The organism is Kitasatospora sp. NPDC059646 (genome assembly GCF_042734615.1).
Classification (GTDB): domain Bacteria; phylum Actinomycetota; class Actinomycetes; order Streptomycetales; family Streptomycetaceae; genus Kitasatospora.
The window spans coordinates 54,242-111,912 of sequence record NZ_JBHWDS010000021.1 but is presented as its reverse complement, the minus strand read 5'-3'; the positions used below and the strand labels follow the sequence as shown (position 1 = coordinate 111,912).

Here is a 57,671-nt window from a genome sequence, read left to right as displayed (position 1 = left end):
GAGGCGCGGGGTCTTCGGGGGGTGCGGTAAAGCCGTTGGGCTGCGGGGCCGGTTCGGGTCTTCCGGTGTGCGGTGGGGTTCAGCTCTGGTTGTAGAAGCCCGACTCGTCGAGCGGGCGGTCGATGACCATCACCTCGACGTCCGCCGGCGTGAGCAGGAACACCCGGCGGGCGATCCGCTCGATGCCGCCGCAGGTGCCGAAGATCAGGCCGGAGGCGAAGTCAACCATCCGCTTGGCCTCGGCGTCGTCCATCTCGGTGAGGTCCATGACCACCGGAGTGGACGCCCGGATGTGCTCGCCGACGGTGCGGGCAGCCTCGAACCCGGTCGGCCGGAGCGAGACAATCTTGGACGGGCCGATCTGCACGCTCGGTAGCGTGTCCTCGCCGTCCCACGATTCCTCGTACATCGCGGCCGGGTAGCTGCCGGAAGGCATCAGCCACCCGTTGTGGTGCTCGTCGCGAAGTGCTCCCATTAGCCGCGCCTCCCTGTCTCGTTCCGTACTCGTCCCCCGGAGGACGACGGGTCGTTTTGACACGTCATCCACTTGTTGGAACTGTCCGAGTATCGCACTGATCACCGCAGATGTGCCCGCACGCGCCCACCGGACGGTTTGTGGCGCGGGGGAAAGTCCGCAGCTATTCGGACATTCGCAACGACGCACGCGGCCGGTGAACGGTTGCGCGCGACGACACTATCGGTGGTGACCCGGCGGCAGTTGACTGTGTGTCAACAATCATGTAACGGCTTCGCTCGATGGGGTCACTGGTGAACCTCGGTTCCTCGGCTGTACTCCTGGCGTGTCGCGGGCCAACGCGTGGGTGCGGTCGGCGGCCGGACGTGTTCTGCGGCCCGCCCGGGCCTCCCGATCTCACTCGCCGGTCGCACCGTCGATCCGCTCGCGGATCAGGTCGGCGTGGCCGTTGTGCCGCGCGTACTCCTCGATCATGTGGACGAGAATCCAACGGAGCGTCACTTCGTTGCCGCGCCACAGGCGCTTGCCCACCGTGTCGAGCGACAAACCCTCCACGGCAGCACGGGCGTAGGCGACGTCCTCCTGCCAGGCGGCCGTGTCGGCCACCGGATCGGCGTCCTCGACGAGGTCGAAGTCGCCGTCCGGGAACGTCTCGGACCAGTAGCGGCTGTCCGGCCCGAGGTCCTCACCGTTGAGGTACCGGCGGAACCAGTGGCGCTCCACCTCGGCCATGTGCCGGACCAGGCCGAGCAGCGACATCGAGGACGGGGGACAGGACCGTTCGCGGAGTTGCTCCGGTGTCAGTCCGTCGCACTTGAGGGCGAGCGTGGCGCGATGGAAGTCCAGCCAGGCGGTGAGCATGGTCGCCTCGTCCGCGGCGAACGGCGGGCTGGTGCGGGTGGTGGCGGGGGTGGCGTTCGTCATGCGGACATGGTGGGGGAGGTGCTGGGCGGCGAGCGAACTGTTTTCGCGCGCCGGGGGGTTGGTGGGGTACCGGGAGTGTGGGACGGGGCGCGGTGGGGGCGAGCGGCGTGCGGCAGGCGGCGCGGCAGGCGGGTGGTGTCGTCGAGTGGTGTCGTCGAGTGGTGTCGCCGAGTGGTGCGATGATCGGATCATCGTGGCGGGCTGTTCGTGGTGGGGGTGTGGCCGTGCGCAAGGTGATGACGGGTTTCCAGCTGATGTTGCGTCTCCTGCTGGAGCTGGCCTCGCTGGTGGCACTGGCGGTGGGTGGCTACGGCCTGTGGAGCGGCGACCCGGTGGCGGTGCGGGTCTTCATCGCGCTGGCACTGCCGGTGGCCGCCGCCGTGCTGTGGGGGCGCTACGCGGCACCGCGGCGGCCCGTCCGTGACTCGGCGGTGGCCTGGTACGGCGTCCAACTGCTGATCTGGGGCGGCTCGGTCGCGCTGCTGGCCGTCACCGGTCACGCCGCCTGGGCGATCGGGCTCGGGGTGCTGATGGTCGTCAACACGGTGTGGCTGCGGGTGCTCGGAGAGTGGTCACCGGCGATCGAGCGGTAGCGGCCGGCTGAGGGGCGCCGAGGGGCGGAGCTCCTGCTCCATCGGGGTTGGGTGCTGACGGTCCGTCGGGAGAGGCGAGGAACGCCGAGCTGTCGGGCCCTGGGCCTGACGTCCGGGGCTGGGGCCAGGTCGGCGGACGGGCAGGTGGTGACTGGAACGGAGTTCAGGCGGAACGGCGGGGACGGGCGCGCCAGAGCGAGACGGCGCTGAAGACGCACATCGCCGCGATCACCGACGCCGAGATCAGGAACGCCGGGGAACCGGGCGAACTCGCGCTCGCCCCCGCGATGACGTACGCCGCCGTGGTCGGCACCACGCCGAGCACCGTCGCCGCCAGGTACGGCCAGAACCGGACCCCGGAGAACGCGCACGCGAAGTTGCCCGCCTGGAACGGCGCCCCCGGGAACAGGCGCACCAGCAGCACGCTGCGGAAACCCTGTTCGGAGAGCCGGCGGTCGATCTCGGTCAGCACCTTGCCGCGGACCAGCGGCCGCAGGGCCTCCCGACCGAGCGACCGCCCGAGCGCGAACGCCACGATCGCGCCGATCGCCGACCCGGCGACCGCGAGCGGAACGCCCCACAGCGAGCCGAACAGCAGGCCCATCCCGGCGTTCAGTGCGGGCCGCGGCAGGAACGCCACCGTGCCGAAGGCGTACGCCGCCAGTGCGACCGGCATCCGCCACGGGCCGGCCGCCGCTGCGAGTACGGCCGTCGGATCCCAGAGCAGGAGTGAGGCCGCGGCGGCGGCGAGCACGCCGGCCAGCAGACCGAGGCGCAGCAGTGCGCGGCGGTGCGGGCGGCGCGGCTGCGGCGGGGTGGGGGTTCCGGTGGTGCTTGTGGCGGTGCCGGTCTCGGGGGCGGTGGGACCGGTGGCCGCGGTTTCGGCGGCGATTGCGGCGGCGGTTTCGGTGGCGGTGGCGGTTTCGGTTTCGGCGGCGGTGGCGGCAGGTGTGGCGATGGCGCGGGTGGCGGGGAGTGGCGCGGTGGGGCCGGGTGTCGGCTGCGGGGCGGGCACCCAGGGAGCTTAACCGTCGTCCCGGCCGGGGCTCCGGGAGGGTGCTCGGTGGTGGTGAGGCCGGTGCGGCCCGGTTTGCGGGTGCGGGAGATCGGGCCCGTTCGATGGGCGGGGCTCGGGGGCGGCGCGGTTCGGGGGTGCGGCGGGGTTCGGGGCGGGCGTGGCTCAGGCGGTGGGGCGGCGGAGCTGTTTCAGCAGGGCGATGTCGGCGGCCTGGCGGACCCCTTCGACGCGGTCGGGGTCGTGGCGGCCGTCCGGTGTCTCGATGATCAGCGGGACGCCGGCGGTCGCCGGGTGCGCCAGCAGGGCCTGGAACGCCGGGGCTCCGATGTGGCCGGCACCGATGTTCTCGTGGCGGTCCTTGCGGGCGCCCGCGACGTCCTGCGAATCGTTGGCGTGGATCAGCCGCAGTCGGTCCGGGCCGACCGCGCGGTGCAGTTCGTCGAAGAGTTCGTCGACTCCGCCCGGGGCGGCCAGGTCGTGGCCGGCGGCGAAGGCGTGGCAGGTGTCGAGGCAGACGCCGACCCGGGGGTGGTGGTCCAGCGCCTCCAGGTAGGCGGCGAGGTCCTCCATCCGCGCGCACAGCGAGCTGCCCTGTCCCGCCGTCGGCTCCAGCAGCAGCCACGGGGCGTCGTCCCCGTACCGGTCGAGCCCGTCGAGGATCGGCAGAACCTGGGCGCGGACCTGAGCCAGCGCGTCCTGCCGGGTGCCGCACAACGCCGAACCGGTGTGGACCACCGTGCCGAGCGCGCCGATCGCCGCGGAACGGTGCAGCGAATGCGTCAGTGACTCGACCGAACGTTCGCGGGTCGCCGGGGAGTCGGACCCGAAGTTGATCAGGTACGGCGCGTGCACGTACGCCGGGATGCCCTGCTCTGCGCAGGCCGTGCGGAATGCCAGATCATGCGCGGGATTCCCGGCCGGCGTGGCCCACCCCCGCGGGTTGGCGACGAACACCTGCACCGCCTCCGCGCCCACCTTGGCGGCGTAGGCCAGCCCCGTTCCCGCCAGCCCCCTTCCGGCAACGGGAACATGGGCGCCGATCGGGTTGCGCAGGACGGGATTCATGGCCACGAGCATCGCACGGCAGGATGGAACGGCAGGTCACCGGGTTCGAGCCCCGGGCCCGGCAGCGCCCTTCGACGCGCGGCGCGCGGGACTGCCTGGCGGTCCCGGGCCGAGACTCCTCGGCGGGGCGGGTGGGTCCGGCGTTGGGGGAGGAAGGGTGCGCCGGGCGGGGCTCGCGGGTTCGATTCGGCTGGTGGACGGAGCGTGAGGCAGTGGACACACCCCCGGAGCAGGAGAGGCGGAGACGGATGAACGAGCCACTGGCGCGGGCGCAGCGCGAGCACTGGGAGCGGACGTACTCCGCGCACCCCGGCATGTACGGGGAACGACCGTCGGAGTCGGCGGAGTACGCCGCCGAAGTGTTCCCACCGGGCGGGGCCGTTCTGGAACTCGGTGCCGGGCACGGACGGGACGCGCTGTTCTTCGCCCGGCAGGGCTTCACGGTGATCGCGGCGGACTTCAGCCCCGTCGCCCTCGACCAACTGGCCGCGCGGGCCGCCGTCGAGGGGCTGGCAGTGACCACCGCTGTCCAGGACGTCCGCGAGCCGCTGCCCCTGCCGGACGGGTCGGTCGACGCGGTGTACGCGCACATGCTGTTCTGCATGGCGTTGTCCACGGCAGAGTTGGAGACGCTGGTTCGGGAGGTGCGGCGGGTCCTGCGGCCCGGGGGAGTGCTGGTCTACACCGTTCGGCACACCGGCGACGCGCACTACGGCACCGGCACCGGCCACGGTGACGACATCTGGGAGCACGGCGGCTTCGCGGTGCACTTCTTCTCGCGCGACTTGGTGGACCGCCTCGCGGAGGGTTGGGGTCCGGCCGAGGTCGAGGCGTTCGAGGAAGGTGACCTGCCGCGCCGACTGTGGCGGGTGACGCAGCGGAGGACGGATGAAGGGGAGGACTGAAGCGGGGCACTGATGCAGAGGACTGGCCGAGCCCCGGACGGGCTGAGGCGTTGGGCGCGCGGGCGTTGGGCGTCCGGGCCGTCCGGGCCGTCCGGGCGTTGGGCGTTGGGCGCGTGGGGGCTCTGGCGGGCGGCGTCGTGAGCGCGCGTGGCGGTGCGGGAGGTGGCGTGGCGCCGGGAGGGGCGCGGGATCGGGTCCCGTGCCCCCCGCGTGGCGTGGACTCGTACTGGGCGGGCCGTCAGGCCGACCTCGTCGGCGAGTGCAGGGTGGTTTCGTCGGCTCGGCCGGGGGAGCGGCTTGGGTCGGCCGGGCGGGCTGAGCCGGGCCGACCCGGTCGTGCCAGGCCGGTCGGCGTTGGCCTGCCGGCCGGGTCGGGAGTCGTTCGGTGGTACCGAGGCGGTCTGCGCTGGGTCAGGCGGTGGGCTCCAGGGAGCTTGAGGCGACCGGGGAGTCCGCCGACTTGCGGTGGCGCATGGCGGTGGCGGACGGGATCAGCGCGGCCGCCAGCACCGTGACGACGACGAAGGAGGCCGTCAGCGAACTGGCCTGTGCGATGCCGCCGACCACGGCCGGGGCGACCAGGCCGGAGGTGTAGGTGATGGTGGCGACGCCCGCGATGGACTGGCTCGGGTTGCTGCCGGCCCGTCCGGCGGCGGCGAACGCGAGTGGAACGACCACGGCGATGCCGATGCCGATCAGGGCGAACCCGGGGATGGCCAGGTACGGACTGTCGGCCAGGACCACCAGCAGACCGCCGAGCGCGGCGACCGCACCGCTGACCCGCACCGTGCGGACCGGGCCGAGCCGCCGGATCACCGCGTCGCCCGCCAGGCGGGCCGCGGCCATGGTGCCGGCGAAGGCGGTGAAGCAGGCGGCGGCGGTCGATGCCGAGGCACCGGTGATGTCGCGCAGGTAGACGCCGCTCCAGTCCATCGAAGCGCCCTCGGCGAACACTGCGCAGAAGCCGACCAGACCGATGACCAGCGCTTCCTTCGGCGGCAGCGCGAAGCGCGGCGGGGCCTCCTCGTCGGCGGTCGGTCGTACGTCGAGCACGCCGCGCGACACCGCCTGTCCGAGCAGCACCAGGACCAGTGCGGTCACCGCGAACTGCAGCCGGGCGTCCACCTGCTGATGCGCCGCCAGCACACCGAAGCCGGAGGCGATCAGACCACCCAGGCTCCACATTCCGTGCAGACCCGACATGATCGATCGGCCGAGCCGCTCCTCGACCTCGACGCCCTGGGCGTTCATCGCCACGTCCGACATGCCGGCCGTCGCGCCGTAGAGGAACAGGGAGAGGCAGAGCACCACGAGGTGCGGGGAGAGCGCCGGCAGGGCCAACGAGAGGCACCACAGCGACAGCAGGCCCTGGAGCGCCGCCCGGGCGCCGAAGCGGTGCACGATGCGGCCGGCCAGCGGCATCGCCACCGACGCACCGATCGCCGGGAACACCAGGGCGAGACCGAGCTGACCGGGGCTCAGGTCGAGGTGGTCCTTGATCCACGGGATGCGGGTGACGAAGGTACCGGTGACGGCACCGTGGACGGCGAACACCAGCGCCACGCTCACCCTTGCGCGCTGGACGTCCTTGAGAGTTTCGCCCATGCCGGGGCTCCCCCTTGAGTCGGTCGGATGGGAATAAACTATCAGGGACCCTGCCTGATAGAAACCTCTGGAAGGATGCAGGCTCATGACGACCGCTCGCACCGCCACGCCGAGCACCGCCCGGGCCATCAACGACCGGCTGGCCCTCGACCTGTTGCTCGAACGCGGCCCGCTCACCGCATCCGACCTGCGCACCCTGACCGGACTCTCTCGCCCCACCGTCGCCGACCTGCTCGAACGGCTGCAACGCGGTGGCCTGGTCGCCCAGACCGGCGAGAGCGCCGCGCTGCGCCGAGGCCCCAACGCCCGGCTGTACGGCCTGGTCGCGGACCGCGCCCACCTCGCCGGCATCGACATCCGTGCGACCGGCGTCAGCCTGGTGGTCGCCGACCTGACCGGCCGGACGCTCGGCACCGCGACCATTGAGGCACCGGGCGAGAGCGGGGCCGGGCAGGACGCCGCCGGGGTCGAAGCGGCGGGGGCGGCCGGGTCCGCTGCCGGTGCCGGCGGTGGTTCCGGTGGTGGTTCCGATGCCTGCGCCGCTGGGGCTGGTGGCGGGGTCGGTGGGGTGGGCGAGGGTGACCTCCTGGTGGAGCGGACCGTCGAGACACTGCTCGCGACCGCCGCCGAGGCCGGGGCCCGTGAGCTGCACACCGTCGCGGTCGGCGCGCCCGGACTGGTGGATCCGGTGAGCGGAGCGCTCAACAACTCCGGGAAGCTGCCCCAGTGGCACACCAAACTGCTCGCGGCCCTGCGCGCCCGGCCGGGGACGGAGGTGATCCTGGAGAACGAAGTGAACCTGGCGGGCATCGCCGAACACCGCATCGGTGCCGCCCGGGGCAGGAAGGACTTCGCCCTGATCTGGCTCGGCCACGGCGTCGGCGCGTCGGTGGTGCTGGACGGCCGGCTGCGTCGCGGAGCCTCCGGCGGAACCGGCGAGATCGGCTTCCTGCCCGTGCCCGGAACCGTCGGCCTGCCGGACGCCACCAGGTGCGACGGCGGCTTCCACTCCCTGGTGTCGAGCGCCGCGATCTGTGAACTCGGCGCCCGCCACGGCCTGCACGCCGAGCCCGACGGACTGAGGCCCGGCGCCGAAGCCGTGGTGCGGCTCGCCGTTCGGGACGGTGCTGAGGAGTTCCTGGAGGAGTTGGCCGGACGGATCGCCGTCGGTGCCTCCGCGATCTGTGTGGTGCTCGACCCGGGGTGTGTGGTGCTGGGCGGCGAGATCGGACAGGCCGGCGGCCCCGACCTGGCCGCGCGGGTCGAGCGCCACCTCGCCCGGCTCTCCCCGCTCGCCACCGAGGTCCGCGCCGGCACAGCGGGTGGCGGTGCCGTGCTCGCCGGTGCCGTACTGACCGCCGGAGACGCGGCGCGACGCGAGTTGTTCGGCGGCGAGTGAGGCTCCGCTCGCTCCCATCGGGGCGCCGTTGTCTCGGTGGCAGGGCGTGACGTTTGGGACTGCTGCACTGTCGGGCCGTGGATGCTGCGGCCACGCCTGGCGAGGTGACGCCTCGTCAGGTGCCGTGTGGCCGGGTGCCCGGTGGTCGGGTGCCCGGTGGTCGGGTGGTGCGTGGTGAGCGCGCGACGGGTCGGGCGGCGTGATTCGGGCGTCGGCGTCGGGCTGCTGCAGGAGCGGCGGCTGTACGGGTGGCGGGGTGACGCGGACGCTGCAGGCTGCTGGTCCGGGGCGGTCGATGAGCGGCAGGCGGTGCAGGACCGGCGGGGGCGGGGGAAGTACGGGAGCGTGTCGGCGCGTGTCGGGGCGACGGTCGTCGGGGCGCTGCGGGCGGGGTGTGTGCGGGGACATCGGCCGGTACGGCAGGATGACGGAGTCCTCCCCTCCTTCTGCGAGTAGCCCAGGAGCTGCATCGATGGCCACCCCTGACCGGCCCGTCCATCCGTACCGCATCGGCGAGGCGGCCTCGATGCTGGGGGTGAGCGCCGACACCATGCGGCGGTGGGTGGACGCGGGACGACTGCCGGCAGCCCGCGACGAGAACGGCCACCGGATCATCGCCGGAGCTGAACTCGCCGCGTTCGCTCGCGAGTTGGCCCGACCGGAGAACAGTGAGGCGGAAGGGCGTTCCTCGGCCAGGAACCGGTTCCCGGGAATCGTGACGGCCGTGGTGCTGGGGGACGTGGCCGCGAAGGTGGAGATCCAGGCCGGGCCCTTCCGAGTGGTCTCGCTGATCAGCCGGGACTCGGCGGAGGAACTCGGGCTGGTGCCCGGTGCGCCCGCCACCGCCGTGATCAAGTCGACCAACGTCGTTGTCGAGCGTCGCTGATCCGATACCCGGGCAGCGGTGAGCCACCCTGGGCCGAGCGGGGAGCCGGATCGTCCGAGAGCCAGGCCGGCGGCCAGCAGGTTTCGGAGGCACCTGCACAGGGCCGACCTGGAGCCGCCTAGGATGCGGAGTTCTGCGGCCAACCGCTGGCGAGGCGGTCCGTGGTGTGAGTTGCCCGACTGTGCGAGAGGACGACCCCGTTGAAGAGCCGCGTGCGCGCCGTTGCCCACCGAGGCGACCCGTACCAGCACCGCGAGAACACCCTGCCGGCGGTCAGCGCCGCCCTCGCGGCGGGAGCGGACGCCGTTGAGGTCGACGTTCAGCTCACCCGTGACGGCGTGCCGGTGCTGCTCCACGATCAGACCTTGGAACGGCTCTGGAACGACCCGCGCCCGATCAATCGCGTCACCTCCGAGCAGCTCGCCGAACTGGCCCGGCCGGGCCTGCGGATCCCCACCCTGGCCGAGGCGCTCGCGGTCGTCGCGGAGACCGACGGCCGACAGTTGCTGATCGACCTGGACGATGCCCGCCCCGTCACCGCGACCTGGCGGACCGTCAGTGAAATCGGCCTGACCGACCGGGTCGCGTTCTGCGGCTCGGTCGCCGCGATGCTTGCGGTGCGGGAAACCGCTCCCGAGGCGGAGATCTCGCTGACCTGGAACCGGCTCCAACTGCCCAAGCAGCGTCTGCTGGAAGAGCTGCGCCCCCGCTACCTGAACCCGCCCTTCGGCCTGGTCGACGAGCGCCTGGTCGCGAGTGTGCACGACGCCGGCCTGGCCCTTGCCACCTGGACCGTGGACCTGCGCAGGACGATGCGACGGATGCTCGACCTCGGCGTCGACTCGCTCACCTCGAACCGAGTGGCCCTGCTGCGCCGGACGATCGACCAGCACCGCGGCTGACCTTCGCCGGCAGGGCCGGTGCGCGGAGAGGGACGGGCCTCGGGCCGGTACGGTGCCGGGGCTGTGCTGTGCCTGCCCGACGCGGTGGGCTCCGCTTCGGCCAGGGCCAGTCGCAGTCGTGCTGGCCGAGGGCTCAGCCGACAGGTGCCCGGCCTTGCCGGAGTGCCGGGGAAGGCTCGCTGAGAACTGTGCGGGCGTGGGTGTGGCACTGGATACGGGAAAGTCCCTCGGGTCGGGCGAGCCCAGGGACGTGCTGGCACTGGCGGAGAGTTGAGTCGGCCACTGGTCGAGGCACCGGTGTGTGGTCCGCCGGGCACCGGCGACGAGTCGAGCGATCGTCCTTGCGAGGACGGTGAGGGCGAGCGAGGTCATGGTGCGTCCGATCTGTCGTGCGATGCGAGTGCGGCGCCGAGGAGGGAGCAGGGGTGCCGGTGCCGGTCTCGGGTGGGCCCGGTGGAAGAGCAGGCAGTTGACGGCCCGTCCGACGGGTGCGGAGGCACGCCGTGCCTCGGGTGACTGGCCGCTGAGATGACCGTTATGTGTTGAAATAGGACGATCATTGCGGCGCATTGGCGGCGGAGGTGGTGGCGGTGGCAAGGGAGGACTCCCCGGATCCACGCGAGTCGAACGAACGACCCGAGCCACCGGCACCGCCCGGCAGCGGGCGCGACGAGGGCAACGTCGCGGGCGGCTCGGACCCGGCCGGCGCGGGGCACTCGGGTGGCGGGCCGTCGGTTGCAGGACCGGAGGGCAGCGCGGGTGAGTCCGGCTCGGCTGATCGCACACCGCACGGTGACCGAGGTGCTGGTCCGGTTGGCGGTGCCGCGGCCGGTGCGGCCAGCGGAGAGCGGGCGGCCGGTCAAGGCGACGGCGGAGAGGCCGGCGGGAGCGGCGGCGGTTCTGCTGGTGCCACACGGGTGCCCGGCGAGCGAACTGCATCAAGTGGAAACACCTCCATAGGTGCTGAGGGTGCGTCGGGAGCGGGTGGTGTGGTGGCCGCCCGGTCGGCGGTGCCGGCCGACCGGCGACCGGACCTGATGCTGCCGCCGCCCGTTCGTGCGGCCGCTGCCTGGTCGGCGGCGGTGATCCTGTTCCTCGGCGTCGCCGGGTTCGTGGTGTTCGTGGTCGTCGAACTCAGGGCGGCGACCATCCCGATGGTGATCGCGCTGCTCGCCACCGCTCTGCTCCACCCCGTCATGCCGTGGCTGGTGAACCGGGGTGTCAGCCGCGGCGCGGCAGCCGGGCTGACCTGCGCCACCCTGGTTCTGACGGTCACCGGCGGTATCGCGCTGCTCGTCAACTCCCTGGTGCACAGCGCCCCGCAGATCGCCTCCGGGCTCCAGCAGGCCGGTGACCGGATCGCCTCGTGGCTCGGTCCGCTCGGCAGCAGGATTCAGTACGCGCTTCGACAGAGCTCCGGATCGGGCAGCAACCTGGTGGACTCCCTCGCCAGCGGGGTGCTGTCCGGACTCGGCCTGGTCACTCAACTACTGACCGGAGGGGTGCTTGCCCTCGCACTGGTCTTCTTCTTCCTGCGTGACGGACACCGGTTCGGCGACGCCATTCACGAAATGATGCCGGGCAAGCATTCCGACACGGTGATTGCGTGCGGTCAGCAGGCGTTCGCGGCGATGGCCGGCTTCATGCGCGGCACCACGTTGATCGCACTGATCGACGCGACGTTCATCTTCATCGGGCTGCTACTCCTCGGCGTCCCTGGCGCGGCCGGACTGGGCGCGCTGGTTTTCATGGGTGCCTACATTCCTTTCGTCGGCGCGTTTCTCTCGGGAACGGCTGCGGTGCTCGTGGCATTGGCGGACGGCGGTCTCGGTACCGCTCTCTGGGCGCTGGGGGTGGTCCTGGCGGTGCAGGTGATCGAAGGCCACGTCCTTCAGCCGCTCATTCAGAGCCGGACCGTCGAGCTCCACCCTGCGACGATCATGATCGCGGTGGTGGCCGGTGCCGGGATCGCCGGAATCATCGGTGCGCTGTTGGCAGTCCCGGCCAGTGCGGCCGCACTGGGTGTGGTGTCGGTGCTCCGCGGGGGCGTGGGAACACCGAGGGCTCTCACGAGCCGCCGCAAGCGGCAGCGCTCGCAGAGCTGAAGTGATGCCCGATCAGCGGGCGACGCGAGTGTGTCCGACTGGGAACAGCAGCAGCCAGGCACGGACATGACTGTCCATCAGTAATGGCCTCAATCAAGGGAGCGGTGTTAGGGAGCCCGTTGAGCGGGGGTGGTCGGTGTCGAGCGGACCGTTGTTCGGTAGTGCACCGCCGGGGCCCGGAGTGGTCGGGCCCCAGCAGTGCGGGAACCGGTCTGCTCAGGGAGCTGGGAAGTAGGCGGTGAGCCATCGGTCGAGCTCGTCGAACACCCGCGCCCGGACCGGCTCGGCGGACAGGACCAGGTCGTGGACGCCACCCTCGACCCGGATGGTGGTGACGTGCTGGCCAAGACGCGGAGCGAGCGCGGCGATGTCGTCGGCACGCAGGACCGCGTCGCTGTGCATCAGCGCGGGATCCCACCGGCTGGTCACCGTGGAAGAGGTGGAGGCCATCATCAGGATCGGACAGTCGACCAAGAGCCCGCGCCGGACTGCCCGGTGCCCGCGCTGGATCGCGGCCAGCCAACCCGCGTACAGCGGGAAGCCCTCGGCCGGTTTCAGGGACAGATCGAAGTTCCAGCTGCCGCGATGATCCTGGTGAAGACTGTGGACGTAGTGCGGGTTGAGCGGTGCCGGCAGCTTCCGCGTCGGGGCGGCCCGGCCGAGGGCGCTGAGAGCCGGAGCCCCGATGGTGCGAACGGCGGGCGCGGCGGGCATCGACAGGAACGGGCTGTTCAGGAACAGGCCGTCGACCAGACCACGCCCCCTGCGACGCGCCGCCCACAGGGCCGCCACCAGCCCGCCGGTGGAGTGCCCGTTCACCAGGAGCCGGGTGTGGCCGTCGAGTTCCCGGATGACCCGGACCGCCTCGTCCAACTCCTCGTCGTACGCGGCGAGGTCCGTGACGAAATTGGGCGACTGGTGGGGCCGGAGCGAGCGACCGTACTTACGCAGATCCAGGGCGTAGAAGGAGTAGCCGGCGGTGGTGAAGTGGTCGGCGAGGTGGGTCTGGAAGAAGTAGTCGGTGTAGCCGTGCAGGTACAGCACCGCCTGGCGGGAACCCGGCACCAGCCTTCGGACGAGCGTGGCACCGACCTCTCCCTCCTCGTCCGGGATCAGCGGGAGCTCCGCCGCCTCGTACGGGGCACCCAGGATGTCTTCGCGGAACTCCACTTCGGCCACACCCACTCTCTGCTCTGCTGCGCCCACCGCGGACCGCCCCGGGGTGGTAGTGCTGTCGCGACCATACCGGTCGGTAGCCGGCTCCGTTTGGGAAGACTGCCCTGGTGGGGCCTAAGCTGCCCGCATGGCTGCCCCTTCGTCGATCGTTCTCCGCACCGTCACGTTCCGGAGGGCTGCCCGATGACCGGCCCGGCCGCCGACCTGCCCGAGCCGCGCCCTGTCGAGTGCGAGGTGGCGCTCGGGACAGCCAAGTTGATGCCCGACATCGACGACGAGGGCGGTTGGCTGCTCACGCTCGACGGCACGCCTCAGTCGTATGTCGATCTTCAGGACCCCACGCACCTCGAGTTCGAGTACGTGCAGCGGATCGCCCACCTGCTGGACGTGGCCGCTGCCCCCGGCGAGCCGCTCGACGTTCTGCACCTCGGCGGTGGCGCGCTCACCCTGCCCCGCTATCTGGCCCGAACCCGGCCGGGATCGCGGCAGCAAGTGGTCGAGGTCGACGGGCCGTTGACCGAGTTCATCGCGGAGCACCTGCCGTGGCCGTCCGGTATCGAGGTGGTGGTCGGTGACGCCAGGTCTGCCCTCGAATCCGTGGCGCCGGGGGCCTTCGACATCGTGGTGGCCGATGTGTTTCGAGGATCCCGGACGCCGGCACACCTCACCAGCGTGGAGTTCGTCCGGCTGGCCGCTGCCACGCTTCGGCCGGGCGGCTGCTACGCGGCGAACCTTGCGGACGGTCCGCCCTTGGCATTCGCGAAGGCCCAGGCGGCGACCGTCTCGGCCGTCTTCGACCACGTCTGCCTGGTGGCCGAGCCCAGTGTGCTCCGGGGCCGGCGCTACGGGAACGTTCTGCTGATCGGATCCGACGAGCCGCTGCCTGCGGGGGAGTTGAGTCGGCTTCTCGCCTCCGACCCCTTCCCCGCGAGGCTGACGGAGTCGCCCGAGCAGGCGGCAGAGCCGGTCACGGACGCGACCGCTGAGGATTCGCCGCCGCCACCGGCAGGGGCGTTCTCGTTGAGCTGAGGTGGACAGTGGGCCTTGCGGACCGCTGTGCAGGAAGTCGTACGTGATGGCGAGCTCCTCTCCGGGACGAGTCGAGGGCAGTGAGCAGGGCGGGGGCATCGGCTGGACGGGCTGCTGGCGGTGGGCGGCCCGTCCAGCCGATGGCCGTTGTTGTGGCGGTGGAGCCGGTCGTGCAGGCCGGCTGGTCAGCTTGCGGAGAGAACGAGGCGGCGCGCCGTTTGGCGGTAGCCGACCAGTTCGAAGGCGGCGATCATGGGGTGGTTGGTGAGGTCCGTATCGGCGCGGATGCCCGTCTCCTTTGCCTCGCCGGCGAGGATGCGGGTGATCTCGGCGAGGATCTCGGCCACGAAGCCCCGCCCGCGGAACTCGGGGAGCACCCCGAGGTAACCGACGACGGGTGCGGCGGAGTTGCGCGAGGGTATGCCGAAGCCGACGACCTGCCCCGTGGCTGTTCGGGCTATCCGCCACCAGGAACGTTCACCGAGCATGTCGTGGTGGTAGAAGGCGACGTCGTTCCGGGCCTGTTCCTCCGGCCCGAGGAGCAAGGCATCCCTGGTGGTCGTCGCATCCAGGCTCCCGGGCAGGGCCCGACGAAAGAGATCGACGAAGACCTCGTCGTCGGGCTCCGGGTCGAACACCAGCCGGGCGGACAGGGACGGCACCGGCCGCTCTGCGGTCCACTCGAAGCGGATCCGCTCGGTGGCGACGCGAAGGCCGGCGGCCTTCGCCGCCATGCGGCGCCACTCCACAGCGGCTGCCGCCTCGGGTTGGTCGCGCCAGCCTGCCGGTAGGAACAGGTGGTAGTCGGGCGGCACTGCGAGACATCCCGCAGCGAAGACCTGGTGAGCGGCGGTGAGCAGCGCGGCGGCGACTGCGGTGCGCGGATCGCCGGTCGGTGGGGACGCCGTGTGTGCTCGCGCCTCAGGGTCGGTAAGGGCCGATGGGGCGTCGGTGGCGAACAGGGCGTCGAGGCTTCGAGGACGGGCGTCGCCGGGCATGCCCCACCAGATGGCAAGCGCCAACGGCTCGCGGCCGGGTGCCGCCTCGGCGATCCAGATCCACTCGATCCGGTACTCGCCGTCGGCGAGGCGGGTACGGACGGCTTCGGTGGAGATCGTGGTGGACGGGTCGGGCCGCATCCAGGCGAGAACGGCTTCGAGCTCCTGGGGAACGATCGGACGGAAGATCACAGTGCCTCCGGGGCAGAGCAGTAGAGGAGGCGAGCCCGATCGTGGCGCTTCGTGCCAACCCCCGCGTGAGGGTGGGTCAGCCGACTGCGCGTGTGATCGGATGCGCCGTGGGACGGACAAGGACTATCGGAACCATCGCAGGGGCCTCCTCTCGACAAGCCGGCGTGTGCGGCAGAGCTGATCCGCCGTCGGTCCGAAGCTTAGAGAGATCGACGAGATGTCCGCAAAGTATTTTTCGGGGGATTCTTCGCAATCTTCATTCGATTTCGGAAGTTCGCCGATTTCGGCGGTACGAAGAGGAGGTCGACCGTGAAGACGAGAGGCCGGGGGTGGGTCTTGGGTGCGACTTCTGGGAGTTACAAGAAATGACTCGAAAGAGTGGATCCAGAAATATTTGGCCAGGAATGAGGTTGGCGCGGATCCGACTGAGGTAGAAAGGCCGTGGCGGTGGCCAACCGAGAGGAGGTGTCGGCCAATGAGCGGCTTGAGCAGCAGGCCGGCGCACGTGGGCGTCGGCCGTTAGCGCTACAGGTGTCCCGTCCGGCGGGCCAAGATCAGATCCGGTCGCCGAGGGCGAACCCGGCCCTGGCGACGGCAGCGCGGACCAGTTCGTCGTCCACGGGTTGGGCCGACTCAATGGTGACCCGGCCGGCCCGCGCATCCGCAATGACATCGGTAATGTCGGGCAGCGCGTTCAGGCCCGCGGTGACGGTGCGCTCGCAGTGGCCGCAGCTCATCCCTTCGACGGTGAAGACAGTGGTGGTGGACATGGGCTACCTCCGTTGAACTGGTCGGTCGTGACAGTCGGCGGCACAGGGCGGCCGGCGCCACAGGGCTCAACGCGGGCCGGGCGTTGCAGGCATCGGGGTGCACTGCCCAATGCCCCCCAACGAGTGGTGTGTTGACGGCAACCAGAGAGTGCGTCGGCGGCCGAGGTGCCCCTTGATCGGGTGTGGCTTGGGGCGGAGGCCGTCGGCAGTGGGCGTGGTGGTCGGGGTCGGCCGACGATTCGGGCAGGGGCCTTTCTTTTCGCTGAAGTGATCATTGACTGTTGGCCCAGACATGACCCGATCGGTCGGGTTCGTCGGAAAATCATGCGAGTTGTCCGACTCGTGGCCGCTCCGCCGCTCCGCCATGGGCGGATGCCGGTTGAATTCTGCAAAGGCGAGGGGAGGCGGAATTTTAAATGTTGAATTGCCAGAAAATTCCCACTACGGTCGGCCGCATCGACGTCCTTGGGAGTCGGCAGCTCGACTGTCGGCAGAATCAGGAGATGGCTGTGGTGGCAGGAATTGTGGCGGAGTCGTCGAACGGGAGGTCAGGCGTGCACCTGCTGACCGTGCCGGCTATGCGGTTGGCCGGGTCGATTCTGGTGGGTCTCGCAGCCGGGTTGGTGCTCCAGGGCTGGACGGTGGCGTTCCTCGGGCGGTTGGGTGGCGAGGCCCTCTACATTCGCTCCGTCTACACTCCGATCGGCTATCTCACGCTGGCGGTGACCGAGGGGCTGGTGGTGGCTGCACAGGTCTCGGCCGGCCTGTCGTCGCGGGCGGGACGGCAGAGCGATGCGCTCAGGCCTGTTCCGACGTTCTTTGCCATCGGCGGCGGCCTGCTGTTGCTTCAGACAGTGGTTCTGGTACTGGCCTCCGGTCCGGTGTTGGCAGCCTTGGGGGTTGCCCCGAACGAACACCGGGCGGTGGTGCTCTTCGTGGCCGCGACAGCAATCAGCAGCGCTGTCGGCCTGCTGCCTTACCTGGGGGCGGGCATCCTGCGAGGGCTCGGGTACGCGGGGGCTGCAGCATGGCTCGGACTCACGTTCACCGGGCTCTCCATAGGAGGCATGGTCCTGCTCCACGGAACCACCGGGCTCGGAGTGCTTGCCGTTCCGGTCGGGAGCCTTCCTGCCACAGCGATCGTCGGGGTTGTCACCGCGGCAGTGCTGAGGCGTAAGGGTCTTCGGTGGCCGGCACTGCGAGGGGACCGACGGGCAGTGGCGGAGGTGTGGCGGCTCGGAGCACCGGTGGCGGCCACCTTCCTGCTGCTCTCCACCGCCACGTTCGGATATTTGCGGGTGCTACGGGCCGCAGGCTCGGCGGAGGTCGCCGGATTCAGTCTCGGGCAGATGGCGACCTCGCTGCTGATGGTGATCGCAATGGCGATCGGCTCGGGCACCGCGATCGCTGTGACTCTGCGGCCCGGTGAGAACCGACGAGGCGTCAATCTTGCCGGTCTCACAGCCGTCTTGAGGCTCTCGCTTCCGCCCTACCTGGCGATCGGCGTGATGGTCTACCTCCTACGAGAATCGATAGCCGAGGCGTTGACCACTGACCGGGCAGCGGCGGCGGTGGCAGCCGAGTACTTCGCCTGGACCGGGCCGACCCTGGCGCTGTTCGGCGGGACTCTGGCGCTGCTGACCTATCTGGAACAGATCGGCCGGGCCGGCGTGGCGTTCGCATTGAACGCGGTGTACTTCGCGCTGATGCTGACCGCAGCCTTCCTGATGCCGGGGCAGGTGACGAGCGACGATCTGGCGAGATTGACCGCAGGTGGGAACGTTCTGGGGTTTGTGAGCCTGTGGTTCAGTGTGAGGTTCCTGATACGTCGGAGCTGAAAGGGCAGGACAGGATGACAGATCTCTGAGCATCAAGAAACAGGTCAGGGGCAGCGAGCGGAGTGGGTGATCACATGGGTGACACGGCAGGGCGCATCATCTTCCTCAACGGGACGTCGAGCTCGGGGAAGTCGAGCATCGCGCGGGAGCTGCTGGACATCCTGGACGATGAGGTCTGGTTCCACGTCGGTGTCGACATGTTCAACGCGATGCGCACCGAGCGGGCGATGGCGCCGGCTGAGTTCGACGAGGCGCTGAAGCGGACCAGGAGGGGATTCCATCGGTCGATCGCCGCGATGGCGGATGTCGGCAACAACCTGGTGGTCGACCACGTCTTGAGCGAACCGTGGAGGCTGGCCGACTGCCTGGAAGTGCTCAGGCCCTATCGGGTTCTCTTCGTCGGGATCCGGTGTGACGTAGCGGAGTTGACGCGACGCGAGGCGGTCCGGGGCGACCGGCCACTGGGTGTAGCTGCCTACCAGGCCGATCTGGTGCACCGTCACGGCGATTACGACCTCGAATGTGACAGCGGGAAGTATTCACCCCGTGAGTGCGCCGAGCAGATCAAGGCCTTTCTGCCGAACCAGGCGGCGCCGACGGCGTTCGAACGGTTGCGGGAGGCGATACGACCATGACGAGGAGCGCGGCACCCATGGTGTCGCCAGGTGACCGGTGGCCCGTCAGTTGCCGTCCAGGTCAGTGGGGATGAGGGAGTAGGCGAACAGGTCGACTCTGCCCCCGTGGACGTAGCCGGCGTTCCGGAGGAGGCCCTCGCGCCGGAAACCCGCCTTCTCCGCGACCCGTTGGGAAGCCACGTTCCCGGTCGCGGCGAACAGCACCACCCGCTGGAAGTTCTGTTGGCGCAGCAGCCAGTCACCGACTGCCCGGGTTGCCTCAGCGGCCGTGCCCCGGCCACGGGCCCACGGTGCCATCCAGTAGCCCACCTCACTGACCAGCGCCGGCCAGTCGGTCTTCTTGAGCCCGACGGTACCGAGGAGTCGGCCGGTAACGGCGTCGGTGATGGCGAAGTGGATGCCGTCGCCCGAAGCACGCAGGCGATGGGAGATCTCCGTGCACCAGGACGATGCATGGTCGAGGGTGTAGGGGCGGGGGAGTGGAAGCCACCGCTGAGTCAGCTCGTCCGAACACGCGAGCTGGGTGTCGACCGCGTCCTCCGCGATGAACGGCCGCAGCACCAGGCGGTCGGTGCGAAGGACGGTTTCGGGAAAGGCGGACGGCGGCATTCGGATTCTCCTGGGGAGGCGACGGGACGAGGGAACGGAGCGGGGATCAAGGCCCCGATTGTTGACGGAGGTCAAGCCAGGCGGTGTACCAGTCACGGAAGTCGGGTCCCGGGGCGAGAGCAGTCCAGACCTGGTCGTCCGTCCAGACCTGGCCGGCGCAGGGGCCGGTGACCACCAGCCGGGAGAAAGTCCCACAACCGGACTCGCCGATCGCGAGGCTGCCGGCGAGGTCGTAGTTCGTGCCGGCGCTTGGTCCGGGCTGTGCGGTGAGGTGCGGAAAGGGTGAGGCGAGAAAGCCCGGCGTGAGCGATTCGGATTTCAGATCGAACAGGGCGTCGTCGTCGGGGGGAAGCTCGGTCAGGCCGAGCAGGCCGTGGGCCGGACCGGTGCCACCGTCGGCGACCTCCAGCAGGAAGGAGCGGTATGAGCGGGGAAGCGTGATGCGGTGCTGGGTCTCGAACGATGTCACCGCGGCCTCGGAGAGCGTTGGGCGCAGGACATAGCGGTGTGAGCCGGCGCCGAAGCGGCGCAGGAGAGGATCGGCCGCAGCCAGTGCTGCGAGTCGTTCTCGAACCTCGGGCCAGGCGCAGGGCGGGGTGCTCCTGTCGGCGGTCATGGCCCGCCACCTTACGGTGTCCGTCGAACCGTCCTCGATCGGGGTCGGTGCGGGCAAGGCCGGCTACGGCGGGGCAGTGCAACAGACCTGTAGTCAGGAGCTCGACGGCAGAGCGCGGGTCGGACCGCACGAGCCCGTGCGGAACGTGCGAGGTGACGGTGGGTCGAGCAATGGCGCGACGACTGCGCCGGAGGAAAGGGAGCAACGTGGGGCAGGTTCGGGTGGCGGCGGCTCAGTACGAGTGCGTGCCAGGAGACGTCGAGGCGAACGTTCAGCAGATGGCGGCGCTGGCGCAGCAAGCATGGGAGCTCGGCGCGGCCGTGGTGTTCGGGCCGGAGCTGTGCCTGACGGGATACGAGCTGGAGACGATCTCGGCGGACCGGCGGCTCTGGACGGCACCGGACGATGCACGGCTCGCGCCACTGCGGGGAATCGGTCTGACGGTGGTGGTGAATGGGGTCGCCGCAGGGCCGGGAGACCGGCCGCAGATCGTCAGTGCCGTGTACGGGCCCGACGGGGCGCTGGTGACGACATACGCGAAGGAGCACCTGTACGAGAACGAGCAGGAGGTGTTCACGGCCGGCAGCGGCGGGGGCCGGTTCTGGCTGGACGGGGTCGGCTACTCGCTGGCCACCTGCTTCGACAACCACTTCCCCGAGGTGCCGGCGCGGAATGCGGCGCTGGGGTGCCAGGTGCACCTCGCGAGTTCGCTGTACGGCACCGAGGGCGGACGGGAGGAGCGGCGGACCGTGCATCCGGCGATCGCCAAGGCGACCGGGATGCACGTGGTGCTGGCCAATCACGTCGGCACGGCCGGGCCGTGGACGGGATGCGGGGGCAGTGCGGCGTGGGCACCGGACGGTGCTGTGGTGACGGAGGCGGACGAGAGCGGTCCGCAGTTGCTGGTGGCCGACCTGGAGGTGGAGATGAGCAGGTGAGACGAGCGGGGCAGGCGACGGAGGCCCTGGGCGTCAGCGGTAGTCGTCGTCCGGCACCCGGTCGGCCAAGTCGTCGAGGACGGTGAACCTGACCGCTTCGCGGAGCGGCTCGTCGGGGGCGGCGTCGTCGAGCTCGGCCTCGGCGTCCTCGTCCGGGTAGACCAGGTGCACGGCGGCCTCTTCGGCGCTGGCTGCGCCGCCGTCGGGACCGACATCGGCGCCCTCGGTGTCGATGCCGTCCTCGACCAGGCGGCCGGCGCGGGGCGACGGACCGTCGGCCCAGCGGTCGTCGACCGCCTCCGGGTCGTCGTCGGGCTCCTCCTCCGACAGCAACTGGTCCAGGGACTCCCCGCGCACGGCCTCGCTGGGCGTCGTACCGTACGCGGTCGCGCCGTGGTACCCGTCCGGGGGGATGACGCCCGTGTCGAGCGGGTCGTCGTCGAGCCGGTCCGTGAGCAGCGAGTCGGCCGGTTCGAGTACGCCGTCGTCCTCGGCGGGTTCCGGGTCCTGGGAGTCCCAGTCGGTCATGACAGCACCTGTCCTCGTCACTCGGGGTGAGGTCACACGCAGCTTCTTCATGCTCGCCAGGGAGCCACCTGGCCCGCAACACGGCGCGGCGGAAGCGGCCCGGGAACGCGGTGCTGGACGGTCCGCAGGCCGGCGGGGACGGCGAGATCGGTCGTGTGCGGATCGGAGGCGGGCGCAGGCCCGGGGAGGCGGTCGAGCGCGGCCGTGGCTGCTCGGGGAGTGTCAAGGCGGGCGGAGTCGGCGTAGGGAAGGCGTCAACGAGGCGGGCGGAAGACGCGCGGAGAGGTGGAGTGGGGTGGTCAAGGCAGACGGACGGCGTTGGAGGCAGTCGGTGCTGGGTGAGCTGAGCGAGCTGGAAGGTCCGAGGGCGCGGAGTGTCCGACGGCAGGTGGTGGTGGGGCCGTGGCCGGGGTCCGGAACGACCGCGGGTGAGACTGTGGCGGTAGTGGCGGGGGACGGGTCCGGTGACGAGAGGGAGGTGGGGGAGCAGAGCGGGTGGTCGCGGGAAGTCCGGTGCCGGTCCGGGCTCGGCTACGTCGAGTAGAGCGGCGGCCGGCGGGCGGGACCGCAGGGCGGAGGGAGTGCCCGGCGGGCGGTGGGCTGGGCCTGTGGTGACGAGAGACGGCGGGCCGACCGGCGTGGTCGGGGAGGAGGTGAAGCAAGGCATGATGACCGGCGCGGAGAGGACCGGCTCTCGGAGGGCTGGTGCGGTCGACCCGGACGGGCCGAGGAGGGGTGCGGTGGAGAGAAGCAGCGCGGTTCCGGGATTCGTCGGGCGGCGGCGAGAACTGGCGCGGCTGGTGAGAGCTCTGAAGGCGGCGCCTTCCGTGGTGCTGGTGGAGGGCGAGGCGGGCGTCGGCAAGTCTGCGCTGGTGCGGCAGGCACTGGCGGAGGCCGGCATGGCGTCGGATCGGGTGCTGACCGGGCACTGCCATCCGCTGGCGGATCCGACCCCGTACGGGCCGGCGCTCGACGCGCTGCGGTGCTGCGGTGCGTTGCTCGCGGAGACGGCGGACGCGAACGACCTGCCGCCGAGCACGGGCGCGCTTCGGTCGTGGCTGCCCGACTTGGGCCCCTGGTTGCCGGAGGCGATCGAGGGCGGCGACGAGCGGTACCGGCTGGTGCAGGGCGTGCGGGCGCTGCTCGGGGCGCTGGGCGGTGTGGTGCTGCTGATCGAGGACGCGCAGTGGGCGGACCGGCAGAGCCGGGACCTGCTGCTGTTGCTGGCCAGGGACCCGGTGCCGGGCGTGTCGCTGGTGGTGACCTACCGCGCGGAGGAGACGGAGGCGGGGGCACCGGTCTTGGGTGTGGCCTACCGCTGTCCGCCGGGGGTCAGCGGTGGGCTGGTGCAGGTCGGACCGCTGAACGAGGAGGAAGTGCGGGAGTTCACCGGTCGCGGGTGCGGCGCGGGCGTGCCGCCCGAGGTGGTGTCCGAGGTGGCGGCCGTACTGGGCGAGCGGTCGGGCGGCGTTCCGGCGGTCCTGGTGGAGGACCTGGCGGCCTGGCGGGACAGCAGTCCGCATCCCGATCCGGTGGAGGCGCTGACCGCAGCCGAGTTGCCGCGCGGGCTGTGGGACGCCGTTGCGGAACGGTTGGCTGCGCTCGGACCGGACGCGCTGGCGGTGGTCGAGACGGTGGCGGTGCTGGAGGAGCCGTCCGGTGAGCAGGTGATCGCCGAGGTGGCGCAGCTGTCGGCCGAACGGGTGGCTGCGGCTCTGGTGGAAGCGCTCCGGGCACGGGTGCTGGCAGAGCCGACCGCGGCCAGGTACGCGTTCCGAGAGGAGCCGGTTCGGCAGGTTGCGTACCGGCGGATCCCGGGGCCGGTGCGGTCCAGGATGCACCAGCGGGCCATCGCAGCGCTGCAGGGCCACCAGCCACCACCGCTCGCCCGGATTGCTGCGCACATGAGAGCCCTGGGCGATCGGCAGGCCTGGCAGCAGCTGGCCGAGACGGCAGCTGAGCAGGCGGCGGAGCAGGGGGATCCGGTGGCGGCCGGTCCACTGCTGCGCGAACTGCTCGCCGAGAGCGACCTGGCCCCCGATCGGCGCGTGCGTGCCGCCCGGGCGCTGTCGGCGATCGCCGCGAACGCCGCCGACGACACCGCCGGCACGGCCGTACTGGCGAGCATCATCGCCGACCCGCGCCTGCCGGTCGCCGATCGGGGCGAGATCCGGCTGACGCTCGGCCTGCGGATGGCCGTCCAGGGTGGCGACCGGGCCGGGTTCGCGCAGATCGAGCGAGCGGCGGACGAACTCGCCGAGCGTCCCGCCCGGGCCGCGCGGGCACTGGTGGCGCTGGCGATGAACGAACGCGACGGCGCCGGCGCCGCCGCACGGGAACGCATGGCGAAAGCCGCCGCCGCACTGGAGATCGAACCGGACGAGGAGGTCACCGCCGCCTACCGGGCCACCCTGCTGACCTTCCAAGCGCGCGAAGGAGATCCCGAACTCTGGCCCGAGCTGGATCGGTTGCCCCGCGACGCCACCAACCCGGAGGTCGTCCGGCAGACCGCCCGCGCCCTGTACAACGTCGGCGACATCGCCCTCGACACCGGCCACGACCAGCGCGCCGGCCGACTGCTCGCCGAGAGCCGGGCGCTGGCCCGGCAGGCCGCGATCGCCTACCTGGAGATCTACAGCCGGATCGCCCTGCTGCGCCTGGAGGGGCTGTCCGGGCATTGGCAGGGGCTCGAAGAACGGTTCGCCGCGCTGGGGACCGAGTTCCCGGACGTGGCGATGGCCAGTGCTGAACGGGCCATGATGTTGGGCAGGTTGGCCGCCGCGCGGGGGCGGCTGGCGGTGGCCAGGGCGGAGTTCGTGAGTGCGGCCAGATACGGCGAGCGGGAGTCACAGGTGACGGCCGCACTACGGGCCGCCGCCGGCCTCGGCTCGCTCGAACTGGCCGAGCGCGGCGGAGAGGCGGCCGCCGCAGTGGTCATGCCGGCTCTGGCGACGCTGCGTCAGGCCGGGGCGTGGGCACGAAGTGCGGAACTGCTGCCGGTAGCCGTCGAGACTGCGCAGGCGGTCGGTGAAACGGATGCCGCCCGCCACCTCGTGGAGGAGGCGGGCGAGGCGCTCGGCGGAGTCGACGCGCCGGCCGCGCACGCCGCGCTCGAAATGGCGCGGGGCCATCTGTTGGACGGCGTCGACGGGAGGGGCGCGGGCGAGGCGTTCCGACGGTCGCGGGACGCCTGGCGGACGATCGGGCGTCCGTACGAATCGGCCCGTGCGGAGGAGTGGTTGGCGCGCACGCTGGCCGAGACCGACGCGCAGAGCGCGGCCGAGCGGTTGGCCTCGGCCGAAGCCACGTTCAGCACCCTCGGTGCCACCTCTGACGCTGCGCGCTGCCAGCACGTCCGGCGGGACCTCGGCCTCGGGCGCGAGGCGTCGCCAGGGCGGCGGGGCTACGGCGAGGCGTTGTCGCCGCGGGAGCGGCAGGTGGCGGAGCTGGTCGGGCAGGGCGTGGGCAACCAGGGAATCGCGCAGGCACTGTTTCTGTCACCGCGAACGGTTGAGCACCATGTGGCGAGCGTGCTGCGGAAGTTGGGTGTGGGACGGAAGGAGGTGGCGCGGGCGCTGGCGGAGGGCTGACGGGCCGCAGCCGTAGCCGGCGGTTGCTACGGGGTGGAGGTGTCGGGAGTCGGGGGCCTGAGAGCCGGTCCTTGCCGACCGGCGGCGGTGGGCGGTGATGGGCTGCTGCCGCTGGGCGGAAGGGCGGTTCGGCCCTTGGCAGTTGGTGGTCGTTGCGAGTGAGCGGTGGGGTGTGGTGGCGCCGGCTGGTGGACCTGAGGAAGCAGGTACGGCCGGGGCGTGGCGGTGGTTGGCGAGGCGCTGCTGTTCGGGAGTGGGACAGGCAGCGCGAGGGCGTTACGGAGGTGTGACCGGTCGTGAGGTGGTGCTGCGCACGAAGGTCGGGCGCGGGCGGTTTGTTCGGTGGGATGGACTGCGGAGAGCAGGTGGTCGGCCAGGCGTGGCGGTGGCCGTCGCTTGCGGGCGCTGTGGCGTGCAGGCGGCAACGGACCACGCGTGGGGTGAACGGCTTCGTAGGGTGTCGGGGGTGTTGATGAGGCGTGATTGCTGCGCGCGCGGGATGGGGCGGGCGGGCTCGGCAGGGTGGTCGGCTTCGTCAGGGGTGGGCCGTGGAGGCTCGGCGACCAGGGGTGGCGGGGGCCGGAGCGAGGGCGGCTGACGGACCGTGAGGTGCTGCTCGTGGCTGCTGGCGGTGGCAGGCGTCAAGCGCTGGGTGGCAGCTCGGCCCGGCGGGGTGGTGTTCGGCGAAGTGTGGTCACTGGACGTGCAGACGGTTGACGGACTGTCGGACGGCGGGGCTGGGCGGGGCCGGAGGTGGGCGGGTGGGGTCAGGGGCGCGGCTGGTGGGTGAGGTGGGCGAGGCGGGAGAGGGTGGCGCGGCGGGTTTGGCGGTTGACGGTGCCTCGGCGGGAAGTGCGGGTGGGGTGGTCGGTGAGGGGGGCGAAGTGTTCGCTGGCGTAGAGGCGGAAGCGTTCGCGGCGGGTCATCCGGGTCTCCTGACTAGGGGGGTTGGAGAGCGGATACCAGCTTTGCGCCGGGCCAGCGGGTGGATCAATGCGTAGGGGATACCCATCGCGGAGGGCGATGGGTAGGTAGTGGAGACGGGAGGTCAGCGGATGATGTGGGGGAGGAAGCGGGCGCCCTGGTGGGTGATGGGGCTGTCGTCGGTCTCGCGGATGCCGAGACCGGCGGATTCGCCGTCGACGACCCAGGTGCCGAGGACGGGGCGGTTGCCGTCGAAGTCGGGGAGCGGGTGGTACTGCTGGTAGCAGTGGCCTTCGGCGCCGTAGCGGTCGGGGTCGCCGGCCCAGTCGGCGAGGCGGGTCTGGGTCCCGTCGGGTTCGACGATGCGGATGCCGGCGCCCTCGCGTCCGAGCAGCGGCTTGGCGGCGTAGCCGGGGCCGTCGGGGTCGGCGAGTTCGCGCGGGCCGTCGAGGTAGGCGGGCAGCAGATTGGGGTGGCCGGGGTTGAGCTCCCACAGGACGGCCAGCAGCGCCTTGTTGGACAGCAGCATCTTCCAGGCGGGTTCGATCCAGAGGGTGGAGCCGGTGCCGCCGCCCAGGTCGATGACGTCGAGCAACTGGTCGGCGAACTCGTCGTCGGCGAGCCACTCCCACGGGTAGAGCTTGAACGCGGAGCGGATGAAGCGGTGTTCGAGGTCGACGAAGCGGCCGGTCAGGCCGTCCCAGCCGATGTCCTCCATGGCGATGCCGACGGTCTGCAGGCCCGCCTGCTCGGCGCACTCCTGGAGGTAGAGGGTGGTCAGCCAGTCCTCGCCCTCGGTGTCGCCGCGGGAGTGGGCGAAGTGCACGGGCCCGGGCGGGAACAGGTGCTTCTGGCGCTGCCAGGAGGCGATCAGGCGCTCGTGGAGGGAGTTCCACTGGTCGGCGTCCGGGAAGCGGTCCTCCAGCCAGAACCACTGCGGCCCGGCGGCCTCGATCAGGGAAGTGGGGGTGTCGGCGTTGTACTCGAAGAGCTTGGCGGGCCCGGAGCCGTCGTAGGCGAGGTCGAAACGGCCGTACACACTGGGCTGTTCGTCGCGGCGGCGCCAGGACTCGGCGACGACCGAGGCGAGCCGCGGGTCGGTGATGCCGAAGTCGGCGAACCGGCCGGTGCGCACCACGTGGTCGGCGGCGGCGAGGGAGAGTTCGTGGAGTTCCTCGACGACCTCCTCCAGGGCTTCGACCTCGGGAAGGGAGAACTCGTAGTAGGCGCTCTCGTCCCAATAGGGGTGCGGGCCGCCCTGGTTGCAGGGATCGGAGCACATCGCGTACACGAGGCCCTGGGATTCGACGGTGGCCAGCCAGTCTGGGCGAGGCGTGATGGTGTGACGGCGCATCAGGGTTCAGCCCCCGCCCGAGCCGCTGCTGCTGCCCTTGGGGCAGCCGAAGCCGCCGCGCTTGGTGGCGGCCTTGTCGAAGGTGCCGCCGTTGGCGGTGTCGGTGCCGTATCCGCAGTAGTACCAGCGGCCCGCGCCGGAGCCGCCGGCCGTGCAGGAGTGGCTGTCCAGCACCTTCAGCGTGGTCGGGTCCACGCACCGGCTGGGCGCGCTGTTGGACGAGGAGGAGCAGCCGGAGAGGGTGAGGGCAAGGGTGCCGACCATGCCCAGCGTGACGAAGCCAGACCGGCGGCGGGCGTCCGGTGTCGATCGGTCCGGGGCGGAAACGGCGGGCGGGGGCGGTGTCATGGCGGACCATCGTACGCGGAAGATGTGATGGTCGGATCACGGCTCGGCGCACTGCCTTCGGAACCGACGGAGTACCAAGGCCATGGGTTATCTTTTGCCGATCCTTGACCATGGTGCGGCCCGGTGCGGCTGCCCGAACCCGGGGGAGTCCCGCAGATGAACGACATAGTCCACGGCCTCGGCGCGGCGGCCGTCTTCGGTCTCGTCGGCCTGGTGCTGCTGCTGCTCGGATACCTGCTGATCGACCTGCTCACCCCCGGCAAGCTCGGCCGGCTGATCTGGGCCGAGGGCAACCGCAACGCGGCGCTGCTGCTCAGTTCGGCGCTGATCGGGGTCGGCGGCATCGTGTACACGGCGATCCGTACCACGTACGACGACTTCGGCAAGGGCCTGGTCTCCACGCTGTGCTTCGGCGTGCTCGGACTGCTGATGATGGCGCTCGCGTTCTGGCTGCTGGACCTGCTCACCCCCGGGCGGCTCGGCGCGATCCTGGTGGCGAAGGAACCGCACCCGGCGGTGTGGGTGTCCGCGAGCTGCAACCTGGCGGCTGCGGCGATCGTCGCCGCGTCGATCGCCTGACGGCTCACCGAGGCAGGTCCTGACGGGTGGGGTCGAGGGAGCGGGGGTGCGGACGCCGCGTCGGAAGGTGAGGGCTGACGCGTCGTCAGGAGAGTGGCGGGGCGACGTCAGGCCGGTTCGCCTGAGCGCCCGGGGTGCGTGGGCCGTGGGTGGCGGCGGGCCGAGGCGCTGTTCGGCAGGATGCGTGTGAGGGGCGACGAGGCGGGACCGGTCCGACGGCGCGGCGGTGGGCAGGCTGCCTTGCCGCAGGGGCCGACACGCCGTCAGGAGGAGAGGGGAACGGTGGTCCGGCCGTTGGCCGAATCGCCGCAGGGAGTGCCGTGCAGGTGGTCGGAGCGGTGAAGGGGGAGCGGCGAAGCGGACTGAAGTTGGCCACTCGGTGGTCAGGCGCTGCTGGTGACGTCGTCGCGGCCGACGGATGGCCAGGAGGGTCGGGGCGGGCGGTCTGGCCGGTGGTCGAGTTGTTGCCTGGGAGGTGTGTGATGCCGCTTTCGGGTCGCCGTTCGACGGGACGGTGGATGGCGAACGGGGGCCGGGCAGGGCGGGAGCCGGTGCTGGTGGTGGGGCGGGCAGGCTGTCTGACGTGACGTCTGACGGGGCGGTGCCCGACGCGCAGTCGGGTAAGCCGGTCGGGGCCGGGGGCCTGGCTGGTGGTGGGTGTGCTGGCCGGCCGGTGGACGGGGCTGCGAGGGCCGAGGCGGCGGTTGGTTGGTTCGCCGGGGGCCGGAGGCCGGGGGCCTGGAGGGTTGGGGCAGCGGGTCGTGGTGTCGAGGCCGTTCGGTGGGGTGTGTCCGGACGGGGCTGGTCCGGGTTTGCGGCGGTTGGTGGGCTGACCGGCTGGTTCAAGGGTGGGGGCGAGATGCCGATGGGCGGCGAGTGGGCTGGCGGGTGGCTGCGCCGAAGAGCCGTTCGAGTAGTAGGGGTTGACGCGCGGTCAAGGGGCACCGGGTCGTCGGTGAGGCGGGCTGGGCTGGGCTGGGGGCGGCGGGGCGGGGAGGCGGGGTTCACCAGGTGACGCGGAGGGTGCGGGGGCTGCGGGTGGTGGCGCCGAGGCGCCATTGGGTGGGGGCGGTTGGGGTGGCGAGGTGGAGGGTGGGGAGGCGGGTGGCGAGGCGGTGGAGGGCGGTGTGGATCTGGGTGCGGGCGAGCCAGGTGCCGAGGCAGTGGTGGGGGCCGGCGCCGAAGGCGAGGGTGGGGGCGGGGAGCGGGGCGAAGAGGTCGGGGGAGGCCGGGAAGAGGGCCGGGTCGCGGTTGGCGCTGCCGAGGCAGACCGCGACCGTCGAGCCGGCCGGGATGCGGACGCCGGCGATCTCGGCGGTGTCCACGGCGTGACGGGTGGTGAACTCGTCGTCGCCCACCTGGATGTGGTGCAGCAGCCACTCGGTGGCGTGTCGGGCCGGCTCCTCCTCGGCGAGTCGGGGCCAGGCGTCGGGCCGCTCGGTCAGCAGGTAGAGCAGGGAGTTGGCGAGTGCGCCCGCGACGCTGTCGCTGCCGCTCGCCGCCAGGCCGCCGACCAGGTAGGTGAGTTGTTCCTCGGGGATGCCCCCGGCCCGGTCGGCGGCCTGCACCAGGCGGCTCACCAGGTCCTCGCCGGGTCGGCGTCGGCGGTCGGCGAGCAGGGTGGCCGCGAACGCGGCGAACTCCTGTTGCCCGGCCGCGACCTGTTCCGCGGGGACGGTGGCATCGGCGGTCAGGCAGTGCGCCCACTGCTGCAGGCGCTCACGGCCGAGTCCGTCCAGTCCCATCAGGCGTGAGGTCACGGCGAAGGGGAGGACCGAGGTGAGGTCGGCGACCAGGTCCGCCGGTGGTCCGGCCGCCACCAGGTCGTCGAGGAGCCGGCCGACGACGGTCTCCACCCAGGGGCGCCACTGGGCGACGGCCCGGGGCGTGAACGCTCCCTGGGCGGTGCGCCGCAGCCGTTGGTGGTCCGTGCCGTCCTGGTTGTAGACCGACGCGGGGTCGGTGGACACGTTGAGCGCGCCATCCGGCCGGGCCCCGCCGCCCGCGCCGCCGAGAGCACCCTCACCCGGAACGCTCCCGCCGACAATGCCCCGGACGGCAGCGCCCCGGCCGTCCGACCCGCCGACAACACCCCCGCCGGCAGCGCCCCGGCCGTCCGACCCGCCGACAATGCCCCGGACGGCAGCGCCCTCGCCGTCCGACCCGCCGACAACACCCCGGAGGGCAGCGCCCCCGCCGTCCGACCCGCCAGCGACGCCCGGGACGTCAGCGTCCTCGCCCGCGGCGCCGCCGCCCCCCGCGCCCCCCGGCGGGCGGGTGCGGCGGAAGCGGGGGTCGGTGAGGACCTGGCGGGCGTCGTGGTACCTGGTGACCAGCCAGGCGGGGGTGCCGTCGCGGAGGGTGGTCGGGCGGGGCGGGCCGGGGTCGGGGAGGTCCAGGGCGTGCAGGGGCGGGAGTTGGGTGAGGGGGACGGACATGGCACCTCCACGCCGGCGGCGGGCGCCGGTGGTCACGGGCGGGGGAATTGCCGGCAACGCTACCTGATTGATCATCAGACTTCTTTGAACCGTGCCACGTCGGTGGCGCACGTCGACACTTCCTGTGGTTAGCATCGGACTCCCGTTCAGTTCGCTGACGATTCATCGGGAGGGTCGGCATTGAGCCAAGGAAGATCTGAAGGAAGATCTGTCGGTCCGATGGTCGGATTTCTGGTTGTTCTGAGGCATGTCGCCTATCCGTTCCTGCTGCTCGCCGTAGTCTCGGGGGCGGCGGCGACCGTCCACGAGCACTGGGACATCGGCCGCGTGCTGGTGCTCTTCCAGATCGGCACCATCGGCTACCTCTGGGCTCTCGAACGGCTGATCCCCTACCGGGCCGACTGGCATCCGCGCGGGCGTGAACTCCGCTGCTACGGGGTCTACTTCGTCCTGACGATGGCCGGCGGGGCGCTCGGGCAGCTGCTGGTGGCGAGCCTGGTGGCGCGGCTGGCGCCGCTCGACCCGGCGCTCCCGCTGCGGACGGAGATCCCGCTCGCGCTGCTGACCGGTTCGCTGGCGAAATACCTCTTCCACCGCTGGTCCCACCACCAGCCGTGGCTGTGGCGGCTGCACGGCGTCCACCACGGGCTGGACAAGGTGAACGTCACCAACAACGGCGTCAACCACCTGCTCGACGTCCTGCTCGGTCAGGCCGTCGTCCAACTGGCGCTGGCCTGGCTCGGATTCTCGCGGGAATCCGTTTTCTGCGCCACCCTGTTCGTCGTCGCGCAGGGGTATTTCGCCCACGCGAACATCGACGTCCGGATCGGCCGGCTGAACCACCTCCTCGGCAGTCCGGAACAGCACCGGCTGCACCACAGCACCGAGCCGTCCCAGTCCGGGCACTTCGGCGCGGACCTCGCGATCTGGGACCACCTCTTCGGCAGCTTCACCTGGCGGCCCGGGCTCGGCCCGGTCGCGGTCGGGCTGCAGGACCCCGCCAGCTTCCCACCCACCACCAGCGTGCTCGCCAGCCTGCTGCACCCCTGGCGCCCCGCCACCGACGCCACCACCGGATCGTCCAGCTGAGCGGTCCCGTCCCACCTCCCACCCGTCCCCTGCCGGGGCCCACCACACACGGATTGGACAATGACGGACTCGCCCAACGACTCACAGGACCGGATCGCGATCATCGGCATCGGCTGCCGGCTTCCCGGCGGCGTCCGCGACCACCGGGGCTTCTGGCGCAACCTGATCGAGGGCCGGGACTGCATCGTCCCCACCCCGGCCGACCGCTACGACACCGCGACGCTGGCCAGCCGGGACCGCGCCAAGCCGGGCCGGCTGATCGGCGGGCGCGGCGGCTACATCGACGGCTTCGACGAGTTCGACCCCGAGTTCTTCGGCATCAGCCCGCGCGAGGCCGAACACATGGACCCGCAGCAGCGCAAGCTGCTGGAGGTGGCCTGGGAGGCGCTGGAGGACGGCGGCCAACTGCCGAGCCGGCTCGCCGGACGCGAAGTCGGCGTGTTCGTCGGCGCGTTCACCCTGGACTACAAGATCCTCCAGTTCGCCGACCTCGGCTTCGAGAGCCTGGCCGCGCACACCGCGACGGGCACCATGATGACGATGGTGTCGAACCGCATCTCGCACTGCTTCGACTTCCGCGGCCCCAGCGTCTCGATCGACACCGCCTGCAGCTCCTCCCTGGTCGCGCTGGACCTCGCCCGGCAGAGCCTGCTGCGCGGCGAGACCGACCTCGCCCTGGCCGGCGGCACCCTGCTGCACCTCGCGCCGCAGTACACCATCGCCGAGACCAAGGGCGGCTTCCTGTCCGCCGAGGGCAGGTCGCGCGCCTTCGACGCGACGGCCGACGGCTACGTGCGCGCCGAGGGCGTCGGCGTGGTCGCCCTCAAGCGGCTGTCGGACGCGCTGCGCGACCGCGACCCGATCCACGCGGTGGTGCTCGGCAGCGGCGTCAACCAGGACGGCCGCACCGACGGCATCACGGTGCCCAACGCGGACGCCCAGGTCGCCCTCGTCCAGCGGGTCTGCGAACGGGCGGGCATCCAGCCCGGCAGCCTGCAGTACGTGGAGGCGCACGGCACCTCCACCCCGGTCGGCGACCCGATCGAGGCGCAGGCGCTCGGGCGGGTCCTCGGCATCGGCCGGCAGCCGGGCGCCAAGTGCTACGTCGGCTCGGTGAAGACCAACATCGGGCACACCGAGGCGGCCGCCGGCATCGCCGGGCTGATCAAGACGGTGCTCGCGCTCAAGCACCGCCGGATCCCCCCGCACATCAACCTGGAGCGGCCCACCGACGCGATCGACTGGGCCGCGCTGCCGTTCGAGGTCCCGACCCGGGCCGTCGACTGGCCCGCGCACGAGGGCCCGGCCCGCGCGGGCGTGAACGCCTTCGGCTTCGGCGGCACCAACGCCCACGTGCTCCTCGAAGAGGCGCCGGCGCACGAGCCGGCCGCCCCGTCCGGGCGCGCGCCGCGCTGCACCGTCCTGCCGCTGAGCACCCGGGACCCGGCCGGACTGCCCGAACTGGTCGACGGCATCCGGCGGGAGCTGGCCGGCACGGACGGCCCGCCGGTCGCGCTGGACGACCTCGGCCACACCCTGGCGCTGCGCCGCGAACACCACGAGCACCGGCTGTCGGTGGTGTACCGGTCGGACTCCCGCGAGTCGCTGGACGAGGCGCTCGCCGCCCACCGGCGCGGCGAGCCGCACCCCCGGGTGCTGACCGGCCGTCAGGCCGACCGCGCGCAGCGCCGCCTGGTGTGGGTGTTCACCGGCATGGGCCCGCAGTGGTGGGGCATGGGCCGGGGCCTGTTCGAGGCGGAGCCGGTGTACCGGGAGGCCGTCGAGGCCTGCGACGCCGAGATCCGCCGGCAGGCCGACTGGTCGCTGCTGGAGGAACTGGCCCGCCCGGAGGCGGAGTCGCGGATGGCCGAGACCTGGCTCGCCCAGCCCGCCAACTTCGCCGTGCAGGTCGGCCTGGCCGCGCTCTGGCGCAGCTACGGCGTCCGCCCGGACGCCGTGGTCGGGCACTCCACCGGCGAGGCCGCCGCCTTCCACGAGGCCGGCGTGCTGGAACTCGCCGACGCGATCGGCGTGATGCTGCACCGCAGCCGGCTCCAGCACCGGCTGGCCGGCACCGGCGCGATGCTCGCCGTCGGCCTGACCGAGGCCGACGCCGTCCGCCGGATCCGGTCCTGCCGCGACCGGGTGTCGGTCGCCGCCGTCAACAGCCCCTCCTCCGTCACCCTCTCAGGCGACCACGACGCGCTGCGGCAGCTCGCCGCGGAACTGGAGCGCGAGCAGCTGTTCGCCCGCTTCCTGCCGGTGCAGGTGCCCTACCACAGCGTGCGGATGGACCCGATCAGGGACGAACTGCTGGACGCGCTCGCCGACCTGAAGCCGCGCCCGGCCGAGGTGCCGCTGTACCTGACGGCCCGTGAGGGCCGCGCGCACGGCACCGAACTGGACGCCGCCTACTGGTGGCAGAACGTCCGCGAGCCGGTGCGGTTCCGCTCCGCCGTGGACCTGCTGGTCGACGACGGCCACCAGCTGTTCCTGGAGATCGGCCCGCACCCCGTGCTCGGCCACGCGATCCGCGAGTGCCTCGACGAGCGGGACGCCGCCGGCTTCACGGTGCCGTCGATCCGCCGGCAGGAGGACGAGCCCGAGCGGTTCGCCCGCTCGCTGGCCGAACTGCACAACCTGGGCGTCGAGTTGGACTGGCAGACGCTGCAGCCCGGCGGCCGGCCCGTTCCGCTGCCGGGGTACCCGTGGAAGCGGGACCGGTACTGGGTGGAGCCCGCCCCGGTCGAGCAGGTCCGGCTCGGGCGGCTCGACCACCCGCTGCTGGGGCGCCGCACCGCGAGCGTCCGGCCCGCCTGGGAGGTCCAGCTGGACGTCGAGCGGCTGCCCTACCTGGCCGACCACCGGATCGAGGACACCACGGTGTTCCCCGCCGCCGGCTACCTGGAGATGGCCGCGCAGGCGGTGCGGGTGCTGACCGGCGGCACCCGGGCGGTGCTCGCCGACGTCGAGCTGCCCAAGGCGCTGTTCCTCTCCGAGGACCGGCCCTCGACCGTCCAACTGGGCTTCGACTCCGACGGGGTGACCTTCTCGATCGCCTCCGCCGCGGGCGAGGAGCGCAGCGTCCACGCGACCGGCGCCGTCCGCACCGACCAGCGCCGACGGCCCGCCGCCGCAGCCGACCTCGCGGCGATCCGGGCCCGCTCCCGGCGGCTGGAGCAGGCCGAGTGCTACCGGCGGCTCGGCGAGCTGGGCTACCAGTACGGCCCCGCCTTCCAGCGCATCGAGGAGGTGTGGATCGGTCCGGGGGAGGCGCTGGCGCGGATCGCCCCCGCCGAGCCCCGCCCCGCGGACGCCGCGGAGAGCCACGTCCACCCGACCCTGCTCGACGCCTGCTTCCAGGCCCTGCTGACCCCGCAACTCCTCGGCCCGGACGGCCCGGACGGCGGCATCCGGCTCCCGCTGTCCCTGCGCGAGGTGGACCTCGACCCGGTCGGCGACCGGCCGTTCTGGGTGCACGCGACGATCACCCGGGAGGACGGGGACGAACTGATCGGCGACCTCGCCCTGCACGCCGAGGACGGAACCCCGCTCGGCGGGATCACCGGATTCCGCGCGGCCGGCGTCGAGCGCGCCGCCGCCTCCGTCGGCCTGGCCGCCATCGACGGCTGGCTCGCCGAACCCGTCTGGACCGACCTGCCGGCGGACACCGCCGACGCACCGCCCCCGGACCGGCTGCTGGTCCTCGCCGACGCGCACGGACTCGCCGACGAACTCGCCGCGCAGCACCGCCGAAGCGGCGGCCACTGCCACCTGGTGCGCCCGGGCGCCGCCTACCGGCACGGCCCCGACGGATCGACGGTCCGGCCCGACTCCGCGGACGACCTGCGCCGGCTGTTCGCCGACCTCGACGACGCCTACGGCACCGTCCTGCACCTGTGGAACCTCGACCTGCCGTCCATCGACACGGCCGACCGCGACCGGCTGACGGACTGCGGCACCCTCGGCGGCTACTCGCTGGTCGCCCTCGCCCAGGTGCTGCCGACCGCCCGGCCCGACGGCCGCCTGCACATCGTCACCCGGGGCACCCAGGCCGTCGACGACGGCGACCCGGTGGAACCGCTCGGCGCGGCCGCCTGGGGCGTCGGACGGGTCCTGTGGCAGCAGGAACTCGTCGGCCACCACGGCAAGCTGATCGACCTGGACCCGGCCGTCGACCACCGGGCCGAAGCCGCGGCGCTGCTGCGCGAGCTGGCCGGCCGGGACGCGGCGGAGATCGCCCTGCGCGGCCCGCGGCGCGCCACCTGCCGCCTCGCCCGGCCCGCCGGGCTCACCCGGCCGCTGCCGCTGCGCCTGCGCCCCGACGGCAGCTACCTGGTGACCGGCGCGTTCGGGGCCCTCGGCCGGCTGCTGTGCCGGACGCTGGTCAAGCGCGGCGCGCGCCGACTGATCCTGGTCGGGCGCACCGCACTGCCCCCGCGCGAGCAGTGGGCCGACACCGACCCCGACACCCCGGCCGGCCGGCGGGTGGCGTTCCTTCGGGAGCTGGAGGAGCTCGGCGCGCACCCCGTCCCGGCGCCGCTGGACGTGACCGACGAGACCGCGCTGGCCGACTGGCTGGCCGACTACCGCAGCCGCCAACTCCCGCCCGTGCGCGGCGTGTTCCACCTGGCCGGGCAGGTCAGGGACGCGCTCGTCCCGGAGCTCGACCGGGAGCTGTTCGACAGCGCGTACGACCCGAAGGTGGTCGGCGCGCGCAACCTGCACCGGCAGCTGCGCGACGAACCGCTGGACCACTTCGTGCTGTTCGCCTCGATCGCCTCGCTGCTGACCACCGCGGGGCAGGCCAACTACGCGGCGGGCAACGCCTTCCTGGACGCGCTGGCCCACCACCGCCGGGCCCGCGGACTGCCCGCGCTCAGCATCGACTGGGGGCCGTGGGCGACCGGCATGATCGAGGAACTCGGGCTGGTCGGCCACTACCGGGAGGCGCGCGGCATGAGCTCGCTGCCGCCGGCCGCCGGCATGGCCGTGCTGGAGCGCGTCATCGGGCAGGACCGGGCGCAGCTGCTGGTCGCCACCGTCGTCGACTGGCCGGTGTTCCAGGCCTGGTACGCCACGCCGCCCGCGCTGGTGGCCGACCTGGCGGCCGCCGCCGAGAGCACCCGGGCCGCGCCGGTCGGCGGCTTCCCGGCCGCGTTCCGGGCCGCCGACGCGGAGACCCGCCGGCAGCTGGTGGCCGAGCGGTTCACCGAGCTGGTCGCCGGCGTGCTCCGGGCGAACCCGGACCGGATCGACCCGGCGACCGGGCTGAACGCCCTGGGCCTGGACTCGCTGCTGGCGATGGAGCTGCGCGCCCGCATCCACACCGAGCTGGGCGTCTCGCTGCCGGTGGTGACCCTGCTGAGCGGCGACCGGGTCGGCGACCTGATCGAGCGGGTGCACGCCGGCCTGCTGGAGTTTGCGGCCGCCGACGGGCCCGCGCCGGAGGCGGAGGTGGAGCTGCACACCGACGAGCGGCGCTACCCCCTGACGCACAACCAGAAGGCGCTGTGGTTCCTCAAGCAGCTCAACCCGGACGCCTTCGCCTACAACATCGGCGGCGCGGTCGAGGTCCGCACCGCACTCGAACCCGAGCTGATGTTCGACGCGTTCCGGGTGCTGCTGGAGCGGCACCCGTGCCTGCGCGCCAACTTCGTGCTGGAGGACGGCCAGGCCGTCCAGCTGATCTCCGCCGAGGCGCGCCCGGACACCGGCCTGTTCGACGTCCAGGACCGGGAGTGGGACGACATCCACCGCATGATCGTCCAGGAGTACCGCAAGCCGTACGACCTGGAACGGGACCCGCTGGTGCGGCTGCGGCTGTTCAAACGCGGCCCCGACCGCTGGGTGATCATGAAGGCGGTGCACCACATCGTCTCCGACGCGATCTCCACCTTCACCTTCATCGACGAGCTGTTCACGCTCTACGAGGCCGCGCGCAGCGGCCGCACCGTCGAGCTTCCCCCGGTGCCCGCCCGCTACCTGGACTTCCTCAACTGGCAGAACCGGCTGCTCGCCGGGCCGGACGCGCCGCGCATGCTGGAGTACTGGCGCAGCCACCTGCCCGCCGACGCGCCCGTCCTCGGCCTGCCCACCGACAAGCCGCGCCCGGCCGTGCAGACCCACAACGGCGCCTCCGAGTTCTTCCGGCTCGACGAGGAACTCAGCGCCCGCGTCCAGGAGTTGGCCCGCGAGCACGACGTCACCGTGTACATGGTGCTGCTCAGCGCGTACTACCTGCTGCTGCACCGTTACTCCGGGCAGGACGACATCATCGTGGGCAGCCCCGTCACCGGCCGCACCCGCGAGGAGTTCGGCTCGGTCTACGGATACTTCGTCAACCCGCTGCCGCTGCACGTCGGACTCGCCGACCGGCCCTCGGTCGCCGGCCTGCTGGCCCGGGTCCGCGAGACCGTGCTCGGCGGCCTGGACAACCAGGAGTACCCGTTCGTCGTCCTGGTCGAGCAGCTCGGGCTGCAGCGCGACCCGAGCCGCTCCGCGGTGTTCCAGGCGATGTTCATCCTGCTCACCCACAAGGTGGCCACCGACAAGTACGGCTACCACCTCGACTACATCGAACTCCCCGAGGAGGAAGGGCAGTTCGACATCACCCTGTCCGCCTACCAGGACCGCTCCGACGGCTGCTACCACTGCGTCTTCAAGTACAACACCGACCTGTTCGAGCCCGCGACCATGCAGCGGATGGCCGGCCACTACCGCAACCTGCTGGACGCGCTCACCCGCGCCCCCGCCGACCGGCCCGCCGACCGGCTGCCGATGCTCGACGCCGCCGAACAGGAACAGCTCCTCGACCGGTGGAGCGGCGCCGGCCGCACCGAACCCGCCGACACCCCCGTGCACGAGCTGATCGCCCGGATCGCCGCCGAGCGGCCCGACGCCGTCGCCGTCACCCTCCCCGCCGCACCCGGCGCGCCCGCCCGGCGGCTCGACTACGCCGAACTCGACCGCCGCAGCCGCCGCGCCGCCCGGCGACTGCGCGAACTGGGCGTGCGCGACGGACAGGTGGTGGCACTCTGCCTGGACAAGTCGCCCGACCTGGTCGTCGCCCTGCTGGCCGTGCTCCGGGCCGGCGGCGCCTACCTGCCGCTCGACCCCGGCTACCCGCTCGACCGGCTCGCCTACATGGCGGAGAACGCCGACGCCGTCCTGCTGCTCACCGACCGGCCCAGGCCCGAACTGGCCGCACTCGCCCCGCAGGTGCTCACCGTGGACGAGCTGGACACCGGCTCCGACGGCGCGGACCCGGACGGGCCCGCCGCCGGCCTCGACGCGCCCGCGTACGTCATCTACACCTCCGGCAGCACCGGCCGCCCCAAGGCCGTGCGGGTCAGCCACCGCAACCTCGCCTCGGTGTACGCCGGCTGGCGCGCCGAGTACCGGCTCGACGACGAGGTCCGGGTCCACCTCCAGATGGCCGCCCAGTCGTTCGACGTGTTCACCGGGGACCTGGTCCGCGCCCTGTGCTCGGGCGGCACCCTGGTCCTGGTCGACCGCGACCTGCTGTTCGACACCGCCCGGCTCCACCGCACCATGGTCGAGGAGCGCGTCGACTGCGCCGAGTTCGTCCCGGCCGTGGCCCGCGCCCTGCTCGCGCACTGCGAACGCGGCGGCCACCGGCTGGACTTCATGCGCCTGCTGATCGTCGGCTCGGACGCCTGGAAGGCCGAGGAGCACCAGCGCCTGCACGCCCTGTGCGGCCCGGACACCCGGCTGGTCAACTCCTACGGCCTGACCGAGGCCACCATCGACAGCGCCTGGTTCGAGGGCCCCGCGGACGGACCCGAACCCGGCCGGATGGTCCCGATCGGACGCGCCTTCCCCAACAGCGCGCTGTACGTCCTCGACGAGCACGGCGAGCCCGTGCCGCCCGGCGTGGCCGGCGAACTCTGGGTCGGCGGCGCCGGCGTCGCCGACGGCTACGTCGGCGACCCCGAGCAGACCGCCCAGCGCTTCACCACCCGCACCCTGGGCGGCCACCGGGTCCGGCTGTACCGGACCGGCGACCTGGCGCACTGGGACGCCGACGGCACCGTCCGGCTGCTCGGCCGGGCCGACAACCAGGTCAAGGTGCGCGGCCACCGCATCGAACTCGGCGAGATCGAGACCCAGCTCGCCGCACTGCCCGGCGTCGCCCAGTGCGCCGTCACGGTCCGTCAGACCGACGACGGGGGCGGGGTGCTGTGCGCCTACTACGTCCCGGAGCCCGGCGCCGACCCGGAGCCGCGCGACCTGCGCAGGCGGCTCGCCGACCGGCTGCCCGCCTTCATGACGCCCTCGCACCTCACCGCCCTGCCCGCGCTGCCGCTCACCCCCAACGGAAAGGTCGACACGGCGGCCCTCCCGGCGCCCCGCTTCGACCCCGGCGACGGCGAACCCGAACCGCCCACCACGCTGTTCGAAGTGCGGATGGCCGAGCACTGGAAGTCGCTGCTGGGCCTGGAACGCGTCGGCCTGCAGCACGACTTCTTCGAGGCCGGCGGCAGTTCGATCAAACTGATCGAACTGATCCACCACCTGCAGGCCGAGTTCAACCTCAGCATCCCGGTCAGCCTGCTGTTCGAGTCCACCACGCTGCGCGGCATGGCCCGGACCCTGGAGCACATCATCACCGGCCGGATCGCCGGCGCCCAGCCGTACCTGACCTTCAATCCCGGCGAGGCCGGCGCCGGCCCGGTGTTCTGCTTCCCGCCCGCCGGCGGCCACGGCCTGGTCTACCGCCAACTCGCCGCGCACCTGCCCGAGTACCGGTTCGTCGCGTTCAACTTCCTCACCGGCGCCGACAAGGTCGCCCGCTACGCCGACCTGATCGAATCCGTCCGCGACCGGGGCCCCTACACCCTGCTCGGCTACTCGCTCGGCGGAAACCTCGCCTTCGAAGTGGCCAAGGAACTCGAACGCCGCGGCCACGAGGTGCCGCACGTGCTCATCGTCGACTCCTACCGGATCACCGACGCCTTCGAGCTCCGGCCCGAACACCTCGACGCGTTCGAGAAGGAACTGCGCGAACACCTGCACCGGCACACCGGATCCGACGTGGTCGCCGAGGAGACCCTCAGCCAGGCCCGCGAGTACCTCGACTTCTGCAGCCGCACCCCGAACCTCGGATCGGTGCGCGGACTGATCAGCGTGATCTCCGACGAGCAGAAGGTGCCGTTCTACGCGGCCGGCAACCAGGGCACCTGGCACGGCAGCTCCAGCGCCCGGACCACCGTGTTCCGCGGCTTCGGCAGCCACGCCGAGATGCTCGACCGGGACTTCGCCGCCCGCAACGCCGAACTGACCCGCGGCATCCTCACCGGAGCCCGGACGGAAGGAGCGACCGGTGCCGCGGGCTGAGCGACGACGACCGCCCACCCCGGGCGACCCGCCGCGCGTCATCGTCATCGGCGCCGGCATCGGCGGCATGGCCACCGGCTGCTACGCCCAGATGAGCGGGATGCGGACCCGGATCTTCGAGAAGCACGTCCTGCCCGGCGGCTGCTGCACCGCCTGGTCCCGCAAGGGCTACCTGTTCGACTACTGCATCGACTGGCTGATCGGCACCGCCCCCGGCAACGACGCCAACCGCGTCTGGCGCGAACTCGGCGCCCTCGACGGCAAGACGATCACCAACTTCGACCTGTTCAACCGGGTCGTCGACGAACACGGCCGCGCGGTCACCTTCTACAACGACCCCGACCGCCTGGAACGCCACCTGCTGGAGATCTCACCCGCCGACGCCCCGCTGATCCGGTCCTTCTGCCGGGACCTGCGCCGGTTCGCCGCACTCGACCTGCACCCCTTCCTCAAACCGCCCGCCCTGCAGAGCACCGGCGAACGGCTCGCCGTCCTGCGCACGCTGCTGCCCTCGTTCCGGCTGCTCTGGCGGACGGCCGCGACCCCGCTCAACGCCTTCGCCGACCGCTTCCAGGACCCGCTGCTGCGCCAGGCGTTCCGCAACATCCTGTTCCAGGACCCCGACGGGTTCCCGCTGCTGCCCTACCTGTTCAGCATGGCCGCCGCCCGCAACCTCAACGCGGGCTTCCCGCAGGGCGGTTCACTGGGCCTGGCACGCTCCGTCGAACACCGCTACACCTCGCTCGGCGGCGAGATCAGCTACCGCGCCCGGGTCGAACGCATCCTGGTCGAGGACGGCCGCGCGATCGGCGTCGAACTCAAGAACGGCGAACGGCACTACGCCGACCACGTCGTCTCCGCCTGCGACGGCCGCACCACCATCTACCGGCTGCTGGAGGGCCGCTACACCGGACCGCGGATCGACCGGCTCTACCAGGACCTGATGCACCGGCCCGGCACCCTGTTCCCCGCCGTCGTCTCGGTCTTCCTCGGCATCGACGGCGACCTCGACGACGGCCGCGACCCCGCCGACCCGCACTGCACCACCCACCTGCTCCCCGCCGAACTCGCCGCCGAACTGCCCGGCGCCCTCCAGCGCAGCCTGGTGGTCCAGCAGCGCTCCCAGTACTCCGACGGCTTCGCGCCGCCCGGCAAGTCCGTCGTCCACTGCACCTACTTCAGCGACCACGACTACTGGACGACCCTCCGCGGCCGGGACCGCCGCGAGTACCGCGCCCACAAGCAGCGCGCCGCCGACGCCGTCCGCGCCTTCCTGGAACGCCGCCACCCCGGCCTGCGCGAACGCATCGACCTGATCGAGGTCGCCACCCCGGCCACCATGGAGCGCTACACCGGCAACAGCCACGGCAGCATCCTCGCCTGGAAGGCCTTCTCCGGCGCCGACGACGTCGTCACCAAACTGATCAACCGGGACCGGATGCGCCTGCCCGGACTGGCCGGCTTCTCCATGGCCGGCCACTGGGCCAGCCTCGGCGGACTGATCCGCGCCGCGTCCAGCGGACGGTTCGCCGTCCAGTACCTCTGCGAAGAACTCGGGCTGGAGTTCCGCGCCTGGGAGAGCGACGACCAGGAGCCCTGGCACCCCGGCAGACTCGGCCACCTGCCCCAACTCGCCCGCTGGAGCGCCACCGCATGACCGCACCCGGCCGCACGACCGGCAGAGAAACCATGATCGTCATCGGGGCCGGCCTCGGCGGACTCTCCACCGCCTGCTACGCCCAGATGAACGGCTACCGCAGCACCGTCCTGGAAATGCACGAACTCCCCGGCGGCTGCTGCACCGCCTGGGACCGCGGCGACTTCACCTTCGACTGCTGCATCAGCTGGCTGCTGGGCTGCGGGCCCGGCAACGAGATGCACCAGATCTGGCTGGAGCTCGGCGCGCTCCAGGGCAAGCAGATGCGCCACTTCGACGTCTTCAACATCGTCCGCACCGGCCACGGCGAGGTCTACTTCTACTCCGACCCCGACCGGCTGGAAGCCCACCTGCTGGCCATCTCGCCCGAGGACGCCCGCCCGATCCGGGAGTTCTGCGCCGGGCTGCGCAAGTTCCGCGCCTGCCTGGCGAGGTACCCCTTCCTCAAGCCGGTCGGGCTGATGGGCACCCTGGAACGCTGGCGGATGCTGGCCGGCTTCCTGCCCCACTTCAACGTCATCCGGCGCTCCATCGGCACCCTGATGACCGACTACTCGGCCCGGTTCCGGCACCCGCTGCTGCGCGAGGCGTTCAACTACATCCTGTACGAGCGCCACCCCGCCTTCCCGGTCCTGCCGTTCTACTTCCAACTGGCCTGCCACGCCAACCTCTCCGCCGGCGTCCCCGAGGGCGGCTCGCTCGGACTGGCCCGCTCGATCGAGGAACGCTACCGGCGGCTCGGCGGCGACGTCCGCTACAACGCCAAGGTCACCGAGGTGATCGTCGAGGAGGACCGCGCGGTCGGCGTCCGGCTCAGCGACGGACAGGAACTCCGCGCCGACATCGTGGTCTCCGCCTGCGACGGCCGCACCACCCTGATGGACTTCCTCAAGGGGCGCTACCTCGGCGACACCTACCGCGAGCTGTACACCCGCACCATCGAACGCCCCGGCATGGTCTTCCCCGGCTACGTCACCGTCTTCCTCGGCATGCGGCGACCCTTCCCCGACGGCGAACCGTGCACCACCTACCTGCTGGACGAGGAACGCGCCGCCAGGCTGACCGGCATCCGCCACCCCAGCATCAACGTCCAGTTCCGCAGCCGGCACTACCCCGAACTGTCGCCCGCCGGCTCGACCGTCGTCTACGCCAGCTACTTCTGCGACATCGCCCCCTGGCGGGCCCTCAGCACCGGCCCCGAGCAGCAGAGCCGGCTGCGCCGCGGCGAGGAACTGCACACCCTGCCCACCGGCCGCGGCCGCGCCTACCAGACCGCCAAGCGCCAAGTCCGGGACACCGTCGTGGAGTTCCTCGACCAGCGCTACCCCGGCCTGAAGGACGCCGTCGCCGTCCGGGACGTCTCCACCCCGCTCACCCAGGTCCGCTACACCGGCAACTACGACGGCACCGTGCTCGGCTGGCAGCCGTTCGTCGAGAGCGGCGAGACGCTGGAGCAGGAGATCAAACGCAACGGACCCGCCCTGCCCGGCCTGCGGAACTTCTACCTCTCCGGCGTCTGGGCCACCACCGGCGGCCTGATCCGCGCCGCCGCCGCCGGACGCCACGTCATGCAGTTCGTCTGCCGCGACGACGGCAAACCGTTCCGCGCCGACATCGACCGCACCGCACCACCGCCCACCCACGTCGTCGACCCCGTCGGACCCTGAGGCCCGTCGGACACTGAGGAGAGAACACACCGTGCAGATCGCCAAGTGGGTCGTCCAGGAACACCTCGACGGAGTGCCCGACGCCCACCGGATGTACCGCAAGGTCGTCGAGGACGTCCCCGTCGACCTCCGGGAGGACGAAATGCTCTTCCGCACCCGCTACCTCTCGCTCGACCCCTACCTGCAGGGCATCACCCTCGACACCCCGCTCGGCGACCTGATGGGCGGCGACGCCGTCATGGAGGTGCTCGCCGCCGGACCGCGCGCCCGGTTCGCCGTCGGCGACCTGGTCGAGGGCTACGGCGGCTGGTGCACCCACCTCGTCGGCACCGGCGACGCCCGGCTCTGGCAGACCGGCACCTTCCCGATGGTCTTCCCCGAGTACCGCCGCCTCGACCCCGCCCACTACGACGACACCCTCCCGATCAGCACCGCCCTCGGCATCCTCGGCAGCCCCGGCATGACCGCCTGGGGCACCCTGACCAAGTTCATGACCCTGCGCCCCGGCCACACCGTGCTGGTCAGCGGCGCCAGCGGTGCCGTCGGCTCGCTGTTCGGCCAACTCGCCGTCCGGGCCGGCGCCCGCGTCATCGGCACCACCAGCTCCGAGCAGAAGGCCGACTACCTGGACGGCCTCGGCATCCACCCCGTGGTCTACCGCCACGGCGACGACCCCGAGCGGATCGGCGACCTGCTGCGCAAGGCCGCCCCCGACGGCATCGACCGCTACCTCGACAACCTCGGCGGCGCCGTCACCGACGCGGCGTTCACCATGCTGAACGTCCACAGCGAGGTCGCGGTCTGCTGGCAGTGGGCGGCCCAGGTCGGCAACGAGCACACCGGGCCCCGCCTGCTGCCGTACATCCTGTTCCCGCGCACCACCATCCGCGGCATCTTCGCGCCCGAGTGGTTCACCGAGCCCAACTGGGCCGCGCTCCGCGCCGAGGTCGGCGGCCTGGTCCGGTCCGGCGAGATCTCCTACCGGCAGACCGTCCACCAGGGCTTCGACGCCATCCCCGCCGCCTACCAGAGCCTGTACAGCGACGACCGCACCCACAACCGCGGCAAGGTCGTCGTCGAACTCTGAACCGCCGCACCCGAACAGGCCACCCACCAGGAGGACCCATGCGACCGTCCCGGACGTTCGGACAGGTCACCAGCCAGGGCCCGACCCCGGGCGACGCCGCGCTGCCGCCCGCCCTGCCCTGCCCGGACGGCTGGGCCGCCCTCGCCTTCGGCGCCGAACTGAAGCCCGGCGCCGTGCTGACCCGCCGACTCGCCGGCGAGGACGTCGTGCTGTACCGGCAGCGCGACGGCCGCATCCGCGCCACCCGCCCGTACTGCCCGCACCTGGGCGCCCACCTCGGCCTCGCCCGGGTCGCCGGCAACGACCTGGTCTGCCCCTTCCACCGCTTCGCCTTCGGCCCCGACGGCCGGTGCGTGCGCACCGGCTACGGAACCCCGCCGCCCAAGGCCGCCCTGACGCACCTTCCGGTCCGCGAGGTCAACGACGCCGTCTTCGTCTGGCACCACCACGACGGCCGCGAACCCGACTGGGAGATCCCCGCCTGGCACGTCCTCGGCGACCTGCCGTCCCGGCACGCCACCTGGGAGATGGCCGGCTACCCCCAGGACGTCATGGAGAACGCCGTCGACGTCGGACACTTCCGCACCCTGCACGGCTGGTCGCACGGCGAACTCGCCGCCCCCGTCGCCTTCGACGGCGTGACCTTCCACGTCTCGATGCGGGTGCAGGAGCAGTTCCCGCTGCTGGGCCGCCGTCAGGTCGAGGTCGAGGTCGACGGGTACGGCCTCAGCTGCCTGCACACCGACGTCCACACCCCGGCCCTCGGCCTGGAGATGTGCTCGCTGGTGATGGCCACCGCGACCGGGCCGGGCCGGATGCAGTTCCGGCAGGCCAGCCGCTTCCGGGTGACCGAACCGTCCCGGCTGCCACCCGCCCTGGCCCGCGCCGCGAGCCGCACGCTGTCCCGGCTGCTGGCCGGGCCGATGTTCCGCTTCAGCTGCGAGTTCACCGCCGCGGACTTCCCGATCTGGTCCACCAAGCAGTACCTCTCGCGCCCCCGGCTGGCCGCCGGCGACGGGCCGATCGGCCCGTTCCGCCGCTGGTCCCGCCAGTTCTACCCGCCGCACCGCACCGGCCCGCTCGCGCCGGCGGCCGCCCCCGGCCCGTCGACCGCCGCCGGGGCTCCGGCCGCCGGCCGGCCGCCGACCGCCGCCGAACTGCCGACCACCCCAGTACCGCCGGTCGCCCCCGAACCGCCGGTCGTCCCCGAACTGCCGACCACCCCCGAACCGCCGGTCGCCCCCGAACTGTCGATCACTCCCGAAGGAGAGCACCGCCATGGCGAAACCGCCCGAACCGGGCACGCCCGCCCCTGACTTCGCCCTCCCCGGCCTGCGCCTGACCGGGGACGGCGCGGAGCGCCGCGAGTACCGCCTCGCCGACGCCAAGGGCAGCCCGCTCGTCCTCGCCTTCTACCCCGGGGACGACACCCTGGTCTGCACCCGCCAACTCTGCTCCTACAACACCGACCTGGACCGCTTCGCCGGACTCGGCGCCGCCGTCTGGTGCATCAGCGGCCAGGACCTCGACAGCCACGAACGCTTCGCCCGCAAGCGCGGGTTGGGCCTGCCGCTGCTCTCCGACGCCGGCGAGGCGGTCGCCCGGTCCTACGGCATCACCGCGCCGGGCATCGGCCTGCGCCGCTCCGTCTTCGTCCTCGACGCCGCCGGCACCGTCCGCTGGCGGCACGTCGCCCTGGCCGGGCTCACCTTCCAGCGCCCGGACACCCTGGTCCGGGAACTGGCGGCGCTGGCCGACACCCCGGCCGCGCCGAGGTGACGGCGGGCGCTACAGGCCGAGGACGCGGACCGAACGGTCGGGGAGGCCCTCGTCGATCGGGAGGGCCGGTGACGAGTCCGCGGTAGAAGACGGCGCCGGCGAGGGCACCCCCGCCCCCGGGGACCTCACGGCGCGGCTCGACCCGGCCCGCCGACCCGGGCGGCGCCGGGGCCGGCGGCGCCCGGTCAGCTCTCCCGCGCGAGCGGGGCGTCGGCGCCGGGCGCGGACGGGACGGTGATCACCGGGCAGGGCGCCCGGCGGACCAGGCCGTGCGGGACGGAGCCCAGCCGCAGGCCGGTGAGCCCGCCCCGGCCGTGCCGGCCGACCACCACGGCCAGCGCGTGCGCGGACACCCGGACGAGTTCGTCCACCGGGTCCCCGGCGATCACCTCGTGCGTGAGGTCCAGGTCCGGTTCGTCCGCGCGACAGCCCGCGGTCGACTCGAACAGCCGCCGCCGGATCTCCGGCTCGCTCTCCAGCGGCTCGAACGGCCGCACCGGGGTCCGGCGCACCCACACGGCGCGCAGGGCCGCGCCCCGGCGGCCGGCCAGGTCCGCGGCGAAGCGCACCGCCGCTCCGCAGGCCGGCGAGCCGTCGACGCCCAGCACGACGTACGGCGGCTGGAGGCTGGTGTGCTCGGGCTCGCGCACCACCGCGACCGGGCAGTGCGCCTGGGCGCTGACCGGGACGGCGACGGAGAAGCGGCTCAGCGCCTCCTCCAGCCGGTTGAGCCGGCGCGAACCCAGCACCACCAGCGCGGCCCGCGCCGACTCCGCGCACAGCAGCGGCGCCGGGCTGCCCTCGCGCAGCGCGGAGCGCAGACGCAGCCCCGGGTGGCGTTCGAGCGCGATGCCCTCGGCCTTCTCCAGGGCGACGGCCCCGGCCTCGCGCAGCGACTGCAGGTAGCTGCCGCCGTCGCCGCGCCGGTCGCGGGGCTCGTCCGGCACGACGTGCAGCAGGCTGAGCGGGAGTCCGCGCCGCTCGGCCTCGTCGGCGGCCCAGCCGACGACCACGGGGCTGACCTGTCGGGCGTCGACGCCCAGCACGATCGGGCGGGGTTCGGTGCGAGACGACATGGCTCCTCCACCGCTGGGGCCGGCCGTGTCCGGTGACGGCCGGATCACCTTCCACGCTAGGCGTGCGCCGCGGCTCGGGCGAGGGCCGGGCGACCCCCGTCCGGTCAGAGCGTGAAGGTGCGGCTCTCGCCGGGCCGGACGGTGGACAGCACGCCGTGCAGGCGGATCCGGACGGACTCCCGCCGGTCCGGGGCGAGGGCGACCGTGACGGTCCGGCGGTCGACCGAGAGGCGCACGCCGCGTTCGCCCCGGTAGCACAGGTCCATGGCGAGGCCGCCGAGCGCGGACGGCAGGTGCGGGTCGAGCCCGAGGACCTCCTCGCCCAGTTCGAGGCCGGTGTAGCAGCGCTGCAGCAGGTCGACGGCGCCGGCCATCGCGCCGAGGTGGACGCCCTCGCGGGTGGTGCCGCCCTGCGCGTCGCGCAGGTCCGCGGTCAGCGCGTCGCGGAAGTGCCGCCAGGAGGCGCGGCGGTCGCAGCGGGTCAGTACCCAGGCGTGCACCACGGAGCTGAGGGTGGAGCCGTGGACGGTCCGGCGCAGGTAGTAGGAGACGGTGCGGCGCATCAGCTCGTGGCCGGCTGGGTGGCCGAGGCGGCGCAGCAGGCCGCGGACCTCGCCGGCCGAGAACAGGTACCAGAGCATCAGCGTGTCGGCCTGCTTGGACACCCGGTAGCGGTTGGCGGTGTCGCCCTCGGCCTCCAGGATCCGGTCGAGGCGCCGTAGGTCCGGGTAGCGGCGGCGGTAGGCGTCCCAGTCGAGCTCGGCGAGGCGCCCGTAGCCGTCGAACTGGCTGACCACGCCGTCGTGGAAGGGGACGTGCAGGTGCCGGCCGACCTCCTGCCAGCGGTCGAGCTCCGCGGCGTCCAGGGCCAGCCGCTCCGTCAGTTCGCCGCGCCGGTGCGCGGGCAGGGCGTCGAGGGCGTCGGCGGCCCGGGCGAGCACCCAGGACGCCAGGACGTTGGTGTAGGCGTTGTCGTCGAGCCCCGGGCGGTCGGCCCACGGGTAGGCGTCGTGGTACTCGTCCGGCCCGAGCACCCCGCGGATCGACCAGTGCCCCCGGGCGGGGACGTACTCGGCCGCCGACGCCCAGTACCGGGCGATCTCCAGCAGGGTCTCGGCGCCGGCCTGCGCCAGGAAGTCCAGGTCGCCGGTGGCCCGGTAGTACTGCCAGACGTTGTAGGCGACGGCGGACCCGACGTGCCGCTGCAGGTGGCTGTGGTCGGGCAGCCAGCGGCCGGACAGCGGGTTGAGGTGGACCCGCGGCGACTCCTCCCGCCCGTCGCTCCCGCTCTGCCACGGGTAGCTCGCGCCGCGGCGGCCCTCGGCGCGGGCGGCGCGCCGGGCGGCGTCCAGGCGGCGGTGCCGGTAGCGGAGCACCGCGCGGGCGAGTTCGGGGAACCGCAGTTCGAGCACCCGCAGCACGAACAGCTCGTCCCAGAAGACGTGGCCCCGGTACGCCTCGCCGTGCAGGCCGCGGGCCGGCACGCCGACGTCCAGGCCCGCGGAGTGCTCGGAGAAGGTCTGCAGCAGGTGGAACAGGTCGAGGTGCAGCGGGCCGAGGCCGGGGAAGTCCGCGTCGGTGCCGAAGCGCCGCCACAGCTGCGCCCAGCGCAGCGCGTGGCCCGCCAGCAGTTCGTCGAAGTCCCCGGCCTCGGCGGCGAGTTGCCGGGCGGCGTCGAGCGGGTCGCCGGTGGCGGGGTCGTGCGAGGTGTGGACGGCGACGGCCTTGTCGACGGTGACGGGCACGCCGGCGGCGGCGTCCAGGGCGAAGGTCTGCGCCGTCCAACCCGCCCGGGTCGCGCCGGTGCGGGCGGCCCCGGCCGGCCGGCCCGCGACCCGCACCCGGTGGCGGGCGGCGAGCGCGATGCGGCGGCCCGCGCCGGTGGAGACCTCCAGCCACAGCGTCCCGTCGGCGTCCGCGCCCTGGCCGCGCGGGCGGAGGTGACGCTCCGTCAGGCCGGCGTAGCGCGGCACCCCCGTGTTGGTGACGGTGCCGTCCAGGGCCGAGCGGACCTCCAGCCGCCCGGACCAGTTCTCGGGGGTGAGCACGGTCTCCAGCGCCGCCAGGTGCGGCCGGGCCATGCTGGCCAGGCGGCGCTGCACCAGCAGGGTGCGCCGGCCCGCCGCGTCCTCGCACAGCGCGCGGCGGGTCAGCACGCCGCGCCGCAGGTCGAGTGCGAGTTCCTGCTCGGCGGGCGGCCCGGTGAACCAGGCGCCGTCCGCGGCGCGGAACGTGACGGGCAGCCAGTTCGGGCAGTTCACCAGGTCCTCGTGGGTGAAGGTCCGCCCGCCGACGACCGAGTCGGCACGGTCGTAGCAGCCCGCCAGGTAGGTGCCCGGGTAGTGCACGCCGTCCGCCACCGCCTCGGGCGCGGCGCCCCGGGTGACCAGGTAGCCGTTGCCGACGGCGCACAGCGCCTCCCGCAGCCCTTCCTCGGCCGGCCCGGCGCCGGTCCAGCGCAGCGTCCACGGGTCCGGCATCGGCGGGCGCCCGGCGTCGCGCCGCCCGGTCCTGGCGTCGGATTCCACCGGCCACCTCCGTTCGTGCGGCCCCCGCTCCAGTGTGCCCGCCGCGGCGGCCCCGGCGCCGCGCCGGGCCGGTGCCCGGCGGGCAGAATCGAAGGGACCCGACCGACGTTCCCCCGGGAGCCGGCATGGACGAGACCCGCTCCGGCGAGGCACCGCCGCAGGTGACGGTGTTCCTGCTCGACGACCACGAACTGCTGCGCCGCGGGGTCAAGGACCTGCTGGAGGCCGAGCCGGACCTCCGGGTGGTCGGCGAGGCCGGCACCTGCGCGCAGGCGCTGGCCCGCGTCCCGGCGCTGCGCCCGCAGGTCGCCCTGCTGGACGTCCGGCTGCCCGACGGCGACGGCGTGTCCGTCTGCCGGGACCTGCGGGACCGGATGCCGGACCTGGCCTGCCTGATGCTCACCTCCTTCGACGACGACGACGCCCTGCTCGACGCGATCATGGCGGGCGCCGCCGGCTACGTCCTCAAGCAGGTCAAGGGCGCCGACCTGGTGGCCGCGGTCCGCGCCGTGGCCTCCGGCCAGTCGATGCTCGACCCCGCGACCACCAGCCGGCTGATGGAGAGCCTGCGCCACCAGCAGGACGGCGACGCCGACGAGGCCCTCGACCGGCTGACCCCGCGCGAGCGGGAGATCCTGGCGCTGATCGGCGACGGCCTGACCAACCGGGAGATCGCCCACGAGCTGTACCTGTCCGAGAAGACCGTGAAGAACCACATCTCCCGGCTGCTCGCCAAACTGGGCGTCGAACGGCGCCTGCAGGCCGCCGTGCTCGCCGCGCACGCCGAGGACGAGCACCACCCGCCGCACCGGCGGTGAGTCCGTCCGGCGGCCGGGAGGGGGCCGTCCGGCCCAAGCGCCGCCCCGCCGCCGCGCCGCACTGTGGACGGTGAGGGGGCGCCGCCCCGGCGCCCACCGGCCCGGGAGGGCGTGATGATGTACTGGAACGGATCCGGCACGGGCGGCTGGGGCTTCGGCCTGATGATGCTCGCCGTCCTGCTGTTCCTGGTGCTGCTGGCCGTCGGCGCGGTCGCGCTCCTGCGCCACCCGGGCGGCGCCGCCGGCCCGCGCCCGGCCGACCACCGGCCCGCGCGGCCCGCCGAGCCCGAGCAGGTGCTCGCCGAGCGCCTGGCCCGCGGCGAGATCGACCCCGAGGAGTACCGGAGCCGGCTGGCGGCGCTGCGGCAGGGCGCACCGACCGGGAGGGGGCGGACGCCGTGACCGCCCCCGTCCTCGACGCACCCGCCCTGGAGACGCTGGTCGCCGCGGCCGTCGCCGCACCGTCCGTCCACAACACCCAGCCGTGGCACTTCCGGCTGGTCCCGGAGACCTCCGTGCTGGAGGTGCGGGCCGCCCCCGAGCGCGCCCTGCGCGTGATCGACCCCGACGGCCGGGCGCTGCACATCTCGGTGGGCGCGGCCGTCCTCAACCTGCGCACCGCCGCCCAGCACCTCGGCTGGTCCCCGGAGGTGCGGCTGCTGCCCGACCCGGCCGAGCCCGACCTGCTCGCGGGCGTCGAACTGGACCGCGCCGCCGCCTGCCGCGCCCCCGCCGCCGACGCGCTGTACGACGCGATCTGGCGGCGGCACTCGATCCGCGCCCCGTTCACCGGCCCGCCGGTGCCGGCGGACGTCCTCGCCGAACTCGCCGACACGGCCCGCGCCGAGGACGCCGAACTGGAGTGGCCCGACGACGCCGAGACCGCGCGCCTGCTGCACCTCACCGCCGAGGCGGAACGGTTCGGCGCCACCGACCCCGCCCAGCGGGCGGAGAGCCGCAGCTGGGTGCGGCCGCCGGGCGCCTCCCCGGACGGCATCCCGGTCACCGCGCTCGGCCCGCAGGACGCGGACGGCCGCCTCCCGATGCGCGACTTCGCCGCGCTCGCGCCGGAACGGCACCTCGCCCCGGCCCGGTTCGAGGCCCGCCCGCGGATCGCCGTCCTGCTGACCCGCGGCGACCGCCCGGTGGACTGGCTGCACGCGGGCCTCGCCCTGGAGCACCTGCTGCTCGCCGCCACCGTCCACGGCGTCCGGGCCTCGCTGCTGCACCAGGCGATGGAGTGGCAGGCACTGAGCTGGGCGGTCCGGGACCCCCGGCACGGCCCCGCGTACGCCCAGATGCTGGTGCGGCTGGGCTACGGCCCGGAAGGCGCGCCGACGCCCCGGCGGCCGGCCGCCGAGGTGATCGACGGCTGACCGTCAGCCGGCGCCCAGCGGCACCCGCCACAGCAGCTCGGTGCCGCCACCCGGCCGGGCACGGGCCCGGAACTCGCCGCCCAGCGCCGCGGCCCGCTCGGCGAGGTTCGCCAGCCCGCTGCGCCGCCCGCCCTCGGGCAGGCCCACCCCGTCGTCGGCGACGGTGACGGCGAGGTGCCGGCCGTCCGACTCGACCGCGACGTCCACGGCGCTCGCCTTCGCGTGCCGGGCGGCGTTCGACAGCGCCTCCTGCACGACGGCGGCGGCCTGCTCCGCCACCTCCCGGGGCACGCCCGTGTCGAGGAGCCCGGCCATCCGCAGCGCCGGGGCGAAGCCCAGCAGCGGAGCGGCCCGCTCGACGGCGTCCGCCACGGCGGCGCGCAGCCCGTGGCCGGCCGGCCCGCCCTCGCGCAGCCGCAGGCCGAAGATGGTGGCGCGGACGGTCCGGGCGGTCTCGTCGAGTTCGTCGATGGCCCGCAGCACGCGCTCCCGGGCCTCCGGGTGGTCGATGAACCGGGTCGCGCTCTGCAACGTCATGCCGACCGCGAACAGGCGCTGGATCGCCAGGTCGTGCAGGTCGCGGGCGATCCGGTCGCGTTCCCGCAGCAGCGCGACCTGCTCCGCGTCGCGGCGCCGCTCGGCGAGCTCCATGGCGACGGCGGCCTGCCCGGCGAACGCGACCAGCGGCGTCGACTCCTCCGGTTCGAACCGCGGCGCGCCCTCCGTCCTCGCCAGCATCAGGACGCCGCGCACGCCCAGCTCGGCGGTGCCGATCGGCACCGCCAGCGCGGGACCGAGGCCCTCCCAGCGGGGCGGGCCCGCGGTGATCCGCGGGTCCCTGCCGACGTCGGCGCTGGTGACCGGGGCGCCGGAGCGGGCCGCCGCGCCCATGAACGAGCCCTCCAGCGGCAGCACCAGGCCGCTGTGCGCGGCCGCGCCCACGCCGACGGCGAGCCGCACCTCCAGCTCGTTGCTGCCCGGCACCGGCAGCGCGACCACCGCCAGGTCCGCGCGGGCCACCTCCGCGGCCCGGGACACCAGCAGGTCGAGCACCTCCTGCTCGGAGCTGCCCGACAGCAGGCTGTTGGTGACCGCGGCACCGGCCGCCAGCCACTGCTCCCGCAGCCGGGCCCGGGCGTACAGCCGGGCGTTCTCGATGGCCACGCCCGCGGCGACCGCGAGGGTCTCCAGCACCGCCTCGTCCTCGGCGTCGAACTCGTCGGCCCCGCGCTTCTCGGTCAGATACAGGTTCCCGAACACCCTGCCGCGGATCCGGATCGGCACGCCGAGGAAGCTGCGCATCGGCGGATGGTTCGGCGGGAAGCCGTACGAGGCCGGGTGGTCGGCGATCCGGGACAGCCGCAGCGGCTCGGGCCGGCGGATCAGCTCGCCGAGGATGCCGTGGCCCGCCGGCAGGTGGCCGATCCGCCGGGCCTGCTCCTCGGAGACGCCGACCGGAACGAACTGCGACAGCCGCCGGTCCTCGCCGATCACGCCGAGCGCCCCGTACTCGGCGTCGACCAGCCTCACCGCGGCCTCCACGATGTGCCGCAGCACCTGTGTCAGGTCCAGGTCCCGGCCGATCGCGAGAACCGCCTCCAGCAGGCTGTGCACCCGGTCGCGGGTGCCGCGCGCGGCGTCCAGCCGGCTCTGCAGCTCCTCCAGCAGCTCGTCCAGCCTGAGCTGCGGCAACGGAGCCGGACCGGGACTCTCTTCGGCGTTGCCCACCGTGATCCTCCGGGCTCGGTGACGGCGCCTTCCAGCGTAGGCGCGGCCCCGCCGGGCCGCCGTCGGATGGGGCCGGTCGGCCCCCGACGGGACCTGGCAGGCCCATGGCCCGCGGCGCGGCCGCGGCCAGGCTGGAAGTGGAAGCGCGCGCCACCGGCGGAGGAGTGTGAGAGCGATGCTGGCCCTGACCTACCACGGACCCGGCCGCCGCACCTGGGGAGAGGTCCCGTTCCCGGTGCTCCGGGCACCCGAGGACGCGATCGTCCGGGTCGACGCCGTCACCATCTGCGGCACCGACCTGCACATCCTCAAGGGCGACGTGCCCGAGGTCGCCGACGGGCGGGTGCTCGGCCACGAGGCCGTCGGCACCGTCGTCGAGACCGGCAGCGCCGTGCGCACCGTGGCGACCGGCGACCGGGTCCTGGTCTCCTGCATCTCGGCCTGCGGCCGCTGCGGCTACTGCCGGCGCGCCATGTTCGGACAGTGCACCGGCGGCGGCGGATGGATCCTCGGGCACCTGGTCGACGGCACCCAGGCCGAGTACGTGCGCACCCCCTTCGCCGACAACTCGCTGCACCCGCTGCCGGACACCGTCGACGACGAGACCGCGCTGCTGTTCGCCGACATCCTGCCCACCGCGTACGAGGTCGGGGTCCGCAACGGCCGGGTCGGCCCCGGGAGCACCGTGGCGGTGGTCGGCGCCGGACCGATCGGGCTCGCCGCGATCGCCGCCGCCCGGCTGTACAGCCCGCGCCGGATCGTCGCCGTCGACCTGGCGGAGAACCGGCTCGCCGCCGCCGAACGGGCCGGCGCCGACGAGGTGCTGACCGGCGGCGGCGACACCGACGCCGCGCTGCGCGCGCTCGGCCCGGACGGGCTCGGCGTCGACGTGGCGATCGAGGCGGTCGGCGTCCCGGAGACCTTCGAGCTCTGCACCCGCGCGGTGCGCCCGGGGGGACGGGTCGCCAACGTCGGCGTGCACGGCAAGCCCGCCGTGCTGCACCTGGAGGACCTGTGGATCAAGGACGTCACCATCACCACGGGCCTGGTCGACACCAGCAGCACCCCGCTGCTGCTCGGCCTGCTCGCCGCGAAGCGGCTCGACGTCGGCGGCCTGGTCACCCACCGGTTCGGCCTCGGCGAGATGCCGGAGGCCTACGACGTGTTCGCCGACGCCGCCGGCACCGGCGCGCTCAAGGTCGCCCTGTTCCGCACCTGACCCCGGAGGTGGTCTCCGTGCCCACCCACCCGCGGACCGACCCGTCCGCCGCCGAGACGATCGCCCGCCGGATCGCCGAGCGCGAGGCCGGGCTCGGCCTCGACCGGGACGTGCTGGCCCGCGAGGCCGGCATGTCCCGCCGGTACCTGGAGTACCTGACGTCCGTCGGGCCCGGGTTCGACCCCAACGGCTTCCTGCGGATCGCCGCCGCCCTCGGCCTGTCCTACCGGGAACTCGTCGACGGCCGCGCCGACCTGCCGCCCGGGCAGGCACCGCCCGCGCCCCGGCCGGTGCTGCTCCGGCTCACCGAGGAGCAGTGCTGGGAGAAGATCGGCGCCCGGGGCGTCGGCCGGATCGCCCTGCCCGGCGAGGCCGGGCCGGCCGTCTTCCCCGTCAACTACACCGTCGACCGCGGCACCGTCGTCTACCGCACCCACGAGAACGGCGCCGCAGCCCCGGCGCCCGGCAGCGCGGTGTCCTTCGAGGTCGACCGGATCGACGACCGGCGCAGCAACGGCTGGAGCGTGCTGATCACCGGCACCGCCGAACGGATCGACGACCGGGAGACGCTGCAGCGGCTGATGCGCGACCTCGCCGTCCAGCCCTGGGCGGGCGGTGCGCGCACGCTGTGGATCCGGATCCGGCCGGAGTCCGTCGGCGGACGCCGGATCACCAGCACGCCCCCCGGCGACCAGGACTGAACCCGGGCCGGCCGTCCCGTCCGCCCGTCAGCGGACCAGGACGCGTTCGCCGGAGCGCGGCACGACGGCCGTCCAGCCGAGCTCGCGGTCGATCCGGTCGCGCAGCGCCTGCGAGCCGTCCGGTTCGCCGTGCACCAGGTAGGTCGCGGAGGGGGCGGGCGCCGGGCGCAGCCAGTCGACGATCTCGGCGGCGTCCGCGTGCGCCGAGAACGCCGGGACGTCGACCACCTCCGCCCGGACCGGCACGTAGGTCCCGTACATCTTGAGGACCCGGGCGCCGTCGACCAGGTCGCGGGCGCGGGTGCCCGCGGCCGCGTAGCCGACCACGACGACGGTGTTGCGGGGGTCGGGCAGCAGCCGCCGCAGGTGGCGGACGACACGGCCGCCGGTGGCCATGCCGGAGGCGGACACCAGGACGGCGGGCAGCGGCGAGCTCTCCAGCTCCAGCGACTCCTGGAGGGAGCGGACCGGCCGGAAGGGCTCCGGGCCGATCGCCGCCTCGCCCTGCGCGAGGACCTCCGGGCGCAGTTCGGGGGACCGCTCGGTGAAGGCGTCCCGGTAGATGCGAAGGGTGGCGAGCGCCATCGGGCTGTCCACGAACACCGGGACGCCGGCGGGCAGCCGGCCGGTGCGGCGCAGCCCGGCGAGCTCGTGCAGGATCACCTCGGTGCGGTCGACGGCGAAGGACGGCACCACGACCGTCCCGCCGCGGGCCAGGGTGCGTTCGACCGCCTCGGCGAACCGCTCGCGGGCGGCGCTCTCCTCGTGCCGCCGGTTGCCGTAGGTGGACTCCACCAGCAGCGCGTCGGCACCGGTGAAGGGCTCGGGCGGGTTCAGCAGCGGGTGGACGGGGCGGCCGAGGTCGCCGCTGACCGCGAGGGTGCCGCCGTCCTCCAGGGCCAGGTGCACCCACGAGGAGCCGAGGATGTGCCCGGCCCGGTGCAGGCGCAGCACCGTCCGCTCGGCGATCTCCACCTCGCTGCCGTGCGGCACCGGGACGAAGCGGGCGAGGGTCCGCTCGACGTCGTCCTCGGTGTAGAGCGGCAGTGCCGGGCGGTGCTTGGACCAGCCGTTCCGGTTGGCGTGGTCGGCCTCCTCGCGCTGCAGGCGGGCGCTGTCGCGGAGGATCAGCTCGGCGATCCGGGCG

At 73.0% G+C, this 57,671-nt stretch carries 43 protein-coding genes (1 of these 43 cut by a window edge); 24 read left to right on the top strand and 19 right to left on the bottom strand.

Going from position 1 to position 57,671, the window contains the following annotated elements:
• Positions 1 to 79 precede the first annotated feature (79 nt).
• Together ACFV1L_RS17590 and ACFV1L_RS17585 are read right to left on the bottom strand one after the other, a co-directional pair.
• Positions 80 to 475: a cell division protein SepF gene (locus tag ACFV1L_RS17590; RefSeq protein ID WP_380366777.1), complete on the bottom strand. Its 396-nt coding sequence runs from the start codon at positions 473 to 475 to the stop codon at positions 80 to 82.
• Between the two features lie 396 nt (positions 476 to 871).
• Entirely contained in the window at positions 872 to 1,399 is a 528-nt protein-coding gene (locus ACFV1L_RS17585; protein ID WP_380366775.1) for a DinB family protein, read from the bottom strand.
• 218 nt (positions 1,400 to 1,617) lie between these two features.
• Here ACFV1L_RS17585 and ACFV1L_RS17580 point away from each other — a divergent pair, with 218 nt between their 5' ends.
• Entirely contained in the window at positions 1,618 to 1,992 is a 375-nt protein-coding gene (locus tag ACFV1L_RS17580; RefSeq protein WP_380366773.1) for a YrdB family protein, read from the top strand.
• Between the two features lie 163 nt (positions 1,993 to 2,155).
• On the opposite strand, the gene ACFV1L_RS17575 is transcribed toward ACFV1L_RS17580, so the two are convergent.
• Both ACFV1L_RS17575 and ACFV1L_RS17570 read right to left on the bottom strand, forming a co-directional pair.
• Positions 2,156 to 3,007 carry a TVP38/TMEM64 family protein gene (locus ACFV1L_RS17575; protein WP_380366771.1) on the bottom strand — a complete coding sequence of 284 codons (852 nt, stop codon included), beginning with the start codon at positions 3,005 to 3,007 and terminating at the stop codon, positions 2,156 to 2,158.
• A 165-nt stretch (positions 3,008 to 3,172) separates the two neighbouring features.
• Positions 3,173 to 4,075, bottom strand: coding sequence for a deoxyribonuclease IV (locus ACFV1L_RS17570; protein WP_380366769.1), 903 nt, complete (start codon positions 4,073 to 4,075; stop codon positions 3,173 to 3,175).
• 248 nt (positions 4,076 to 4,323) lie between these two features.
• On the opposite strand from ACFV1L_RS17570, the gene ACFV1L_RS17565 reads away from it, so the two are divergent.
• Complete coding sequence (locus ACFV1L_RS17565; protein ID WP_380366768.1) at positions 4,324 to 4,980, top strand: methyltransferase domain-containing protein; 657 nt, start codon at positions 4,324 to 4,326, stop codon at positions 4,978 to 4,980.
• A 411-nt stretch (positions 4,981 to 5,391) separates the two neighbouring features.
• On the opposite strand, the gene ACFV1L_RS17560 is transcribed toward ACFV1L_RS17565, so the two are convergent.
• Positions 5,392 to 6,585: an MFS transporter gene (locus tag ACFV1L_RS17560; protein ID WP_380366766.1), complete on the bottom strand. Its 1,194-nt coding sequence runs from the start codon at positions 6,583 to 6,585 to the stop codon at positions 5,392 to 5,394.
• An 85-nt stretch (positions 6,586 to 6,670) separates the two neighbouring features.
• Here ACFV1L_RS17560 and ACFV1L_RS17555 point away from each other — a divergent pair, with 85 nt between their 5' ends.
• The 4 genes from ACFV1L_RS17555 to ACFV1L_RS17540 all read left to right on the top strand — a co-directional run bounded on the left by ACFV1L_RS17555 (position 6,671) and on the right by ACFV1L_RS17540 (position 11,877).
• A complete protein-coding gene (locus ACFV1L_RS17555) occupies positions 6,671 to 7,984 on the top strand; it encodes an ROK family transcriptional regulator (protein WP_380366764.1) in 1,314 nt (437 codons plus the stop codon).
• Between the two features lie 472 nt (positions 7,985 to 8,456).
• On the top strand, positions 8,457 to 8,870 hold the full coding sequence (locus ACFV1L_RS17550; RefSeq protein ID WP_380366762.1) for a molybdopterin-binding protein: 414 nt from the start codon (positions 8,457 to 8,459) through the stop codon (positions 8,868 to 8,870).
• 200 nt (positions 8,871 to 9,070) lie between these two features.
• Positions 9,071 to 9,772 (top strand): glycerophosphodiester phosphodiesterase, encoded by a 702-nt coding sequence (locus ACFV1L_RS17545; protein ID WP_380366760.1) that lies wholly within the window; start codon positions 9,071 to 9,073, stop codon positions 9,770 to 9,772.
• A 989-nt stretch (positions 9,773 to 10,761) separates the two neighbouring features.
• The gene (locus tag ACFV1L_RS17540) at positions 10,762 to 11,877 is read left to right on the top strand and encodes an AI-2E family transporter (RefSeq protein ID WP_380366758.1); all 1,116 of its coding nucleotides are present in this window, start codon (positions 10,762 to 10,764) and stop codon (positions 11,875 to 11,877) included.
• A 216-nt stretch (positions 11,878 to 12,093) separates the two neighbouring features.
• Here the strand turns inward: ACFV1L_RS17540 and ACFV1L_RS17535 are convergent, their stop codons facing one another.
• The gene (locus ACFV1L_RS17535; RefSeq protein WP_380366756.1) at positions 12,094 to 13,047 is read right to left on the bottom strand and encodes an alpha/beta hydrolase; all 954 of its coding nucleotides are present in this window, start codon (positions 13,045 to 13,047) and stop codon (positions 12,094 to 12,096) included.
• Between the two features lie 189 nt (positions 13,048 to 13,236).
• Between ACFV1L_RS17535 and ACFV1L_RS17530 the strand changes: the two genes are divergently transcribed.
• Positions 13,237 to 14,082: a spermidine synthase gene (locus ACFV1L_RS17530; protein ID WP_380366754.1), complete on the top strand. Its 846-nt coding sequence runs from the start codon at positions 13,237 to 13,239 to the stop codon at positions 14,080 to 14,082.
• Between the two features lie 185 nt (positions 14,083 to 14,267).
• Here the strand turns inward: ACFV1L_RS17530 and ACFV1L_RS17525 are convergent, their stop codons facing one another.
• Both ACFV1L_RS17525 and ACFV1L_RS17520 read right to left on the bottom strand, forming a co-directional pair.
• Entirely contained in the window at positions 14,268 to 15,272 is a 1,005-nt protein-coding gene (locus tag ACFV1L_RS17525; protein ID WP_380366752.1) for a GNAT family N-acetyltransferase, read from the bottom strand.
• 554 nt (positions 15,273 to 15,826) lie between these two features.
• Positions 15,827 to 16,042: a heavy-metal-associated domain-containing protein gene (locus ACFV1L_RS17520; RefSeq protein ID WP_380366750.1), complete on the bottom strand. Its 216-nt coding sequence runs from the start codon at positions 16,040 to 16,042 to the stop codon at positions 15,827 to 15,829.
• A 554-nt stretch (positions 16,043 to 16,596) separates the two neighbouring features.
• Between ACFV1L_RS17520 and ACFV1L_RS17515 the strand changes: the two genes are divergently transcribed.
• A complete protein-coding gene (locus tag ACFV1L_RS17515; protein WP_380366748.1) occupies positions 16,597 to 17,880 on the top strand; it encodes an MATE family efflux transporter in 1,284 nt (427 codons plus the stop codon).
• A 74-nt stretch (positions 17,881 to 17,954) separates the two neighbouring features.
• Positions 17,955 to 18,515: a chloramphenicol phosphotransferase CPT family protein gene (locus tag ACFV1L_RS17510; protein ID WP_380366746.1), complete on the top strand. Its 561-nt coding sequence runs from the start codon at positions 17,955 to 17,957 to the stop codon at positions 18,513 to 18,515.
• Between the two features lie 45 nt (positions 18,516 to 18,560).
• Here the strand turns inward: ACFV1L_RS17510 and ACFV1L_RS17505 are convergent, their stop codons facing one another.
• A complete protein-coding gene (locus tag ACFV1L_RS17505; protein ID WP_380366744.1) occupies positions 18,561 to 19,124 on the bottom strand; it encodes a GNAT family N-acetyltransferase in 564 nt (187 codons plus the stop codon).
• A 46-nt stretch (positions 19,125 to 19,170) separates the two neighbouring features.
• Positions 19,171 to 19,740, bottom strand: a complete 570-nt coding sequence (locus ACFV1L_RS17500; RefSeq protein ID WP_380366742.1) for an SMI1/KNR4 family protein — start codon at positions 19,738 to 19,740, stop codon at positions 19,171 to 19,173.
• Between the two features lie 206 nt (positions 19,741 to 19,946).
• On the opposite strand from ACFV1L_RS17500, the gene ACFV1L_RS17495 reads away from it, so the two are divergent.
• Positions 19,947 to 20,678: a carbon-nitrogen hydrolase family protein gene (locus ACFV1L_RS17495; RefSeq protein WP_380366740.1), complete on the top strand. Its 732-nt coding sequence runs from the start codon at positions 19,947 to 19,949 to the stop codon at positions 20,676 to 20,678.
• A gap of 33 nt (positions 20,679 to 20,711) precedes the next feature.
• Here ACFV1L_RS17495 and ACFV1L_RS17490 read toward each other — a convergent pair whose 3' ends face one another.
• Positions 20,712 to 21,206 carry a DUF5709 domain-containing protein gene (locus ACFV1L_RS17490; RefSeq protein ID WP_380366738.1) on the bottom strand — a complete coding sequence of 165 codons (495 nt, stop codon included), beginning with the start codon at positions 21,204 to 21,206 and terminating at the stop codon, positions 20,712 to 20,714.
• 740 nt (positions 21,207 to 21,946) lie between these two features.
• On the opposite strand from ACFV1L_RS17490, the gene ACFV1L_RS17485 reads away from it, so the two are divergent.
• Positions 21,947 to 24,796 (top strand): ATP-binding protein, encoded by a 2,850-nt coding sequence (locus ACFV1L_RS17485; protein WP_380366736.1) that lies wholly within the window; start codon positions 21,947 to 21,949, stop codon positions 24,794 to 24,796.
• A 767-nt stretch (positions 24,797 to 25,563) separates the two neighbouring features.
• On the opposite strand, the gene ACFV1L_RS17480 is transcribed toward ACFV1L_RS17485, so the two are convergent.
• From ACFV1L_RS17480 to ACFV1L_RS17470, 3 genes are all read right to left on the bottom strand, one after another.
• Positions 25,564 to 25,722, bottom strand: a complete 159-nt coding sequence (locus ACFV1L_RS17480) for a hypothetical protein (protein WP_380366734.1) — start codon at positions 25,720 to 25,722, stop codon at positions 25,564 to 25,566.
• Positions 25,723 to 25,844: 122 nt separating this feature from the next.
• The gene (locus ACFV1L_RS17475; RefSeq protein WP_380366732.1) at positions 25,845 to 27,074 is read right to left on the bottom strand and encodes a glutathionylspermidine synthase family protein; all 1,230 of its coding nucleotides are present in this window, start codon (positions 27,072 to 27,074) and stop codon (positions 25,845 to 25,847) included.
• A 6-nt stretch (positions 27,075 to 27,080) separates the two neighbouring features.
• On the bottom strand, positions 27,081 to 27,422 hold the full coding sequence (locus ACFV1L_RS17470) for a hypothetical protein (protein ID WP_380366730.1): 342 nt from the start codon (positions 27,420 to 27,422) through the stop codon (positions 27,081 to 27,083).
• A 156-nt stretch (positions 27,423 to 27,578) separates the two neighbouring features.
• Between ACFV1L_RS17470 and ACFV1L_RS17465 the strand changes: the two genes are divergently transcribed.
• Positions 27,579 to 28,001: a DUF350 domain-containing protein gene (locus ACFV1L_RS17465; RefSeq protein ID WP_380366728.1), complete on the top strand. Its 423-nt coding sequence runs from the start codon at positions 27,579 to 27,581 to the stop codon at positions 27,999 to 28,001.
• Between the two features lie 1,004 nt (positions 28,002 to 29,005).
• Here ACFV1L_RS17465 and ACFV1L_RS17460 read toward each other — a convergent pair.
• The gene (locus tag ACFV1L_RS17460; RefSeq protein WP_380366726.1) at positions 29,006 to 30,439 is read right to left on the bottom strand and encodes a cytochrome P450; all 1,434 of its coding nucleotides are present in this window, start codon (positions 30,437 to 30,439) and stop codon (positions 29,006 to 29,008) included.
• 219 nt (positions 30,440 to 30,658) lie between these two features.
• Between ACFV1L_RS17460 and ACFV1L_RS17455 the strand changes: the two genes are divergently transcribed.
• The 7 genes from ACFV1L_RS17455 to ACFV1L_RS17425 are packed head-to-tail and all read left to right on the top strand — an operon-like array spanning position 30,659 to position 47,078.
• A complete protein-coding gene (locus ACFV1L_RS17455; protein WP_380366724.1) occupies positions 30,659 to 31,528 on the top strand; it encodes a sterol desaturase family protein in 870 nt (289 codons plus the stop codon).
• Between the two features lie 60 nt (positions 31,529 to 31,588).
• The gene (locus tag ACFV1L_RS17450) at positions 31,589 to 40,888 is read left to right on the top strand and encodes an amino acid adenylation domain-containing protein (RefSeq protein WP_380366722.1); all 9,300 of its coding nucleotides are present in this window, start codon (positions 31,589 to 31,591) and stop codon (positions 40,886 to 40,888) included.
• Positions 40,875 to 42,545: a phytoene desaturase family protein gene (locus ACFV1L_RS17445; protein WP_380366720.1), complete on the top strand. Its 1,671-nt coding sequence runs from the start codon at positions 40,875 to 40,877 to the stop codon at positions 42,543 to 42,545. The genes ACFV1L_RS17450 and ACFV1L_RS17445 overlap by 14 nt, the downstream gene beginning before the upstream one ends.
• A gap of 32 nt (positions 42,546 to 42,577) precedes the next feature.
• Entirely contained in the window at positions 42,578 to 44,212 is a 1,635-nt protein-coding gene (locus tag ACFV1L_RS17440; RefSeq protein WP_380366794.1) for a phytoene desaturase family protein, read from the top strand.
• A gap of 31 nt (positions 44,213 to 44,243) precedes the next feature.
• Positions 44,244 to 45,299 (top strand): MDR family NADP-dependent oxidoreductase, encoded by a 1,056-nt coding sequence (locus tag ACFV1L_RS17435; RefSeq protein ID WP_380366718.1) that lies wholly within the window; start codon positions 44,244 to 44,246, stop codon positions 45,297 to 45,299.
• Positions 45,300 to 45,337: 38 nt separating this feature from the next.
• A complete protein-coding gene (locus tag ACFV1L_RS17430) occupies positions 45,338 to 46,615 on the top strand; it encodes a Rieske 2Fe-2S domain-containing protein (protein ID WP_380366717.1) in 1,278 nt (425 codons plus the stop codon).
• Positions 46,578 to 47,078, top strand: a complete 501-nt coding sequence (locus tag ACFV1L_RS17425; protein ID WP_380366715.1) for a peroxiredoxin — start codon at positions 46,578 to 46,580, stop codon at positions 47,076 to 47,078. Before ACFV1L_RS17430 ends, ACFV1L_RS17425 begins: the two co-directional genes overlap by 38 nt.
• Positions 47,079 to 47,263: 185 nt before the next feature.
• Here ACFV1L_RS17425 and ACFV1L_RS17420 read toward each other — a convergent pair whose 3' ends face one another.
• Together ACFV1L_RS17420 and ACFV1L_RS17415 are read right to left on the bottom strand one after the other, a co-directional pair.
• Complete coding sequence (locus tag ACFV1L_RS17420; RefSeq protein WP_380366713.1) at positions 47,264 to 48,154, bottom strand: universal stress protein; 891 nt, start codon at positions 48,152 to 48,154, stop codon at positions 47,264 to 47,266.
• Between the two features lie 104 nt (positions 48,155 to 48,258).
• Positions 48,259 to 50,682, bottom strand: coding sequence for a glycoside hydrolase family 65 protein (locus tag ACFV1L_RS17415; protein ID WP_380366711.1), 2,424 nt, complete (start codon positions 50,680 to 50,682; stop codon positions 48,259 to 48,261).
• A 125-nt stretch (positions 50,683 to 50,807) separates the two neighbouring features.
• On the opposite strand from ACFV1L_RS17415, the gene ACFV1L_RS17410 reads away from it, so the two are divergent.
• From ACFV1L_RS17410 to ACFV1L_RS17400, 3 genes are all read left to right on the top strand, one after another.
• Positions 50,808 to 51,500 carry a response regulator gene (locus ACFV1L_RS17410; protein ID WP_380366709.1) on the top strand — a complete coding sequence of 231 codons (693 nt, stop codon included), beginning with the start codon at positions 50,808 to 50,810 and terminating at the stop codon, positions 51,498 to 51,500.
• A 114-nt stretch (positions 51,501 to 51,614) separates the two neighbouring features.
• Positions 51,615 to 51,902, top strand: a complete 288-nt coding sequence (locus tag ACFV1L_RS17405; protein ID WP_380366707.1) for an SHOCT domain-containing protein — start codon at positions 51,615 to 51,617, stop codon at positions 51,900 to 51,902.
• Positions 51,899 to 52,876 (top strand): Acg family FMN-binding oxidoreductase, encoded by a 978-nt coding sequence (locus ACFV1L_RS17400; protein WP_380366705.1) that lies wholly within the window; start codon positions 51,899 to 51,901, stop codon positions 52,874 to 52,876. The genes ACFV1L_RS17405 and ACFV1L_RS17400 overlap by 4 nt, the downstream gene beginning before the upstream one ends.
• A gap of 3 nt (positions 52,877 to 52,879) precedes the next feature.
• On the opposite strand, the gene ACFV1L_RS17395 is transcribed toward ACFV1L_RS17400, so the two are convergent.
• Complete coding sequence (locus tag ACFV1L_RS17395) at positions 52,880 to 54,568, bottom strand: GAF domain-containing protein (RefSeq protein WP_380366703.1); 1,689 nt, start codon at positions 54,566 to 54,568, stop codon at positions 52,880 to 52,882.
• A gap of 211 nt (positions 54,569 to 54,779) precedes the next feature.
• Here ACFV1L_RS17395 and ACFV1L_RS17390 point away from each other — a divergent pair, with 211 nt between their 5' ends.
• Together ACFV1L_RS17390 and ACFV1L_RS17385 are read left to right on the top strand one after the other, a co-directional pair.
• Positions 54,780 to 55,823 (top strand): zinc-dependent alcohol dehydrogenase family protein, encoded by a 1,044-nt coding sequence (locus tag ACFV1L_RS17390; RefSeq protein ID WP_380366701.1) that lies wholly within the window; start codon positions 54,780 to 54,782, stop codon positions 55,821 to 55,823.
• A gap of 17 nt (positions 55,824 to 55,840) precedes the next feature.
• Entirely contained in the window at positions 55,841 to 56,524 is a 684-nt protein-coding gene (locus ACFV1L_RS17385) for a pyridoxamine 5'-phosphate oxidase family protein (RefSeq protein WP_380366699.1), read from the top strand.
• Between the two features lie 27 nt (positions 56,525 to 56,551).
• On the opposite strand, the gene ACFV1L_RS17380 is transcribed toward ACFV1L_RS17385, so the two are convergent.
• Positions 56,552 to 57,671: the 3' portion of an MBL fold metallo-hydrolase RNA specificity domain-containing protein gene (locus tag ACFV1L_RS17380; RefSeq protein ID WP_380366697.1), read on the bottom strand. It continues 296 nt past the right edge of the window; 1,120 of the gene's 1,416 nt are visible here — the last part of the coding sequence; the start codon falls outside the window, past its right edge — the gene reads right to left on this strand; its stop codon occupies positions 56,552 to 56,554.

What these genes read in the sequence shown, in the direction of transcription:
- ACFV1L_RS17430 (WP_380366717.1), top strand. Translation starts at nt 45,338, where the DNA reads ATGCGACCGTCCCGGACGTTCGGACAGGTCACCAGCCAGGGCCCGACC.
- ACFV1L_RS17425 (WP_380366715.1), top strand. Translation starts at nt 46,578, where the DNA reads ATGGCGAAACCGCCCGAACCGGGCACGCCCGCCCCTGACTTCGCCCTC.
- ACFV1L_RS17565 (WP_380366768.1), top strand. Translation starts at nt 4,324, where the DNA reads ATGAACGAGCCACTGGCGCGGGCGCAGCGCGAGCACTGGGAGCGGACG.
- ACFV1L_RS17475 (WP_380366732.1), bottom strand. Translation starts at nt 27,074, where the DNA reads ATGCGCCGTCACACCATCACGCCTCGCCCAGACTGGCTGGCCACCGTC.
- ACFV1L_RS17390 (WP_380366701.1), top strand. Translation starts at nt 54,780, where the DNA reads ATGCTGGCCCTGACCTACCACGGACCCGGCCGCCGCACCTGGGGAGAG.
- ACFV1L_RS17505 (WP_380366744.1), bottom strand. Translation starts at nt 19,124, where the DNA reads ATGCCGCCGTCCGCCTTTCCCGAAACCGTCCTTCGCACCGACCGCCTG.
- ACFV1L_RS17590 (WP_380366777.1), bottom strand. Translation starts at nt 475, where the DNA reads ATGGGAGCACTTCGCGACGAGCACCACAACGGGTGGCTGATGCCTTCC.
- ACFV1L_RS17465 (WP_380366728.1), top strand. Translation starts at nt 27,579, where the DNA reads ATGAACGACATAGTCCACGGCCTCGGCGCGGCGGCCGTCTTCGGTCTC.
- ACFV1L_RS17450 (WP_380366722.1), top strand. Translation starts at nt 31,589, where the DNA reads ATGACGGACTCGCCCAACGACTCACAGGACCGGATCGCGATCATCGGC.
- ACFV1L_RS17500 (WP_380366742.1), bottom strand. Translation starts at nt 19,740, where the DNA reads ATGACCGCCGACAGGAGCACCCCGCCCTGCGCCTGGCCCGAGGTTCGA.
- ACFV1L_RS17440 (WP_380366794.1), top strand. Translation starts at nt 42,578, where the DNA reads ATGATCGTCATCGGGGCCGGCCTCGGCGGACTCTCCACCGCCTGCTAC.
- ACFV1L_RS17460 (WP_380366726.1), bottom strand. Translation starts at nt 30,439, where the DNA reads ATGTCCGTCCCCCTCACCCAACTCCCGCCCCTGCACGCCCTGGACCTC.
- ACFV1L_RS17550 (WP_380366762.1), top strand. Translation starts at nt 8,457, where the DNA reads ATGGCCACCCCTGACCGGCCCGTCCATCCGTACCGCATCGGCGAGGCG.
- ACFV1L_RS17455 (WP_380366724.1), top strand. Translation starts at nt 30,659, where the DNA reads ATGGTCGGATTTCTGGTTGTTCTGAGGCATGTCGCCTATCCGTTCCTG.
- ACFV1L_RS17410 (WP_380366709.1), top strand. Translation starts at nt 50,808, where the DNA reads ATGGACGAGACCCGCTCCGGCGAGGCACCGCCGCAGGTGACGGTGTTC.
- ACFV1L_RS17405 (WP_380366707.1), top strand. Translation starts at nt 51,615, where the DNA reads ATGATGTACTGGAACGGATCCGGCACGGGCGGCTGGGGCTTCGGCCTG.
- ACFV1L_RS17470 (WP_380366730.1), bottom strand. Translation starts at nt 27,422, where the DNA reads ATGACACCGCCCCCGCCCGCCGTTTCCGCCCCGGACCGATCGACACCG.
- ACFV1L_RS17585 (WP_380366775.1), bottom strand. Translation starts at nt 1,399, where the DNA reads ATGACGAACGCCACCCCCGCCACCACCCGCACCAGCCCGCCGTTCGCC.
- ACFV1L_RS17560 (WP_380366766.1), bottom strand. Translation starts at nt 6,585, where the DNA reads ATGGGCGAAACTCTCAAGGACGTCCAGCGCGCAAGGGTGAGCGTGGCG.
- ACFV1L_RS17520 (WP_380366750.1), bottom strand. Translation starts at nt 16,042, where the DNA reads ATGTCCACCACCACTGTCTTCACCGTCGAAGGGATGAGCTGCGGCCAC.
- ACFV1L_RS17420 (WP_380366713.1), bottom strand. Translation starts at nt 48,154, where the DNA reads ATGTCGTCTCGCACCGAACCCCGCCCGATCGTGCTGGGCGTCGACGCC.
- ACFV1L_RS17555 (WP_380366764.1), top strand. Translation starts at nt 6,671, where the DNA reads ATGACGACCGCTCGCACCGCCACGCCGAGCACCGCCCGGGCCATCAAC.
- ACFV1L_RS17510 (WP_380366746.1), top strand. Translation starts at nt 17,955, where the DNA reads ATGGGTGACACGGCAGGGCGCATCATCTTCCTCAACGGGACGTCGAGC.
- ACFV1L_RS17480 (WP_380366734.1), bottom strand. Translation starts at nt 25,722, where the DNA reads ATGACCCGCCGCGAACGCTTCCGCCTCTACGCCAGCGAACACTTCGCC.
- ACFV1L_RS17530 (WP_380366754.1), top strand. Translation starts at nt 13,237, where the DNA reads ATGACCGGCCCGGCCGCCGACCTGCCCGAGCCGCGCCCTGTCGAGTGC.
- ACFV1L_RS17570 (WP_380366769.1), bottom strand. Translation starts at nt 4,075, where the DNA reads ATGAATCCCGTCCTGCGCAACCCGATCGGCGCCCATGTTCCCGTTGCC.
- ACFV1L_RS17490 (WP_380366738.1), bottom strand. Translation starts at nt 21,206, where the DNA reads ATGACCGACTGGGACTCCCAGGACCCGGAACCCGCCGAGGACGACGGC.